At 41.0% G+C, this 57,671-nt stretch carries 46 protein-coding genes and 2 pseudogenes (1 of these 48 cut by a window edge); 25 read left to right on the top strand and 23 right to left on the bottom strand.

Translation table 11 applies throughout. The features are described from left to right. Window positions 1–27: 27 nt before the first annotated feature. From ACQY3F_RS02505 to ACQY3F_RS02495, 3 genes are all read right to left on the bottom strand, one after another. A complete protein-coding gene (locus ACQY3F_RS02505; protein WP_428353327.1) occupies window positions 28–978 on the bottom strand; it encodes an HpcH/HpaI aldolase/citrate lyase family protein in 951 nt (316 codons plus the stop codon). A 1,048-nt stretch (window positions 979–2,026) separates the two neighbouring features. Continuing rightward, the gene (locus ACQY3F_RS02500) at window positions 2,027–4,258 is read right to left on the bottom strand and encodes an IS4 family transposase (protein WP_428353326.1); all 2,232 of its coding nucleotides are present in this window, start codon (window positions 4,256–4,258) and stop codon (window positions 2,027–2,029) included. Between the two features lie 447 nt (window positions 4,259–4,705). After that, window positions 4,706–5,902: an ISAzo13 family transposase gene (locus ACQY3F_RS02495; RefSeq protein ID WP_428352931.1), complete on the bottom strand. Its 1,197-nt coding sequence runs from the start codon at window positions 5,900–5,902 to the stop codon at window positions 4,706–4,708. A 590-nt stretch (window positions 5,903–6,492) separates the two neighbouring features. On the opposite strand from ACQY3F_RS02495, the gene ACQY3F_RS02490 reads away from it, so the two are divergent. Next, complete coding sequence (locus ACQY3F_RS02490; protein ID WP_428353111.1) at window positions 6,493–7,497, top strand: IS630 family transposase; 1,005 nt, start codon at window positions 6,493–6,495, stop codon at window positions 7,495–7,497. Between the two features lie 451 nt (window positions 7,498–7,948). Here ACQY3F_RS02490 and radC read toward each other — a convergent pair whose 3' ends face one another. After that, entirely contained in the window at window positions 7,949–8,623 is a 675-nt protein-coding gene (gene radC / locus ACQY3F_RS02485) for a RadC family protein (protein WP_428353325.1), read from the bottom strand. 449 nt (window positions 8,624–9,072) lie between these two features. Between radC and coaBC the strand changes: the two genes are divergently transcribed. Genes coaBC through ACQY3F_RS02470 form a run of 3 tightly spaced genes read left to right on the top strand, consistent with a single transcriptional unit; the run spans window position 9,073 to window position 12,772 of the window. Continuing rightward, window positions 9,073–10,254, top strand: a complete 1,182-nt coding sequence (gene coaBC, locus ACQY3F_RS02480; protein ID WP_428353324.1) for a bifunctional phosphopantothenoylcysteine decarboxylase/phosphopantothenate--cysteine ligase CoaBC — start codon at window positions 9,073–9,075, stop codon at window positions 10,252–10,254. Next, a complete protein-coding gene (gene dut / locus ACQY3F_RS02475; RefSeq protein ID WP_428353323.1) occupies window positions 10,247–10,702 on the top strand; it encodes a dUTP diphosphatase in 456 nt (151 codons plus the stop codon). Before coaBC ends, dut begins: the two co-directional genes overlap by 8 nt. Before the next feature lie 51 nt (window positions 10,703–10,753). After that, window positions 10,754–12,772: a phosphomannomutase/phosphoglucomutase gene (locus ACQY3F_RS02470; RefSeq protein WP_428353322.1), complete on the top strand. Its 2,019-nt coding sequence runs from the start codon at window positions 10,754–10,756 to the stop codon at window positions 12,770–12,772. A 198-nt stretch (window positions 12,773–12,970) separates the two neighbouring features. Here the strand turns inward: ACQY3F_RS02470 and ACQY3F_RS02465 are convergent, their stop codons facing one another. Beyond that, on the bottom strand, window positions 12,971–14,332 hold the full coding sequence (locus ACQY3F_RS02465) for an IS1380 family transposase (RefSeq protein WP_428352972.1): 1,362 nt from the start codon (window positions 14,330–14,332) through the stop codon (window positions 12,971–12,973). A 79-nt stretch (window positions 14,333–14,411) separates the two neighbouring features. On the opposite strand from ACQY3F_RS02465, the gene ACQY3F_RS02460 reads away from it, so the two are divergent. From ACQY3F_RS02460 to ACQY3F_RS02430, 7 genes and pseudogenes are all read left to right on the top strand, one after another. Next, window positions 14,412–14,981 carry a hypothetical protein gene (locus ACQY3F_RS02460; RefSeq protein WP_428353321.1) on the top strand — a complete coding sequence of 190 codons (570 nt, stop codon included), beginning with the start codon at window positions 14,412–14,414 and terminating at the stop codon, window positions 14,979–14,981. A 46-nt stretch (window positions 14,982–15,027) separates the two neighbouring features. Further along, on the top strand, window positions 15,028–15,915 hold the full coding sequence (argB, locus tag ACQY3F_RS02455) for an acetylglutamate kinase (protein WP_428353320.1): 888 nt from the start codon (window positions 15,028–15,030) through the stop codon (window positions 15,913–15,915). Between the two features lie 479 nt (window positions 15,916–16,394). Then, the gene (locus tag ACQY3F_RS02450) at window positions 16,395–16,688 is read left to right on the top strand and encodes a hypothetical protein (protein WP_428353319.1); all 294 of its coding nucleotides are present in this window, start codon (window positions 16,395–16,397) and stop codon (window positions 16,686–16,688) included. After that, window positions 16,669–17,400, top strand: a complete 732-nt coding sequence (locus ACQY3F_RS02445; protein ID WP_428353318.1) for a hypothetical protein — start codon at window positions 16,669–16,671, stop codon at window positions 17,398–17,400. Before ACQY3F_RS02450 ends, ACQY3F_RS02445 begins: the two co-directional genes overlap by 20 nt. Before the next feature lie 464 nt (window positions 17,401–17,864). Further along, a pseudogene (locus ACQY3F_RS02440) lies at window positions 17,865–19,061 on the top strand (ISAzo13 family transposase). 32 nt (window positions 19,062–19,093) lie between these two features. Next, window positions 19,094–19,618 (top strand): NADPH-dependent FMN reductase, encoded by a 525-nt coding sequence (locus tag ACQY3F_RS02435; protein WP_428353317.1) that lies wholly within the window; start codon window positions 19,094–19,096, stop codon window positions 19,616–19,618. 62 nt (window positions 19,619–19,680) lie between these two features. Further along, a complete protein-coding gene (locus tag ACQY3F_RS02430; RefSeq protein WP_428353316.1) occupies window positions 19,681–20,706 on the top strand; it encodes a peptidoglycan DD-metalloendopeptidase family protein in 1,026 nt (341 codons plus the stop codon). A gap of 481 nt (window positions 20,707–21,187) precedes the next feature. Here ACQY3F_RS02430 and ACQY3F_RS02425 read toward each other — a convergent pair whose 3' ends face one another. From ACQY3F_RS02425 to glyQ, 5 genes are all read right to left on the bottom strand, one after another. Next, window positions 21,188–21,637 (bottom strand): hypothetical protein, encoded by a 450-nt coding sequence (locus ACQY3F_RS02425; RefSeq protein ID WP_428353315.1) that lies wholly within the window; start codon window positions 21,635–21,637, stop codon window positions 21,188–21,190. A 178-nt stretch (window positions 21,638–21,815) separates the two neighbouring features. Beyond that, window positions 21,816–22,490 (bottom strand): lysophospholipid acyltransferase family protein, encoded by a 675-nt coding sequence (locus tag ACQY3F_RS02420; RefSeq protein WP_428357584.1) that lies wholly within the window; start codon window positions 22,488–22,490, stop codon window positions 21,816–21,818. A gap of 64 nt (window positions 22,491–22,554) precedes the next feature. Next, entirely contained in the window at window positions 22,555–23,100 is a 546-nt protein-coding gene (gmhB, locus tag ACQY3F_RS02415) for a D-glycero-beta-D-manno-heptose 1,7-bisphosphate 7-phosphatase (protein ID WP_428353314.1), read from the bottom strand. Beyond that, window positions 23,100–25,169 carry a glycine--tRNA ligase subunit beta gene (glyS, locus tag ACQY3F_RS02410; protein ID WP_428353313.1) on the bottom strand — a complete coding sequence of 690 codons (2,070 nt, stop codon included), beginning with the start codon at window positions 25,167–25,169 and terminating at the stop codon, window positions 23,100–23,102. Before glyS ends, gmhB begins: the two co-directional genes overlap by 1 nt. Further along, window positions 25,166–26,086, bottom strand: coding sequence for a glycine--tRNA ligase subunit alpha (gene glyQ, locus ACQY3F_RS02405; protein ID WP_428353312.1), 921 nt, complete (start codon window positions 26,084–26,086; stop codon window positions 25,166–25,168). Before glyQ ends, glyS begins: the two co-directional genes overlap by 4 nt. A 929-nt stretch (window positions 26,087–27,015) precedes the next feature. On the opposite strand from glyQ, the gene ACQY3F_RS02400 reads away from it, so the two are divergent. Continuing rightward, window positions 27,016–28,212, top strand: coding sequence for an ISAzo13 family transposase (locus tag ACQY3F_RS02400; protein WP_428352931.1), 1,197 nt, complete (start codon window positions 27,016–27,018; stop codon window positions 28,210–28,212). Here the strand turns inward: ACQY3F_RS02400 and ACQY3F_RS02395 are convergent. The 3 genes from ACQY3F_RS02395 to ACQY3F_RS02385 all read right to left on the bottom strand — a co-directional run bounded on the left by ACQY3F_RS02395 (window position 28,143) and on the right by ACQY3F_RS02385 (window position 29,605). Next, window positions 28,143–29,120 carry a sulfotransferase family protein gene (locus tag ACQY3F_RS02395; RefSeq protein WP_428353311.1) on the bottom strand — a complete coding sequence of 326 codons (978 nt, stop codon included), beginning with the start codon at window positions 29,118–29,120 and terminating at the stop codon, window positions 28,143–28,145. The two genes, ACQY3F_RS02400 and ACQY3F_RS02395, sit on opposite strands and share 70 nt — an antisense overlap. Before the next feature lie 28 nt (window positions 29,121–29,148). Next, on the bottom strand, window positions 29,149–29,289 hold the full coding sequence (locus ACQY3F_RS02390) for a hypothetical protein (RefSeq protein WP_428353310.1): 141 nt from the start codon (window positions 29,287–29,289) through the stop codon (window positions 29,149–29,151). A gap of 190 nt (window positions 29,290–29,479) precedes the next feature. Then, window positions 29,480–29,605 (bottom strand): transposase DNA-binding-containing protein, encoded by a 126-nt coding sequence (locus ACQY3F_RS02385; RefSeq protein ID WP_428353309.1) that lies wholly within the window; start codon window positions 29,603–29,605, stop codon window positions 29,480–29,482. 323 nt (window positions 29,606–29,928) lie between these two features. Between ACQY3F_RS02385 and ACQY3F_RS02380 the strand changes: the two genes are divergently transcribed. Both ACQY3F_RS02380 and ACQY3F_RS02375 read left to right on the top strand, forming a co-directional pair. After that, complete coding sequence (locus ACQY3F_RS02380) at window positions 29,929–30,174, top strand: ComEA family DNA-binding protein (RefSeq protein WP_428353308.1); 246 nt, start codon at window positions 29,929–29,931, stop codon at window positions 30,172–30,174. A 306-nt stretch (window positions 30,175–30,480) separates the two neighbouring features. Next, window positions 30,481–31,701, top strand: coding sequence for a glycosyltransferase (locus tag ACQY3F_RS02375; RefSeq protein ID WP_428353307.1), 1,221 nt, complete (start codon window positions 30,481–30,483; stop codon window positions 31,699–31,701). A 1,372-nt stretch (window positions 31,702–33,073) separates the two neighbouring features. On the opposite strand, the gene ACQY3F_RS02370 is transcribed toward ACQY3F_RS02375, so the two are convergent. Both ACQY3F_RS02370 and ACQY3F_RS02365 read right to left on the bottom strand, forming a co-directional pair. Continuing rightward, window positions 33,074–34,768, bottom strand: coding sequence for a putative transposase (locus ACQY3F_RS02370; RefSeq protein WP_428353306.1), 1,695 nt, complete (start codon window positions 34,766–34,768; stop codon window positions 33,074–33,076). Between the two features lie 41 nt (window positions 34,769–34,809). Then, window positions 34,810–35,274 (bottom strand): hypothetical protein, encoded by a 465-nt coding sequence (locus tag ACQY3F_RS02365; RefSeq protein ID WP_428353305.1) that lies wholly within the window; start codon window positions 35,272–35,274, stop codon window positions 34,810–34,812. A 457-nt stretch (window positions 35,275–35,731) separates the two neighbouring features. Between ACQY3F_RS02365 and ACQY3F_RS02360 the strand changes: the two genes are divergently transcribed. The 3 genes from ACQY3F_RS02360 (at window position 35,732) to waaF (ending at window position 39,566) form a co-directional block, all read left to right on the top strand. After that, the gene (locus tag ACQY3F_RS02360) at window positions 35,732–37,177 is read left to right on the top strand and encodes a lipase family protein (RefSeq protein WP_428353304.1); all 1,446 of its coding nucleotides are present in this window, start codon (window positions 35,732–35,734) and stop codon (window positions 37,175–37,177) included. 309 nt (window positions 37,178–37,486) lie between these two features. Continuing rightward, on the top strand, window positions 37,487–38,482 hold the full coding sequence (locus ACQY3F_RS02355; RefSeq protein WP_428353303.1) for a glycosyltransferase family 9 protein: 996 nt from the start codon (window positions 37,487–37,489) through the stop codon (window positions 38,480–38,482). A gap of 70 nt (window positions 38,483–38,552) precedes the next feature. Further along, window positions 38,553–39,566 (top strand): lipopolysaccharide heptosyltransferase II, encoded by a 1,014-nt coding sequence (waaF, locus tag ACQY3F_RS02350; RefSeq protein WP_428353302.1) that lies wholly within the window; start codon window positions 38,553–38,555, stop codon window positions 39,564–39,566. 717 nt (window positions 39,567–40,283) lie between these two features. Here the strand turns inward: waaF and ACQY3F_RS02345 are convergent. Then, the gene (locus ACQY3F_RS02345; RefSeq protein ID WP_428352972.1) at window positions 40,284–41,645 is read right to left on the bottom strand and encodes an IS1380 family transposase; all 1,362 of its coding nucleotides are present in this window, start codon (window positions 41,643–41,645) and stop codon (window positions 40,284–40,286) included. A gap of 138 nt (window positions 41,646–41,783) precedes the next feature. Here ACQY3F_RS02345 and ACQY3F_RS02340 point away from each other — a divergent pair, with 138 nt between their 5' ends. From ACQY3F_RS02340 to ACQY3F_RS02320, 5 genes are all read left to right on the top strand, one after another. Continuing rightward, window positions 41,784–42,293, top strand: a complete 510-nt coding sequence (locus ACQY3F_RS02340; RefSeq protein WP_428353301.1) for a hypothetical protein — start codon at window positions 41,784–41,786, stop codon at window positions 42,291–42,293. A gap of 10 nt (window positions 42,294–42,303) precedes the next feature. Continuing rightward, a complete protein-coding gene (locus ACQY3F_RS02335; protein ID WP_428353300.1) occupies window positions 42,304–43,464 on the top strand; it encodes a glycosyltransferase family 4 protein in 1,161 nt (386 codons plus the stop codon). A gap of 128 nt (window positions 43,465–43,592) precedes the next feature. Next, window positions 43,593–44,864, top strand: coding sequence for a PIG-L deacetylase family protein (locus ACQY3F_RS02330; RefSeq protein WP_428353299.1), 1,272 nt, complete (start codon window positions 43,593–43,595; stop codon window positions 44,862–44,864). Between the two features lie 153 nt (window positions 44,865–45,017). Further along, complete coding sequence (locus ACQY3F_RS02325; RefSeq protein WP_428353298.1) at window positions 45,018–45,218, top strand: hypothetical protein; 201 nt, start codon at window positions 45,018–45,020, stop codon at window positions 45,216–45,218. A gap of 92 nt (window positions 45,219–45,310) precedes the next feature. After that, a complete protein-coding gene (locus ACQY3F_RS02320; RefSeq protein WP_428353297.1) occupies window positions 45,311–46,264 on the top strand; it encodes an IS1380 family transposase in 954 nt (317 codons plus the stop codon). Here the strand turns inward: ACQY3F_RS02320 and ACQY3F_RS02315 are convergent, their stop codons facing one another. Further along, window positions 46,265–47,461: an ISAzo13 family transposase gene (locus tag ACQY3F_RS02315; RefSeq protein WP_428352931.1), complete on the bottom strand. Its 1,197-nt coding sequence runs from the start codon at window positions 47,459–47,461 to the stop codon at window positions 46,265–46,267. Window positions 47,462–47,576: 115 nt separating this feature from the next. Here ACQY3F_RS02315 and ACQY3F_RS02310 point away from each other — a divergent pair. Both ACQY3F_RS02310 and ACQY3F_RS02305 read left to right on the top strand, forming a co-directional pair. Beyond that, window positions 47,577–47,993: pseudogene (locus ACQY3F_RS02310) on the top strand (transposase); the annotation flags it as partial. A 215-nt stretch (window positions 47,994–48,208) separates the two neighbouring features. Continuing rightward, a complete protein-coding gene (locus tag ACQY3F_RS02305) occupies window positions 48,209–49,210 on the top strand; it encodes a CDP-glycerol glycerophosphotransferase family protein (RefSeq protein WP_428353296.1) in 1,002 nt (333 codons plus the stop codon). Here the strand turns inward: ACQY3F_RS02305 and ACQY3F_RS02300 are convergent. The 4 genes from ACQY3F_RS02300 to ACQY3F_RS02285 form a co-directional block, all read right to left on the bottom strand. Then, window positions 49,205–49,582, bottom strand: coding sequence for a glycosyltransferase family 9 protein (locus ACQY3F_RS02300; RefSeq protein WP_428353295.1), 378 nt, complete (start codon window positions 49,580–49,582; stop codon window positions 49,205–49,207). The genes ACQY3F_RS02305 and ACQY3F_RS02300 overlap by 6 nt on opposite strands. Before the next feature lie 11 nt (window positions 49,583–49,593). Continuing rightward, window positions 49,594–50,358, bottom strand: a complete 765-nt coding sequence (locus tag ACQY3F_RS02295; protein ID WP_428353294.1) for a glycosyltransferase family 9 protein — start codon at window positions 50,356–50,358, stop codon at window positions 49,594–49,596. Window positions 50,359–50,370: 12 nt separating this feature from the next. Beyond that, a complete protein-coding gene (locus tag ACQY3F_RS02290) occupies window positions 50,371–51,459 on the bottom strand; it encodes a glycosyltransferase (RefSeq protein WP_428353293.1) in 1,089 nt (362 codons plus the stop codon). Window positions 51,460–51,565: 106 nt separating this feature from the next. After that, the gene (locus tag ACQY3F_RS02285) at window positions 51,566–52,843 is read right to left on the bottom strand and encodes an O-antigen ligase family protein (protein ID WP_428353292.1); all 1,278 of its coding nucleotides are present in this window, start codon (window positions 52,841–52,843) and stop codon (window positions 51,566–51,568) included. An 88-nt stretch (window positions 52,844–52,931) separates the two neighbouring features. Here ACQY3F_RS02285 and msbA point away from each other — a divergent pair, with 88 nt between their 5' ends. After that, on the top strand, window positions 52,932–54,680 hold the full coding sequence (msbA, locus tag ACQY3F_RS02280; RefSeq protein ID WP_428353291.1) for a lipid A export permease/ATP-binding protein MsbA: 1,749 nt from the start codon (window positions 52,932–52,934) through the stop codon (window positions 54,678–54,680). Between the two features lie 124 nt (window positions 54,681–54,804). On the opposite strand, the gene ACQY3F_RS02275 is transcribed toward msbA, so the two are convergent. Both ACQY3F_RS02275 and ACQY3F_RS02270 read right to left on the bottom strand, forming a co-directional pair. Next, on the bottom strand, window positions 54,805–57,438 hold the full coding sequence (locus ACQY3F_RS02275; protein WP_428353290.1) for a UPF0182 family protein: 2,634 nt from the start codon (window positions 57,436–57,438) through the stop codon (window positions 54,805–54,807). A 111-nt stretch (window positions 57,439–57,549) separates the two neighbouring features. Next, window positions 57,550–57,671, bottom strand: the 3' end of a protein-coding gene (locus ACQY3F_RS02270) for a dihydroorotase (RefSeq protein ID WP_428357583.1). 1,156 nt of this gene lie beyond the right edge of the window; 122 of the gene's 1,278 nt are visible here — the last part of the coding sequence; its start codon lies beyond the right edge, outside the window — the gene reads right to left on this strand; the stop codon is at window positions 57,550–57,552.

Below are 57,671 nucleotides of genomic sequence, written 5' to 3'. Positions count from 1 at the left end.
AGCGACCTTTTTCAAATTCTATTTATTTTAAGCTTTTGCAGCAATAGCAAGCGCAGTACTCACCACATTATTTGCCATTTTTTCTGACGCCGCATCGATTAAACGACCGTCTAAAGCCGCAGCACCTCTACCTTGTGCGGCTGCTTCTTTTAAAGCCGCCAATATACGCCTAGCCTTTTCTACTTCGGATGCAGGTGGCGTAAAAACTTCATTTGCCAAAGCAATTTGCGATGGATGAATAGCCCATTTCCCTTCACAACCCAAAGCTGCTGCTCTTCTCGCTGCATCTTTAAAGCCTTCAGGGTCTTTAAAATCGCCAAAAGGACCATCTATCGCACGTAAGCCATAAGCACGACAAGCAACCGTCATACGACTAATAGCAAAATGCCATTGATCACCTGGATAATCTGGATTTAAGCCACCGATATTCGTTGTTCTGGCACGATTCGAAGCTGCATAATCAGCAACCCCAAAATGCAGAGCTTCCAGACGACCACCAATCGCACCTTGCTTAGCTATATCTTCAACATTGGCCATACCAAGTGCTGTTTCAATCAAGCATTCAATGCCAATTTTTTTAGTCATGCCTTGCTGCATTTCTAGCTGATTTAGCATAGACTCGACCATGTAGACATCACTATACACACCTACCTTTGGAATAAGTAAGGTGTCTATTTTTTCCCCGCATTGCTCGACTAAATCAACAACATCACGCACCATATACTGAGTATCCAGACCATTTATGCGTATGGAAACAGTAATGCCATGTCCAGCCCAGTCCAGTTCATTGATGGCTTGAATAACATTTTGACGTGCTTGCAATTTATCATCAGGTGCTACGGCATCTTCCAGATCTAGAAAAATGACATCCACGCCACTTTTCAATGCTTTCTCAAACATTTCTGGATTTGATCCTGGCACGGCTAATTCACAACGATGTACACGCTGCGTATTTGCTTCATATAAGGTATGGCTCATTAAATAGCTTCCTACTTTTATAAAATTATATTATTTAAGATACTTATACTTCGCATAGCTAAAAATAGGCTCTTATAGCGAGAAGTATAGTATTAGATTAGCCTTCCTGGCATGTATCGAACAACCCATAATTTTACCGTGTAGTAATGTAAAGTCAATCAATACCCTAGACAAATCACGCAGAATGCAATAGGCAAAAAAAATGCACTTAACTAGTTTGGTAGTTAAATGCATTAAAAACTCGACAAAATCATAGGGAGGTAAGATTCGTTTATTTAAGAGTTGCAGCTATTCTATCCATATTAAGCCTCGCTGAAAATGTGGCATATTGTCGCGCGACAGTTTGTCGCATCTAAAGAATCCTAAAAAAATCAGTTGCCCACAATTTCTAGCACAAGCTCTTGATTCCAAGCACTTCAAAAAAATACCTACTTAACCTATGGGTGAAGCTAATATTTTTTTAAAGTATTATAATAAATCAATAACTTGCACTATAAATCCGCGTTCAACCGATTTTGCCAGGCTAAAAGCATTTCCCTTCTAATATAAAGACAAGCAAATTAACCGGAACTTCGCAACCAAACCGTCAGGCAAAAAAAACGCCCGGCAAGCAAATACCAGGCGTAAAAATTGTCAAATGACTCTTGTTTGGAAAGAAAATTAATTCTCAAGAGTTAACTTAATAATAACAGAACATTTCAAAAATATAATGTGACAGATTGTCGCAGACCCTGACGACCTAGGCAACGCGCAATAAATAACCCACCCATATTGCGTAGGATTTTTGTTTGTCTTCAAAGCCTGCCCCGTACTCGATACGGGGGCGTAGAAATAGGCGGTCGGGGTAGAAATACGGCGCGCGCAGGCTTAGGCCAATAGTTTATCCATGGTATCCTCTGTTTCCAGATTAGTAGCAAATAGCCATTGACCATACATCACGTTTCCGCAAGCCCCCCCTACGATCCCAATGTCATTCGTTTAAGAAACACTCCTATTCGGTTAAGAATCAGATAAACTTCAACCCAACCCACATTCTTATGTTAAAAAATCAAGCGCTATTTCTCCGCGTATTCCATTGCTGTGCTGACTGTTTCGATTCTCTTGCGTAATGACGCCCCTTCCTTTTCTTGTGATAGTAACGTGAAATTGAACAAACCAACTCAGTCATCACTTGATTGATGTATATACTGGGTGCATACAAAATCTCCTCAAGATGTCGGGCTACGGTCGTTAATGTATTTTTAAAGTTCACCTGAATGGTTTGCTCTGCCTCTGATTCTTCATCGACAGGAAGATTCAGCAAACTCGCCAGTAAATACTCAGAGGCACTCGCGCAGAGTCGACTCATGGTGATCAACACAAAGTGAGCGTACAGTTCTTGTTTGACCGTGCGCTCACTGCGCCCATGAAAATCATCAACCTCAATCAGGTTTTTACTCACTTTATAAAGCTCCTCAATGCCCCAGCGATCATGATAGACCGATTTCAACGAATCAATGGTGTATTGCTTATCCATTAGCGTGGTGCCAATACAGTAACTCGTGCCATCAATGACATATTTGATGAGACGTATCTTTAGCGGTACAAAGATCATCTGAGGAAATTCTTTTTTGATCTCTCTCTGGCGCGCTTTTGTTGGCATCAGGGTAATGATCTCATCCGTTTTATCACTGTCGATAAATTCATCAATCGCTTTTCCTGCGTGTCTCTTCATTCTAAAAACAGGGTGTACGCCCGCTTGAATGTGCTGGGATAAAGAGGCGTAAGAAAAATAACCGCGATCATAGACGCAAACGTCATTTGGCTCTAGTGTTTGTAAATGCGCCAAAGCACACTTGCGTTCATTGCCATGACTGACCAGATCAAAATCATAGGGGATTTTTGATTTAAGTTGATAGCAGCAACTGAGCAGGCCTTGTGGGTAATGGCTGTTTTGTTGTGGTGTGGCATAACCTGCTTTGATTAATTCTCGGGGCAGATTGATCTTGCTACCATCCACTCCAAACAGGCGATGTCCCAACCAGCGTTCTGATGTTTTCTCAGGACAGGCCTGGATAATGCGCTGGTTCAACTCGATAAAAATGGATTCATTCAGTTTTTTACGTGCCTCGGTAAAGGATGAGGCTGAAATGGCTTGTTTTTGGGGCAAGGGAAACTTCATCCGATGGCAATTGTGCCAGAATTCGGTAATGGTGGTGCCATAGCTCTGTGTGTTTTTTGAAAAAACCAGGCGAAAAATAAGAAAAACCAGTAATAATGAGTCTATCACCCGTTTGCGTTTTTGCCAGGTGGCATCGTAGGCAAGAGCCACCTCAGAGATGATATTGACAACCTTGCCCCATAAGTTTAAAAAGTCGTCATCAATGATCGATTTTTTTTGGCTGACAGGTTCATTTTTCAATACGGCTCTAAAGTGTGGATTAAGCGGAAAAACAAACAACTTCTTAATGGTGCCCTCTTTATTATCCGTCGCCTTTTGCCAGTCTTTGCCACTGGTTTCGCCGATATGTGACCAATTAGCAGCGAGATAACAGGTGCCGTGGTATTGCGTGGTGTCCACAAAGGTTTCAATCAAGACGGGGCGGTAAGCGTGCGTTTTATCCCAATCATCTGCAATTTGACGAGTCACGATAGATAAGGCGTGACTGGCTAAATTTTTGACTTTGACCCAGGGTAAAATCAAAAAACGGGTGTTATTAATGATCAGGTTTAAGCGTTGCTCCCTATCTTTCGTTTGCCAGCCAATCCAGTGATCACGGTCAGCCAGGTGCCAGACAGAGGCTGAAAACTGCAGGCAACCCAGGATTTGTCGTGTCGGTGTATTGGAGATGATAAAGTATTTTAAGGCCGCACCGATAGGATGACGATAACCCAGGTAATGATGCCGATCAACGAGCTCATTCCAAAGCGCGACATCCGCCTTATCTGTGACAACCTCTAATTCTATAGGCCCCAAGGAACTGAGCTCACATTCAATAGGTACACCAGGAACCGATTGTGATGTCCAGATGATCGGTTTTGATTCGCGTTTCTTTTGAACGCGTTTTACCGGTAAGCTGATATAGCCCAATTTTTCCAGCTTAGCTAAGGCGCTTAGGCAGGCATTAATTTTATTGCGTTTTTTTGCCGTGACCCAGTGCAAATGTTCGCATAGCGTTTCGGCAAGTTCGGTCAGGCTTAAGTTGGGGAACGTGTTAACGGTTTGCTGAACGTAGGCGAGTTCTTTTTTAGAAAAATAACGAGCAGAAAGTGTAAGGGGTTGGGTAATAGCTGTTGTCATTATGTTGCCTGCCTGCAAAAATTAAATTATCCATGCTTATGTTGGCAGATTAGATGGATATAGTCAAGGCAAAAAGTAACTGAGGAAAGTGTTGCTTAAGCTTATGAGTTTTAATCACTTTATTTTTTTTTGTTATTTTTGTATTTAAGTGAATGACATTGCCTACGATCCCGGACGGTCGGTTTTCCCGAGTCCGGTTCTGACCTTGATTAATACCTTCAGTCGCCTTCCCAAAGAGCATGAAGCTTAAGTGTTGACTCACATACACCCCTCTGCTCCTTAATTTACTTCCAAGGTTACCTCTAATATGTTCCTCGACCTTACATTGTCCGAGTACTCAAGAGGCTATCAAGCGCCCAGAGTCCCTTTGCATGTTCAAGGCGTTACCTTTCACACCGAGGCATCCAGCACCCCGTCAGCAGGAGTTAGGGAGATGGAAAGAAATAATCATCCAGAACAACCAGGAGAAATGGTCAAAAACCATTTCTCCAACGATGGCATTCGGTCAACAAACTGATAATACGTCTTCATTGCTTTTTTACCTACCTTTACTCCTGTTTCATATATTTTTTCTGTTAATTTAACAATAGGTGCTTTGCCATTGTAGGTCATACTTTTGGCAAATTTTAAAGTTGTTTCAACTGTATCCATTATGTCGCCACTAATATGATTTTCATAGGCTCCCCATACTCGTTCAATTGGGTTATATTTACTATGATAAGGAGGGTAGTAGGCCAGTTTTATCTTTATGTTGCTTTTTTCAGCAAACTCCACAAGCCTTTTTATAAACTGAGTTCTGGAGCTACTGTTCTCCATACCATTGTCAGCGTTAATTGTCAGAATATCTACTCCATATTTTTCTTGAATTTCTGGCCAAATTTCTTCCAATCGGTCAACGATGAAATCACTGCTGGCATAGCCTGCTGTAAAGAAAAGGAAAAAATCATCATGTTCAGGCAGATAAAAACCAAAAGGAGTTAACTTTTCCTTAACATCTAAATCATGATCCTCTGCTTTTGTTAAAACCCGATTTCGTCCTCCCCGTGAAAAATTTCCTATATTCATTCTTGCTTTGGCATCAATTGATATACGAATCTCTTTTGGGTTGATATCTGCCATTCCATTGACTGAATGAACTTGTTCAAAAATTGCATCCGTTTCCTTGATTTTCTTATGAGGCTTTGTTTTTTGTACCTTTTTTGGATGGTAACTCAGGTCATTTAATTTTGTATTGATAGTTTTTGAGCAAGGTAATGTTTTTTCATCGTAATAATCAATCTCCAGTAAACGTTTTCTAACTTCTTTAGCCGTTAGCCGGGTATATAATCGACAGGAATTAAAAGAGGGATCCGTTTGACACTCCGGTTCAGCAATTTTTTTTATGTCATCAAGTAGATGAGGAAAATGCTCTTCACTTTTATTACGCCCTCTCGCTGAAAAATTATCTTCTATGGGCTGAGTTTCAAGTTCATATTGTCCTTTTCGGATAGTGCCTCTATTCCATCCTAGTTTTTCTTCAGCAATACTTGCACCACCTGAGCCTAGTAGCTCCACCGTTTCAGCCATGAATATACGACGTACCGAGCCTTTTAAACGATGGGCTGTATTTATAATCCAACCTATAATGCTATCTGTTAATATCAACAAGCTTATCTGCCTAGTGTGAGAATAAATTCAGAATTCATTATTATAAATTATTGAGACACAAGCTTACTTCGTTTGGATGATTATTTCTTTCCATCTCCCTTACCCTGCCTTCATCGCTCATACGAACTCATGCGACAATCCTAAATCCTCCTTATGCCTACGGAATTAACCTTGAACATAAGGTCTTTGCAGGTTGCTGCCAACCCCTGCTGGAAGTAGGATCTTCCCAACGTTATCTCTACAAACCTTTCTCTGCGTGCAAGGACCCCTACCCCGGCTGCTCTCATGGTGCATTTACCCGTTTCTTCCCACAAGACAACGGCCTTCCCAGCGCTATGAACTGGTCGGCGCTTGGCAATAACCCACACTGCAACTTCTGTGTGGCGTAGTTTTCGAGGCTGCAGTCATTCTCTAATGTTCCAGCCCGCAGATTTGCTCGCCCCCCAAATTGCTCCTACCGCAGAATTTCTCAACTCCAGGCAGTCAGGGCTTTTACTTCCCCGCATATTTCAGTCTGTTAAGTACTTACGCAAAATTAATTTAACGAAAAAAGGTGTCATAATAAACAATTATTTTGCTGACTCTAAATGTTTGTGCTCTATATAAAACACCTACTCCCAGAAGAAATTACTGCTTTAAATGTGATGCATAAAAACCATCCACTTCATTTAAGTAGAAGTCGAGCTCATGCTATTTTATTAAGTTTCAAAGAGCATTCTGTTCCCATGATTTGTTCTATTTATAACGTATGCCGCCAAACTGTTTCCACTTGGTTTTCTAACTGGGAAAAGAATGGAATCGATGGATTGGTTGACTGTCAGGGAAGAGGACGGCGAGGTATTTTAACTGAAAAACAACAAATAAGCTTAGTCCAGAGAGTTGAAAAATCTCCTAGATCATTAAAATCAGTACTAGCAAAATTTGAAGAAGATCTAGGCATTTCAGTTAGCATTGATACTATAAAACGTATTTGTAAACAAGCTGATCTTGTTTGGAAACGAGTTAGAAAATCCTTAAGGATAAAGCGTAATCAAGATAAATTTGATTTGGCAACCGATGAAATAAAAGAATTAATACAACAACATAAAGAGAATGAACTTGATTTGTGCTACTTTGATGAGTCGGGGTTTACACTAGAACCCTGTGTTCCTTATGCTTGGCAACAGTCAGGTGAGACGATTGAAATACCAAGCTCAAACAGCAAGCGTCTTAATGTATTAGGTTTTGTTAACAGAGATTGCAGGTTTGATTCTTTTGTTTTTGAAGGGAGTGTAAACACTTCGGTTGTTGTGGCTTGTATTGATGAATTTGCTAAACAGATTAAAAAACCAACAACTCTTATTATTGATAATGCATCGACTCATACGAGTAATGAATTTAATGAAAACCTTGAAAGGTGGAAAGAAAAAAACCTATCCATTTACCGTATACCGCCATACTCACCCGAGTTAAATATTATCGAGATTATATGGCGTAAAATAAAATACGAATGGCTTCCTTTTTCAGCTTATGAATCCTATGCCTCTCTTCAGGAAGAATTATTTAAGGTGCTGTCTAATATTGGAAAGAATTACAAAGTAGAGTTTGCATAAAAGGTTAAATTAATTTTGCATGGGTACTTACTACGCTGAACAGGGGATATACTAACCGTCCGTTATCGGGCAACTGACGGTGAAAGGACTTTCACCCTCCAAGATTTGCAGCCTTGTCGGCCGCTCCCATAGCTAGCTACGTAACGGTTTCAGCAACGTAGCTATCGGCAAAAACTCAGCCGCTAGAAATCCGCATCCGTGACCGCGCGAAGTATATATCAATCATTGGAGTAAGTAAGGAACGCGCACGAAATAACTTAAGCAACTGACTTGTCTTTTTATCCGTTTTCTGCGTTGTAGAAACTGTTACGTAGCTGGCTATGCGCCTGTTTCTACGTCTTGAATACGAATAAAAATCCTGCGCCAGATGCTCAACTTATTCCGTGCGCGTTCCTAAGCTACTATCTTCAAGTCCTTCATGCCCTTCATGGTAAAAGTGACATTTCAAACCTTACAACAACCCATGCTCGGCAAATGAATAAGGGCTGCCATCTCCTATAATAAAATGATCCAGCACGCGAATATCCAGCAAAGCTAGCGCATCTTTAAGTTTTTCGGTAATCATTTTATCGGCCTGACTAGGTTCGGAAATTCCTGACGGATGATTATGCGCAAAGATAACTGCCGCAGCATTATGCTCCAGCGCCTTTTTTACTACCTCTCTGGGGTAGACACTGGCTCCATCAATAGTGCCTCGAAATAGTTCTTCAAATTTTAGAATATGGTGCTGATTATCTAAAAATAAGCAGGCGAAAACTTCATGTGGATAATGCCTTAATTGATTACTCAGGTAGGCGCGCGTTGCTTCTGGACTAGTTAATACATCACCCCGATCCAGTTCTTCAAAAGTATGTCTGCGTGCCATCTCCAATACCGCCTGTAGTTGCGCATATTTAGCATTGCCCAACCCTTTAGCCTGCGTAAACCTTGCACAGTCTGCCTGCATTAGAGCGCGTAAGGATGCAAACTCGAACAATAAATCCTGTGCTAAATCAACAGCTGATTTCCCCGGGCTACCTGTGCGTAAAAAAATAGCTAATAGTTCCGCATCGGTCAATGCAGCAGCGCCACGAGCCAGTAACTTTTCTCTCGGCTGCTGGTCAGCAGGCCAGTCTTTAATCCCCATGCTGTCGTTCCTTTATCATTATGAAATTGGTTAAACCTAAAAACCGCAGTTGAACGCTAACAAAAACTCTAAGCATTTGAATATAAAACATAATAACCGTAACAAATTATCACCTGCAGTGTGAACAGACTCCGCTTCACGGTTTTGTGAATAAATCTGAGCGCGAAATACTGCGTTACAGCTATTGCCAAGGGCTACGCCATTGCCTGCTAGCGGTGCCTGGTCTTTCGCACTCAGATTTTCCACAAAATCCCTGCTCAACTGCGGTTTCTAGGTTAAAGCATAGAAGAAAAGTCGAACTCTTACCATAATATATAGCCTTCAACAGATGTTTTTAGGATAATACTAGCTCCAAATAATAAACCTAGAAAAATTAGTTGCTCACGTTTTCTAGCACAAGCTATAGATTCGCGCTCAACTGATCTTTCTAGAATAAAAAGGATTATTCATTGACCCGTATACTTTTAGGTATTTGTGGTGGTATTGCTGCTTATAAATCAGCCGAGTTAGTCAGGTTACTAACTAAACGTGGCTATGATGTTAGGGTAGTGATGACCGAGGCAGCGACTCAGTTTATCAGCCCACTGACATTCCAGGCTCTTTCAGCGCATCCTGTACACACGCAATTACTCAATACAGAACAGGAAAATGCCATGGGGCATATCAATCTGGCACGCTGGGCTGATATCTTTTTGGTTGCACCAGCGACCGCAAACAGTCTTGCTAAGTTCAGCTACGGGCTGGCCGATGATTTATTAAGTACCTTATACCTTGCTGTTACGTGTCCGGTTTTTATGGCTCCCGCAATGAATCAGGCTATGTGGTATAAAGCTGCTACGCAGGAAAATATTCAGCGTTTAACCGAGCACGGCATAAGCATTATTGGCCCTGACCAGGGCATTCAGGCTTGTGGAGATACAGGCCCAGGGCGCATGAGTGAACCAGAAGCTATCGTGCAGTATATTGATAAACATAAAACTCCAGAGTTATTACAGGGCAAAAAGGTATTGATTACTGCGGGCCCAACTCGAGAACAACTAGATCCTGTACGCTATATTACCAACCGAAGCTCAGGTAAGATGGGTTATGCATTAGCTGAACAAGCGCAAAAAATGGGTGCCTCCGTTACCTTAATCAGTGGCCCGGTAGCTTTATCAGCCCCAAGAGAAATCAATCTTGTTTTAGTGGAGAGCGCGGCCGAAATGTATACTGCAGTGATGCAGCATATATCAGCGCAAGATATTATGATCGCAGCTGCTGCAGTTGCGGACTACACACCTGCGCATATCCATACCGAAAAAATCAAAAAACAAAATACACAAACTGAGCTAAAATTAGTTAAAACTAAAGATATAGTCGCGAGTGTTGCCCGTTTAGATAGTCGGCCGTTTACAGTTGGTTTTGCTGCAGAAACTCAGAACCTTGAACAATACGCTCAGGATAAATTAGTGCGTAAAAATCTGGATATGATAGCGGCTAACCAGGTGGGTCAAAGTGAAGGAGGCTTTGATTCCGAAGTCAATGCGCTACAAGTGTATTGGCAAAAGGGTCAGCAAACTTTCGCCATGACCGATAAAACACAACTAGCTACACAATTATTGACTTTAATTGCACAGAGATTACATGCCTAAAATACAACTTAAAATATTAGATCCACGTTTGGGCAAGGAGATTGCTATGCCCGCCTATGCAACAAATGGCTCTGCAGGAATTGATTTACGTGCCTGTCTGGATGCTGATGTTGAGTTACAACCTGGTGAAACTACCCTTATCCCCACGGGTATTGCTATACATATTAATGAGCCTCAACTGGCAGCTATGTTATTACCACGCTCTGGCTTGGGCCATAAGCATGGCATTGTACTGGGTAACCTGGTGGGTTTGATTGACTCCGATTATCAAGGGCAGATTTTTGTTTCATGCTGGAATAGAGGGCAACAAGCTTTTACGGTCAAGGTTGCAGAACGTATAGCCCAAATGGTCTTTGTTCCTGTCGTTCAGGCAGATTTTGAAATAGTACCCGAGTTCGAAAAAACAGAGCGAGGCGTAGGAGGCTTTGGGCATACAGGTCGCCATTAGACCCTTGTGAATATGAAAAATTTAGGTAAGGTATAAACAACAGGAATTAATATGGGACGTATTTTTTCTTCTATTACCATCGTCATCATTCTTACAATGACACTCACAGCATCAGGTATTTTCTATCTGTCGCAAGCGAATGATAATAAAATAAAACATGAAGCTGTGGTGGGTCTGACCAAAGGAATTTCACAAAGTATTTCCACACGCACCCAATTATTATGCCAATCTCTGGCTAATATAGCTCAATCACCTGAGCTGATAGAAGCCCTGCAACAAGCCGATTTACCCCGCGCAAAAGCGCTAGTGCAACTGATGAGCGTTTATTTACCAGATGCCCTGGCTTTCAGGTTGCTATTGCCTGACGACACTAAACCAGATGACGCTATCATTCCACATATGGGCTATGCCGATCTGGATTTGGTAAAAAACACGTTTCAGCAGCCGCAACTGCCTTTAATTCAAGGTGAGCAAGGTAGCGAACATCGCCACCTCGCCATCACTCAAGGTATCTTGCAAGATGGTCAGGTCATTGCCGTTATATTGGCCAGTGTTGATTTTCAGGATCTACAGCAAAGCTTTAATGTATTCAAAGGCGAGCCTGTCTTTATCGAATTGAAACAGGCCAATTTCGTGTTGTTTTCTCAAGGTAAAGCCGAGATAAAATCAACGGGTAATAATGCTTCACTTAAGGTCAAAGATACTGCCTGGACTGTCTCATATTGGTATCAAGACAGCATCAATTTAACACTGCTATATCAAATTTTTGCAATGGTGCTGTTTGCCATTATTCTTTCAGGCTTAGCATGCTATATAGGTTTTCGTAAATTGCATGCCTTATTAGTGCACGATCAAAACTCTCTATTAAAAGTCACTAAAGATTTAATGGTAGGCAACGCTGATGGGAACTACCCAGTTAAGTTGCAAGTCATGAATAACTATATTTCTTCTATTATTCAATTTAAACGTGAAAAGAAAGTTATCAATAATAATGAGCTAATTAGCATAGATGACACTCCTTTTCTTAGTACTCAAGTTGCAGGTATTGAGGTAAAGGATGTTGAGAGTGAAGAAGTTAAAGATATTATAGCATTGCCGGCATTCAGCAAAAAACCAAGCAGTAATGAGGCTAAAATTGAACCCACATTGAGCTCTTTACCCTCGCGAGATAAACCAATAAAAACGCTAGCAAAGAAAACTAGCCCGACTGATGTTATTTTTCGGGCTTATGATATACGAGGCATTGTTGATAAAACGCTCACCAATGATATTGTATACGACATCGGTCGAGCCTTGGGTAGTGAAGCTTTTGATAAAGGCATCAAAACGATTGTTACCGCAAAAGATGGCCGGCTATCTAGCCCCGATTTAAGTAAAGTTCTCGCAGAGGGTATTTTATCTACTGGAACTAATATTCTTGACATAGGTACCGTTCCCACACCCGTGTTATATTTTGTCGCACATCACCATGACAGTCATTCAGGGGTGATGCTAACCGGTAGCCATAATCCAGCTGATTATAATGGTTTAAAGATAGTCTTAGAGGGTGAAACTCTCTCAGGCGAAGCCATTCAAAACCTGAAAAACCGTATAGATAGCGGCAATCTGCATGACAATTCACCCGGAAAATTAACTGAAAATAGCATGTTTACCAGTGAATATATCGGGGTTATTACTGAAGACATTCGCATTGCCCGGCCGATGAAAGTCGTTGTCGATGCTGGCAATGGCGTAGCCGGTGAACTAGCTCCCGTGTTACTAAGAACACTGGGCTGCGAAGTGATCGAATTATATTGTAATATTGATGGCACCTTCCCAAATCATCACCCCGATCCAAGCAAACCCAAAAACCTGCTCGACTTGATTGCTGCGGTGGAAGAGCACCAGGCAGATGTAGGCCTTGCCTTTGACGGCGACGGTGACCGTTTAGGCGTGATTGATTCCCATGGCAATATCATCTGGCCGGATCGGCAAATGATGTTATTTAGCAAATATATTCTGGCTAAAAAACCCGGTGCCGAAATTATCTATGACCTAAATCCTGCAAGCCCATATTTTGACTCTCATTAACCTGTCTAGCTAAGTGGTTATTAGGTTTTTACTGCCGCTTTGCCAGCCCTCTTTGTCCAACCGATCAAAATATCCAGATTTAAATCATAAATAGAGGAAATTTTTTGTATCGTATGGATATCCCCCGAGCCCAAGGCAATAAACACCCTGCCAACGTGCCATGACCTTTTAATCAAAGTGACTTAACTTCGGTTAATGTTAAGCGAGTAACCCCACCTTAACCCAATCATCCCATTCCTGTGGATAGAGCGGATCTGCAGGTGTTCTGACTCTCAGCTGATTATTGCCTGTGAGTAATTTTCCAGCCACCCGAATCAGATAAGTACGAAGTGTATCCGGCTCCCATTGGCACAACGTTTTGTTGCCACTCAATTGAGCCATCCAGCGCACGGTATTGTAGGCAAGAACGGCGCAATGAAATAATGCGGCATTAGCCAGAAATTGATTCGTTCTGATTTTACCTAAACCCATTTGTGATTTTGCTTCTTCAATCCATGTTTCGCACGTCGCTCGTTCACCATACTTCTTATGTGTTTGCCAAGGCGATAGAGGTTCAGTTGTTACATAACAAAAATAGTCATATTCTGCCGTATCCCAAAGCTCGGACTGAGGTCCTGTCACTTGTTTAGGTTGCTTTATCCTGACCGCGACAAACTGACGAGAGCGAGACCAGCCACCACAACGATATTGAAACTCGCTCTGCTCCCAACCGGGTCGGCCTTGTATGGCTGTCCAGGCCTGTTTGGCCAGCAATGCGTTCAAATTCTTAAGTTTAACCTTTATTAGATACCCATGCCCTCTGGTATCGAGAAATTCAAGCAAATCACCGACAAAATAACCACTGTCACCGCGAAAAATAATGCGCATCCGATTGGGCAAGTGTGCAAGTAACTGTTTGGTAAATTCTACAACACCATTGCTTGTAAAGGCATTGCCTGTCCGGAACCAGGCTTGTAAAATTTCTTTTGTTTCCGCTAGAAAAGCGAGTTGTGGATGGTATGAACGGGCACCTTTCTTTTTGGGGTTGAAGCCTTTGGCACTTCCTTCTTGTCGACCACAAACGGTGTCCACAGTTGAATCGACATCGACCCACTGGACGGATTGTATGCCAGTTTTCGATTTTCCGGAACGAAGCAATCGCCGCCAGTGTTGACCACGCAAAGTATGCGTGAGCGTTTCAAACTGGCTTATCTGCCTATCACTTACTTCTTTAAAGATCCGTAAAATTGTGGTTTCAACAGGAATCTTTATCCAGCCAGCTACTTTGCGCAGTACGCTATCTGCCCATACGGTCGTCACCTTTGCCATTGATGTTGCTCCCCCCATCATGCCAACCAACGTCAATAGAACCACATCAGATAAGTGATGGTCTGCATTTTCACCCCGCCGATGTGGAACGCTTTGTTTTACGGTTTTTTCAAAACCTATCCTGTCTAAATATTTCACGACGGGAATCAGTCCCGCCTGGCTTGTCAATCCATGTGCTGTAGATGTCATTTTTACCGTTCGGGTACGGTTTCTTACGTGAGATGAGGATTTTGATACTTTAGAGGGCTTCATTAAAACAATGAGATAGTGAAATCAGGAAAATGATATTATATCATTGTTTAATAAGGAGTTTTGTGGATTATTATGTATAATGCTTGCAGGATTTAGGTATGATGTAAAGTGTAGCCGAAATTTACCTGCGCAAATCATACGCAATGGCGGCACCCCTACGATATGGAAAACAGGGCATTCGCTTATGAAAGCCAAACTTAAAGAAACAGGAGCCACCTTTGCAGGTGAAATGAGTGGCCATCTGTTTTTTAATGATCGCTGGTTCGGTTTCGATGACGGTTTATATTCAGCGGCACGGTTGATAGAAATACTCGCGGAAGAGTCGCGTAGCAGTGCCATGATTTTTGCCGAGTTTCCTGATAGCCCGTGTACGCCAGAGTTAAGCATCAACCTGGAAGAAGGTGAAAACTTTGCGATTATGCAACAATTGAAATCCAGTCCAGATCTGCCAACTGATGGCAGAATAACTAAGATTGATGGACTACGCATTGACTATGCCGATGGCTTTGGTTTAATTCGTTCTTCCAATACCACGCCGTCGCTAGTACTACGTTTTGAAGGTGATACACAAGAAGCTTTAACGCGTATTCAGGACCAGTTCCGGCAACTTATTCTGAAAATTAAACCAGAAATTTCCTTACCCTTTTAATTCACTGTGTACAGTAAAACAGCCCCATAAAAACCAGATAGCTTCTATGAAAGAAAAAATTGCCAAGGGCATAGCCCATGTCCTAATAGAGTCCTTACCTTATATACAGAAATTCAAAGGTAAAACCGTGGTCATTAAATATGGTGGAAATGCCATGATAGATGACAATCTTAAAGCCAGTTTTGCACAAGATATCGTATTAATGAAGCTTGTGGGGATTAACCCTATCGTTGTGCATGGCGGTGGCCCACAAATTGGGCGACTACTGGAGCGCTTAAATATTACCACTGAATTTATCAATGGCATGCGGGTCACCGATACAGAAACCATGGATGTCGTGGAAATGGTATTAGGTGGCCAGGTTAATAAAGACATTGTTAACCTGATTAATATGGCGGGCGGAAAAGCAGTAGGCCTAACCGGTAAAGACGCTAATTTTATCCGCGCGCGTAAAATCGATATGCAACAATTCAATAAACAAACAGAAGCGTCTGAGATTATTGATATAGGGCATGTGGGAGAGGTCAGTTCCATCGACTCCTCCATTGTGGAAATGCTCAGCCAAAGTGATTTTATACCCGTTATTGCACCTATCGGAGTCGGTGATGATGGTCGCTCATATAATATTAATGCCGACTTAGTTGCTGGCAAGGTTGCTGAAGTTCTCAATGCAGAAAAAATGATTTTACTGACCAATATTCCTGGCATTCTAGATAAGCAACAAAATTTACTCACTGGGCTAACGCTTGATGATATTGAAAATTTAATAGCCGATGGCACTATTTCGGGCGGGATGATACCCAAAACTCGCTGTGGAACAGATGCGTTAAAGGGCGGAGTAAAAGGAGTGCATATTATTGATGGCCGGGTTGAACATGCCGTATTACTAGAGCTGTTTACCGATATAGGCGTGGGAACCTTACTGATTAATTAAATGTTAAGCACAATGTGCTAAGCTTTGTAGTATATAAGTACTGATGCATAATTATATTAACATTTGTGTTAAGGTTTTGCGTAGGATGGGTAGAGCGTCTTTTTGTGACTCGCAAGAGCTCGAAGAGAAACCCATCATTTTACGGGGGATTGATGGGATTCGCTACGCGCTCTTGCGAGTCACTGCGCCGCTAAAAAACCGATGCTACGTTCGACCCATCTACAGAAATGTTAAATTAATTCACCACATGTACTTACTTCCCGCGGTCATGAATGCGGATTTCTCGCGGCTGATTTTTCTAGGTTTAAGGTAGAAAATTAATGAAAACACTGAAGCCAAGAACATTCTGTCTTATTCTATCCCTGGCAACATTGCTAGTAAGCCTCTCAGGCTGTGCCATAAAGCCCAAAAGTAAGCCGCAACATTATACCTGCATACCAACAAAATTATTTCGCTGCGAACCTGAAGAGCAATCGTGTATGAACATACCCATTATTCGCTCTTTAGGTGATGTGCAGATCGCAATTAATCTTGCACAACGCAAGGTAAAGTCGTATTCTGACAGTGAAATTCTCACTCATTCTGATATCGATTCAGTAGAAGAGGAAAACGACCTGATTTATTTACACGGTAAGGGTAAAGGGATAGATAATACTTACCGCTCCTGGAATGCTGTTATCGACCGAGGTAATGGCCATTTATACAGTTCATCCATCACCACGGGTGCCGGACATATCATATATGGTGACTGTTATGCAGACAAGCAAGAATAAACCTGGCCTATATATACACCAGTTTCGTTACCTAGTTCTTATAGCATTACTTGCAAATACCCATATCTGCATTGCCGGAAAAACCTTGGTGCATAGCATTGATTTTTCCAGCCACTCTGATGCAGACGCTTTGCCATGGCTGAAAAAAAAAGGTTATATATTCAAACTGGATGCCAATGATATTGAGGTTACTTTTAAAAATAAGCGGCTAAATTTTGCAACGACACAAGAAAAGGCTGGAATTTTTGGCTTGCAATTAGCGCCTGACAATTATTTACAAAACATCACCTCTATAGAAATAGAATGGGGAGTCGTCAGGCAACCGGTCGGTGCAAATTGGGAAAGCGGAAAGAACCGGGTGCCGATTGCTTTGATGTTTTTCTTTGGTACAGAAAAAATCAGTAGTGGCTTACCCTTTGGAATAAATTCAGCACCTTTTTTTCTCAGTCCGTTTATTGGCCTTAAAGAAACTCCAGGCAAAGCTTATATCGGAAAACTATATAAGAAAGGTGGGCGTTATATTTGTATGGCGACAACCGAAGGCTCAGAAGAAGTTATTAAGTCTACAATAATGATTGATCCCAAATACCTGGAACATTTTCATAAACATAAGATTCCGCCTCTTACAGCCATCGCGTTTCAGATGAATACCAAAGATACAAAGGGTGGAGCCCATGCTTTTATCCGCAAGCTTAAGTTCTTTGCAAATTAATATTGTTGGCAGTAACAGAAGTTGAAAATTCGATTTTTATTATGTCTAGAAAAAGGCTGTAACTGAGCCATTTTAGTCCACCTTCATATCGAAGACTAGATCTGGAACTAAAAAATTATTGAGCCAGCAAATTGGCAAAGCAATAAAAACAAACGTAACTACTCAGACAATCTGAGTAGTTACAGCAAAATAAACACTGTAGGATGGGCAAAGGAGGAACGACGTGCCCATCCTACAAAAAAACGCTTGTTCCATCAGGGTATTTTTTATCAAATACCTGCTTTTCTGGTGCCTGGCTGGAAATATACAATCTAATTTCGTAACTATCAGATACGATGAGTAGTTACAAATAAACAAACTAAGGGAGATGGAAAGAAATAATCATCCAAACGAAGTAAGCTTGTGTCTCAATAATTTATAATAATGAATTCTGAATTTATTCTCACACTAGGCAGATAAGCTTGTTGATATTAACAGATAGCATTATAGGTTGGATTATAAATACAGCCCATCGTTTAAAAGGCTCGGTACGTCGTATATTCATGGCTGAAACGGTGGAGCTACTAGGCTCAGGTGGTGCAAGTATTGCTGAAGAAAAACTAGGATGGAATAGAGGCACTATCCGAAAAGGACAATATGAACTTGAAACTCAGCCCATAGAAGATAATTTTTCAGCGAGAGGGCGTAATAAAAGTGAAGAGCATTTTCCTCATCTACTTGATGACATAAAAAAAATTGCTTAACCGGAGTGTCAAACGGATCCCTCTTTTAATTCCTGTCGATTATATACCCGGCTAACGGCTAAAGAAGTTAGAAAACGTTTACTGGAGATTGATTATTATGATGAAAAAACATTACCTTGCTCAAAAACTATCAATACAAAATTAAATGACCTGAGTTACCATCCAAAAAAGGTACAAAAAACAAAGCCTCATAAGAAAATCAAGGAAACGGATGCAATTTTTGAACAAGTTCATGCAGTCAATGGAATGGCAGATATCAACCCAAAAGAGATTCGTATATCAATTGATGCCAAAGCAAGAATGAATATAGGAAATTTTTCACGGGGAGGACGAAATCGGGTTTTAACAAAAGCAGAGGATCATGATTTAGATGTTAAGGAAAAGTTAACTCCTTTTGGTTTTTATCTGCCTGAACATGATGATTTTTTCCTTTTCTTTACAGCAGGCTATGCCAGCAGTGATTTCATCGTTGACCGATTGGAAGAAATTTGGCCAGAAATTCAAGAAAAATATGGAGTAGATATTCTGACAATTAACGCTGACAATGGTATGGAGAACAGTAGCTCCAGAACTCAGTTTATAAAAAGGCTTGTGGAGTTTGCTGAAAAAAGCAACATAAAGATAAAACTGGCCTACTACCCTCCTTATCATAGTAAATATAACCCAATTGAACGAGTATGGGGAGCCTATGAAAATCATATTAGTGGCGACATAATGGATACAGTTGAAACAACTTTAAAATTTGCCAAAAGTATGACCTACAATGGCAAAGCACCTATTGTTAAATTAACAGAAAAAATATATGAAACAGGAGTAAAGGTAGGTAAAAAAGCAATGAAGACGTATTATCAGTTTGTTGACCGAATGCCATCGTTGGAGAAATGGTTTTTGACCATTTCTCCTGGTTGTTCTGGATGATTATTTCTTTCCATCTCCCTAATGGAGAAAAAATGAAAGTGATAGCATTTGCTGCGAGCAATAGTAAAAAATCAATTAATAAGCAGTTAGTTACTTATGCAGCAAGCTTGTTGGAAGACGCACAAGTTGAAGTGCTAGATTTAAACGACTATGAATTGCCACTCTTTAGTGTCGATAAAGAAGAGGAGCTTGGCCAGCCTCAACTAGCGCAGGATTTCGTGGCTAAAATTACTGCCAGTGATGCGCTCATTATTTCATTTGCCGAGCATAATGGTTCTTATGCTGCAGCCTATAAAAACCTGTTTGATTGGGGCTCACGCGTTAATAACAAGATCTTTCAGGATAAGCCCGCTGTGTTTCTTGCGACTTCACCCGGTGCCGGAGGAGCAGCTAATGTTTTAGCTGCAGCGGTCAATTCTGCCCCGCATTTTAAGGCTGATCTGAAAGCCAGTTTATCAGTGCCGAGTTTTAAGCAAAATTTTGATAGTGAAAAGGGCTATTTAACAAATAAGGCTCTGAATGAACAATTAATTGCCGCGATAAGTCACTTACAGTAGTTATACTTCGCACGGTCACGACTGCGGATTTCTAGCGGCCTAGGATTATCTGGATTAGATATATGCAGACTCAATATAATTCTTATAGCACGGCAAACTCAGTAACAATGCTGCCTGCTTTACTCAAGTGCATAGGGTTTTTATCTTTATGTTTTTTGAGTATGCCGAGTGAAGCAAAAAAACTATATAAGTATCAGGATGAAAAAGGCGGCTGGCATTATACGGATAAAGCACCCCCAGCTAAGCAAAGCAAGGAGTTTAAGGTTGAAGTTCGGCAACTCAAGGTCGCCTCAAAACAGCGCGTACGATTAAATAAAATTGGCGAAAAACAACAACCAGAATTTACTATTAGAAATGATTATTTTGGCCCAATCCAGGTCGAAGTGGTTTTTTCTGAACATAAAAATGTACAAGCAGCTCCCTCCCTGCCTAGAAAATTTGTGGTCCCGCCTGGGGTTTCAAAGCCTTTGTTTTCACTAGGGGCAATAGATCAGTTTCAGGGTTGGCGATATGCTCTAAGTTATCGATATTCTCTAGGGGAACCTACAGCACGGCATAATTCTCAGGCTATCTATTATCCCCCGTTTGCCAGTTATAGAAAGTTTCAAATCAGCCAGTCTTTTAACGGCAAGTTTTCGCATACCGATAAGCAAAATAAATACGCAGTTGATTTGTCTATGCCAGAGGGTTCAGAGGTGCATGCAGCTAGAGCGGGTGTGGTCATGAGCCTGGAAAATGATTTTTTTAAAGGCGGAATAGACAAACAGGCTTATAAAGCACGCGCTAATAGCGTAAGAATTTTACATGATGATGGATCTATGGCGGTGTATGCTCATTTACAGGTAGATAGGGCGCAAGTATATGCTGGAATGCGGGTAGAGGCGGGGCAGCTAATTGCTTATTCAGGAAATACCGGGTTTAGTTCCGGACCGCATTTGCATTTTTCAGTACAAGTAAATCAGGGCATGAATTTGGTATCCGTGCCCTTCGGATTTAGCAATAGTCAAGGCAAAGTGTCGCAGCCTAAAGCCGGACAATGGTTGTCAGGTTTTGTTACCCTAGAAAAATCAGTTGCTCACGGCTTCTAGTGCAAGATATTGAATTAATGTAACACTTTCGTAATTACTCAGACAAGCTGAGTAATTACAGTAAAATAAACACTGTAGGATGGGCAAAGGGCTTCATCCGTGCCCATCCTACAAAACTAATCAAGAAAACCAATTAAATATCCACGTTATAAGAACGTGGTTTTATTACACCCTAGAAGGGTGTTTTTAGCATCGGTGGTGTTAAAAAAACGGGTGGAGTGCAATAGGTAGGATGCTGCTGAGGAACGAAGTGCATCTATCGCGAATGATGCACTTCGTTCCTCAGCACCTACGAACCAACCCACGCCCACAGGACGTGGTTATTATTTCTAATATAACACTTGCAAAAAATCTTAGCTTCACCTGTAGGTTAAGCGGACATTTTTTGCAAGTGCGGTGGAATCAAGAGCTTGTGCAAGAAAACGTGAGCAACTGATTTATCTAGGTTTACAAGAGCCAAAAATCTAACCCTGTCTACAAGCTATTGTTGTGTTAATTCTTCAGTTTCTTCTTCACCTTCGGTTTCTTCTTCACCTTCACCTTCATCTAGCTCAAGATTGGTCACTGTGGAAACACACTCTAAATAACTTTTAGAATAGTTTCTATGTGCGTCTGACAAAGCTTGAGACGAGCCAAAACTTTCGCGTAATTCGGCTAAAACTTCTTCTGGCTTTTCAGAAGTTTTAACAGAGATCATCTTTGTATAGCCTTTATAGGCGGCTTTACGCTTAAACTCGAAAGGGGCCAGTCCTGGCATTTTTTTTGAGGATAAATCAACAATACAATCCGTTACTGTTTCTGGATCCAGGTGGTAGGACTTAATGTCGACATCGTTGCTTATTTGCTGTAGTACTGCTGCTTTATATTCCTGCTGTTCTGAACAGGCAACTAGTAAAAGAGTAGAAAGGCTAAGGATAAATATTTTTTTCATATGTTTTGATTTAAGAGTGATTGTTTAGGTAACGCGTAATAAATAATCTACCCATATTGCGCAGGATTTTTGTTTGTCTTCAAAGCCTGCCCCGTACTTGATACGGGGGCGTAGAGCTAGCTACGAAACTATTTCTACAACGCAGAAGAGGGGGCAAAAAACCAGCAAGGTGGGTGGGTTATTTGTTGCGAGCTGCCTTAGTCGCTTCAATTTCAAGCATGGCATTATTAATCCAGGCTTCCGCTTCGGCATTAATATCTTTGCCTTTTCGTCCATCGACATTGATGGCCGGGCCGATTTTCACCTGAATAGTCCCAGGGTATTTTATAAAACTATTGCGCGGCCAGAGTTCGCCAGCATTATGCGCAACCGGAATAACCGGATTGCCTGTTCGTTGTGCAAGTAGACTTCCGCTACGGCTAAATTTTCGCTGCTCTCCAGGGGCGGTTCGTGTGCCTTCTGGGTACATAACGATCCAGTAGCCCTCCTGCAAACGTTTTGCTCCTTGCTGTAATAATTGCTTAAGTGCCTCTTTAGGCGTAGAGCGGTCTATGGCAATCGGCTTGAATGTGGCCATTGCCCAGCCCCAGAAGGGTATCCACAGTAAGGACCTTTTTAACAGGATGCATGAAGGGGGCAGTACCGTCATTATAAAAATAGTTTCCCATGCCGATTGGTGTTTGCATAGCACAATAGCGATTTGAGTCTGCTCTATATTTTCTAGACCAGTAATATGATAGTTTATTCCGCAGATGTTTTTTGCAAGAAAAAGTACGCCACTAGCCCAGAATCTTGACAGTTTGAAGCGTAAAGTAATAGATAGTAATCCTATACTAAGTACCACAAAAGCCATAATGACGGTAAATGTAAGCACCGAAGCAAAGAGTAGCGCCGAGCGACAATAAAGAAGCAAACGGTTATTTTGATAGGATATAGTCTGTTGCGTCATACAAATTCTCGAAAATGGGGACGTTCAGGTCCGGGTTAGCGGCTAGTGTCTTTTCGCCATTACCTGTTTTTACTAGTATCGGCTTTGCTCCGGCCGCAAAACCAGCTTCGATATCGCGTAGTGAGTCACCGATAAAGTAAATATCATCCAGTGCTACTTCAGCATCATTGCTAAACTGCAGTAACATGCCTGGTAAAGGTTTGCGGCATTCGCAACCGGCATCGGGCAAATGCGGGCAATAATAAATATGGCTGATTTTGCCCCCTGCCGCTTCGGTTAGCCTAGTCATTTTAAGATGCATTTCGGTTAATGTGGCATCGCTATATAAGCCACGACCGACCCCTGATTGATTAGTAATAACCACTGTTTGATAACCATGCTGAGTTAATAAAGCAATGGCTTCCAGGCTTTTGTCTATCGGTAGCCATTCGTCAGGTGACTTTATAAAGTCACCTGAGTCTTGGTTGATCACCCCATCACGATCCAGTAAGACGTATTTATTAGCCTTTGCCATTAGCTTTGCAGTTTTGAGATATCAGCTATCTGTAAAAATAAGGTGGATAGCTTGGTTAGCAAGGCCAAACGATTAGCACGTAGATCCAGGTCGTCACACATCACCATCACATCATCAAAAAAGCGATCAACATCTTCACGTAAACCCGCCAGGCAATTTAACGCAGCCTGATAATCTGCTGCGGCCAATAACGGAGCAACTTCTTTTTCTGCTTGCTCAGCGGAGGCTAATAGCGTAATTTCAGCCGGTTCAATTAACGTTCCAATCGTTGCCGCCGCCTGACCTGCTGATTTTTTCAGGATATTGGCAATACGTTTATTTGCTGCGGCAAGACTTTCGGCTTCTGCCAGGCTTCTAAAGTTCTGCACGGCTTGCAATCTACGCTGAAAATCATAAGGCTCTGCTGGCAGAACCGAGAAAACGGCAGCAAACTCATCTGCAGTATAACCCCGCTCCAGGCTATAGCCTTTTAAGCGCTCATAAACAAAAGCAATCAGTGAATCACGTGTCTTTTCTAAATCAAACTCATGCTTGAATTCTTGTAAAGAAAAATCAATACAGGTAATTAAATTGATTTCCAGCTTATTTTCAATAATCGTTCTGAGTGTGCCTAATGCTGCACGTCTTAATGCATAAGGGTCTTTATCACCGCTAGGGATTAGACCCGCACTAAAAATACCTGTTAAGGTATCAATTTTTTCAGCAATCGCCAGTATTTGTCCTGTCGCACTTGCTGCCGTCGCACTACCTGATTGCTTAGGGTAATATTGCTCTTCAATCGCTTGCGCAACTTCTGGATTTTCGCCATCTGCTAAGGCGTAATAACGTCCCATTAGCCCTTGCAAACTGCCAAACTCTTCAACCATATTAGTGACAAGGTCAGTTTTTGCCAGTTTTGCCGCACGTATGACGAGACTGCTATCTTGCTGCAGACTATCGGCAATAAACTCAGCCAACTTTTCTACCCGTCTTGATTTATCAGCCAGACTACCTAGTTTTTTCTGAAAGATAATCGTGCTTAATTGCTCAGTACGTTCCTCCAGCCGTAGCTTGCGATCCTGATTCCAGAAGAACTCGGCATCGGCCAGGCGTGGCATCACAACACGTTCATTACCTTGCTGAATAGAAATAGGATTTTTGCTCTCAATATTACTAAAAGTAATAAAGTGAGCTAATAATTCACCCTCGCTATTTTTAACCGGAAAATATTTCTGGTTAATTTGCATGGTCGTAATCAGCACCTCAGCAGGCAATGCCAGGTAGCGGGTGTCGAAATTTCCGGTAATGGGTACTGGAAACTCATTCAATGCAGCAATTTCTTCTAATAAGTCCTCTTCAATATGGGCAATACCGCCAACAGCAGTTGCAGCCTTATTAGCAGCATCACGAATGATTTGCATGCGCTGGCCAAAGTCAGCAATGACTTTACCCTGCTCTAGCAGGAGAGTTGCATAACTCTCAGGTGTATCAATAGTGATCGCTTCAGGCGCATGAAAGCGATGACCCCGAGTAGTATTGCCAGTGCTTAGACTTAAAATCTCAGTTTCAATGACTTTATTGCCATACATTAATACCGCCCAATGCACCGGACGAACAAATTCTGTGCTAGAAGCACCCCAGCGCATACGCTTGGCAATCGGTAGCTGAGTTATACTCTTGGCAATAATCTGAGGAATTAAAGCAACACTAGATCGACCTTTTACTGCTTGGGTAAAACTCAGCCATTCGCCTTTATCAGTTTTTAAAGTGCTGAGTTGCTCTACCGTAGTACCGCAGCTTTTGGCAAAGCCCTGACAGGCTTTACTCGGCTCACCTTCTGCATTAAAAGCTGCTTGTACGGCAGGGCCTCGCTTTGCAATGCTTTTATCAGCTTGCGCATCCACTAGATCTTTAATTAAAACAGCAAGACGACGGGGTGTTGCATAAGCCTTACACTCGCCAAAACTTAAATCAGCTTGCTTAAGCCCTTGCTGGATATTCTCTAGCAACGCGTTACTTAATTTACGTAATGAAGCAGGCGGTAATTCTTCGCAACCTAATTCAAACAGTAAGTGCTGTGTTTCACTCATACTGTTGCTCCTGTCTCTTTGACCAGCGGAAACCCGAGTGCCTCGCGGCGAGCATAATAAGTCTTTGCGACCGCCTTAGACATATTCCTCACTCTTAAAATATAGCGCTGACGTTCGGTAACAGAAATAGCGTGACGGGCATCGAGTAAATTAAAGGTATGCGATGCTTTTAAGACCATTTCGTAAGCAGGTAATGGTAGATCGCGCTCAATTAATAGAGCGGACTCCGCTTCATAGGTATCAAAGCAAGAAAATAGGAAATCAACCTTGGCATGGTCAAAGTTATACTCTGACATTTCCACTTCATTTTGATGAAACACATCCCCGTAAGTAACGACTCCCTGAGGGCCCTTAGACCAGACCAGGTCATACACGCTTTTTACGCCTTGTATATACATGGCGATACGCTCAAGGCCATAAGTCAATTCGCCGGTTACCGGACGACATTCAAGTCCACCGACCTGTTGAAAGTAGGTAAACTGTGAAACTTCCATACCGTTAAGCCAGACTTCCCAGCCTAAGCCCCAGGCACCCAGAGTTGGTGACTCCCAGTTATCTTCTACAAAGCGTACATCATGTTCCAATAAATCCAGGCCTAGATGACGCAAAGAACCTAGATACAGTTCTTGTATATCATCAGGTGATGGCTTCAGCACGACCTGAAATTGATAATAATGCTGTAAGCGATTAGGGTTCTCACCGTAGCGACCATCGGTGGGCCGGCGTGATGGTTGCACATAAGCCGCATTCCAGGGCTCGGGGCCTATCGCACGTAAGAACGTCGCGGGGTGAAATGTCCCAGCACCAACTTCTAAATCAAGAGGTTGCAGTAAAATACAACCTTGTTCAGACCAATAATTTTGTAAGGCAAGGATAAGCCCTTGAAAAGTAGATAAATCGTTATTTGTACTAGACACTATATCGAGGTTCTTTAAACACTAAAAAATCTTCCAATTATAACTTAAAAAATACTTGCTAGCTTGGCTAAGTAATGATTTTCAAGATCAACAGGCTTAAATCTACCTGATTACCCATAACCCTCAGCTATACTTCGTCATTCCTGCATGCTTTAAGCAGGAATCTAGTCAGATAAGCATAGATTCCCGATACAAGACTTCGGGAATGACGAGGTTTTTAACATACTGATGTTTCAAGCTTTATTCTACTATGGCTGAGAGTTGTACGTAATCAGGTAAATCTATTAACCTAGAAAAATCAGGCAGGCTCTTTGCAGCTAAGTTTTTAAGCGCATAGTTATTTCTCCCGCTGAAAGACGGGTGAGCTTGAAAGCTTAGCGACTGGAAGTCGGGATACAGGACGAATAGCCCTGCACACCCTTTCTGTTTTAAAATTATCAGCATGTAGCCTGTATGAAGCTTGCGTAATACAGGAGCAGCAGCGCACCCACTTTCCCGTATTACGCATGCTCCATACGGACTACACAAAGTTTCGGGTATAATTATGTTGACCCCTAAGTATCAGACCACCTGAACTCTAGGATAATAAATTGATGCCAATGCTTGATATGTAGATTGGCGCTGAGCTTGCACTTTAGTATCATCTAATTATCTTGTGAAAACGGTAAGCTTTTGATTTATTTATGTCGAGTTCAGGAGCTCTGAGCATAACGTTTGACATAAATCTGCTCGCCTCCTGAAGGGCGAAGGCTTTAACCTTGCAAATGGAAAATATAAATAACCATGATAGTATTTCGAAACCTATACACCTCCAAGTATAATAATAAGGGAGATGGAAAGAAATAATCATCCAAACGAAGTAAGCTTGTGTCTCAATAATTTATAATAATGAATTCTGAATTTATTCTCACACTAGGCAGATAAGCTTGTTGATATTAACAGATAGCATTATAGGTTGGATTATAAATACAGCCCATCGTTTAAAAGGCTCGGTACGTCGTATATTCATGGCTGAAACGGTGGAGCTACTAGGCTCAGGTGGTGCAAGTATTGCTGAAGAAAAACTAGGATGGAATAGAGGCACTATCCGAAAAGGACAATATGAACTTGAAACTCAGCCCATAGAAGATAATTTTTCAGCGAGAGGGCGTAATAAAAGTGAAGAGCATTTTCCTCATCTACTTGATGACATAAAAAAAATTGCTGAACCGGAGTGTCAAACGGATCCCTCTTTTAATTCCTGTCGATTATATACCCGGCTAACGGCTAAAGAAGTTAGAAAACGTTTACTGGAGATTGATTATTACGATGAAAAAACATTACCTTGCTCAAAAACTATCAATACAAAATTAAATGACCTGAGTTACCATCCAAAAAAGGTACAAAAAACAAAGCCTCATAAGAAAATCAAGGAAACGGATGCAATTTTTGAACAAGTTCATTCAGTCAATGGAATGGCAGATATCAACCCAAAAGAGATTCGTATATCAATTGATGCCAAAGCAAGAATGAATATAGGAAATTTTTCACGGGGAGGACGAAATCGGGTTTTAACAAAAGCAGAGGATCATGATTTAGATGTTAAGGAAAAGTTAACTCCTTTTGGTTTTTATCTGCCTGAACATGATGATTTTTTCCTTTTCTTTACAGCAGGCTATGCCAGCAGTGATTTCATCGTTGACCGATTGGAAGAAATTTGGCCAGAAATTCAAGAAAAATATGGAGTAGATATTCTGACAATTAACGCTGACAATGGTATGGAGAACAGTAGCTCCAGAACTCAGTTTATAAAAAGGCTTGTGGAGTTTGCTGAAAAAAGCAACATAAAGATAAAACTGGCCTACTACCCTCCTTATCATAGTAAATATAACCCAATTGAACGAGTATGGGGAGCCTATGAAAATCATATTAGTGGCGACATAATGGATACAGTTGAAACAACTTTAAAATTTGCCAAAAGTATGACCTACAATGGCAAAGCACCTATTGTTAAATTAACAGAAAAAATATATGAAACAGGAGTAAAGGTAGGTAAAAAAGCAATGAAGACGTATTATCAGTTTGTTGACCGAATGCCATCGTTGGAGAAATGGTTTTTGACCATTTCTCCTGGTTGTTCTGGATGATTATTTCTTTCCATCTCCCTAAGCTCCTTTTTTTGACAAAAAAGTTTATCTAGCAGAGCAAGTGGAGATTTAAGGCGGTCAAATTCATCTGACCAGAGGGTCAGTTTATTTTGTAACTCAATATCATCAAGTTTTAGTTTATCAGTAGCAACATCAAGCAAGGCAGTATATATTTCTTGAACAATAGGGGGGGCTGAGTCAGCTATCAATAAATCATTTGGGTAATAAATTGTATGTCTTAAGTTTTCGCTAATAAACTTATTTGTGTAGATTCGTAATGCATCGGGCTTAACTTTTAGGTCCAGAAATTCTGCAATCCGGGTTATTTCATGCTCAGGAGAATTCATAAGGGTATCGAAATCAACCAATACTCTTTTGCTGCCATTACTTCCTATTAGACTGGGGATAACATGCCCTAGCCAGAGAAGGTAGCTTTGCTCTTCTGGGAAATCATCTCGCTTAGCTAAAGACTTAACAACACTGAGCGGGTGTCGTATCACCATAACATAACTAACATCGAACTTTAAATGATCAAAAACATCTTTCCAGAAAGGTAATAATTTAGTAGTACGTGGATCTTTGAATCCAAAAATCGGGGTGTCATTAGTCTTCTTCCTGAGTAATTCCACAGCGCGCAGAAAGAACCCCTGTTGGTGCAATATCTTTACCTCAATGGGGCTAATTTCAGCAAGATTAGACCAGTCTCTACCAAACTGAGCCAACATTTCGGTATTAAACAAATAAATTTCCTTATCCTCCCAGTAACCCTTTTCATTAACACCTTTTACTGGGGGTAAAAGCCCTTTCCCTAGTTGCACGTTAAGGACCTTTAAGCCTCGCGTAACAACGCTGGTACCACTACGGTGCATTCCTAATACAACGACAAGTCTTTTCTTTTTCTTTGTCATGATTTATTTCTCAAAATAATTCATACTTTTATTTTATTATTGGGTTTGCTCGGTCTTCAACTTTGGTTTTTCCTCGAGACCAGATCCATGCATCGCTGACACCTAACGGGATTCGGATCCGGTGCATTGCAAAGCGCTGGATGTAGGTACATCCTACGTTAAGCATCATACTACAACCGACCCAAATCTTCAGTTTCTTGGCCGCTAAAATTTAACACTGTTGTATGTTGTAAGCATAAAATAACAGCTTCTTCACTATTAATAATTCGTTGTTCAACTTGTTCTGTATGTGCTGTTAATAGCGTCTCCAATGTCACACTCTCATTACTATAAAATCGATAAATCGCTTGTGTTTCAGCCTAGCTCTCGCAGGCTTGAGCGATACTCGCTTTTGGTGGTTTCGCAAATATTTCAAGTAATTTAATCGCTCTGTTTTTGATGCGTTCATCACCTAAATCTCGGAATTCCTTTTCTGCCCAACTCATAACTATATACTTCGCGCGGTCACGGATGCGGTTGTATAGTGAGCTGAGTTTTGTCTATATCAAGACGCTGAAACTGCCGCATAGCTAGCTACATAACGGTTTCAGCAACGTAGCTATCGGCAAAACTCAGCCACTAGAAATTCGCATCCGTGACCGCACGAAGTATAACTACCCAAATAATTCTATTATATAGCCTTAGTTTAGAATTGTGTAAGGAGATAGACTAAGCCAGAGATATACCTGACATTAACAAATAAAGTTATTTGGAAAATGATATAACTGCACTATACTTAAAAACTCCATTAGTCAAAAGGAATAGTAAAATGAGAAAATTAATCATACTGTTAATGCTCTTATCATTTAATGTGTTCGCGGAGCCGGTAAATATCAATAAAGCAAACGCGAAAGAAATTGCTGCTTCATTAGATGGTGTCGGAGAAAAAAAAGCACAAGAGATTGTTAAATATCGAAAGGATAAAGGATCGTTTAAAAGCATAAATGACCTCGAAAATGTCAAAGGCATCGGTGAGAAAACAATAGCAAAAAACAAGAAAAATATAAAACTATAAGCCTCTTAAATTAGTTTAGGAGCGAGGATTTAATAATATCCGAAAGTATGACGCAGGATTTTGGCATCACAGGCGTGCTAGAAAAACAGGCGCATAGCAGGCTACGCAACTGTTTTTCTATTGCTACTGTGGAGTCAAAAGAAACGTCATTCCTGCGTAGGCAGGAACAAGTCAGACTCGGGTATTATTGAATTCTCGCTTCTTATCGTTTAAACCATTTGGAAATGATGGATCAAAATTCACCCTAAGCTACTACGCGCGTAGCTGATTATTTAGATAAACACCCTGCAATCTTTTCACGCATCTATGCAAAAAAACCAACCCATTGTTTGGCTCACCTCTAGTTACCCACGATTTAAACAAGATAGTGCTTCGATTTTCTTACACTATCTAGCTGAAAAAATTAATATTAATACAAGTTCTGACATCCACATTCTAGCGCCGGACGACGAGGAAGTAGATAAATCAAATCAATGGTCAAACGTTTATTTACATCATTTTAATTACTTTATTCCGCGCCGCTTACAAAAACTAGCCTACGGGTCTGGAATATTACCTAACTTAAAAGCCAATCCCCTGCTGTTTATTGAAGTCCCTTTTTTCTTAATTAGTCAGTTTTATTCCTGTTATATATTGGTAAGAAAATTAAAGCCTTGCCTAATTCACGCTCACTGGGTTTTCCCGCAAGGTACGGTTGCCAGCCTAGTTGGTAAATTAACCCATACACCGGTAATAATTACTACCCATGGTGGCGATGCATTTTCTTTGCAAGGGTCGTTATTAGCAAAAATCAAACATTGGAGTTTAAATAATTGCGCTGCATGGACCAGTAATACCAGAGCGACTGCGAATGCCTTTTTCGGAGATATTTCTCAGCCCAATATTATTCCTATGGGAATTGACTGGCATAAATTTAACTCAGGAACCCCGCAGGTTCTTCGTTCTGAACTAGCAAAAAACACTCTGATTTTATTATTTATTGGTCGTTTAGTAGAGAAAAAAGGAGTGAATGACCTGCTAACAGCTTACTCCATGCTAACGAATGAACAACGTAATCAAACACAGTTATGGATTATCGGTAACGGAACAGAAAGAAAGCCACTAGAAAACTTATCCAGATCATTGAATATAGACAATAAAATTACTTTTTTGGGCAAGCTACCCAATGATCAGTTACCCGATTATTACGCAGCTGCGGATATTTTCATTGCCCCTTCGATCTCTGACTCAACAGGTGATACTGAGGGGCAGGGCGTTACTCTAGTGGAGGCTATGGCAAGTGCAACAGCTATTATTAGTACTGATACCGGCGGGATTAGCGAAGTTATTGAACACAATCAAACTGGCATATTGGTTCCCCCCCAGAATCCAGCTAAACTAAAATCAGCCATAGCAGAGCTTATAACGAACAAAAAACTTAGAGGGGATCTTGCTAGCAAAGGCAACCAATCTGCTGAAAATTATGCCTGGTCGCTGGTTGCTCAAAAATTTCAAACACTTTATGAGCAAATTAGCACGAAAAGATGATTAGGCACTTGGAAATAAATAAGCGCCCAATATTTAGGCAGGATTTTTGTTTGTCATTAGTGCTGTAGCAGTAGGCGGTCGGGGTAGAAATACGGCGCGCGCAGGCTTAGGCCAATAGTTTATCCATGGTATCCTCTGTTTCCAGATTAGTAGCAAATAGCCATTGACCATACATCACGTTTCCGCAAGCCCCCCTACGATCCCGGACGGTCGGTTTTCCCGAATCCGGTTCTGACCTTGATTAATACCTTCAGTCGCCTTCCCAAAGAGCATGAAGCTTAAGTGTTGACTCACATACACCCCTCTGCTCCTTAATTTACTTCCAAGGTTACCTCTAATATGTTCCTCGACCTTACATTGTCCGAGTACTCAAGAGGCTATCAAGCGCCCAGAGTCCCTTTGCATGTTCAAGGCGTTACCTTTCACACCGAGGCATCCAGCACCCCGTCAGCAGGAGTTACCCTGCCTTCATCGCTCATACGAACTCATGCGACAATCCTAAATCCTCCTTATGCCTACGGAATTAACCTTGAACATAAGGTCTTTGCAGGTTGCTGTCAACCCCTGCTGGAAGTAGGATCTTCCCGACGTTATCTCTACAAACCTTTCTCTGCGTGCAAGGACCCCTACCCCGGCTGCTCTCATGGTGCATTTACCCGTTTCTTCCCACAAGACAACGGCCTTCCCAGCGCTATGAACTGGTCGGCGCTTGGCAATAACCCACACTGCAACTTCTGTGTGGCGTAGTTTTCGAGGCTGCAGTCATTCTCTAATGTTCCAGCCCGCAGATTTGCTCGCCCCCCAAATTGCTCCTACCGCAGAATTTCTCAACTCCAGGCAGTCAGGGCTTTTACTTCCCCGCATATTTCAGTCTGTTACCTCGCTGAACAGGGGATATACTAACCGTCCGTTATCGGGCAACTGACGGTGAAAGGACTTTCACCCTCCAAGATTTGCAGCCTTGTCGGCCGCTCCCATAGCTGGCTACGTAATTATTGCTTTAAGTACAACCCGCCACAGCAACTTACTTACAATATTAGTACTTTAACCTAGAAAAATCGTGACCGTTCAGATCCCCCCTAGAAAATATCAAAATACCTCGTCATTCCTGCATGCTGTTAGCAGGAATCTATATCAACAAACAGATTCCCGATTAAACACTTCGGGAATGACGATATTTTTATGAGGGTCTGTGAACAGTTACGAAAAATCAGTTGCTCACGGTTTCTAGCACAAGCTCTTGATTCCACTGCACTTCAAAAAAATGCCCGCTTAACCTATGGGTGAAGCAAAGATTTTTTGAAAGTATTATATTAATTCAATATCTTCAGAACACCTGACCCCAACCTCAGAGCACCTGATCTCGGGGAATTTACTTTGAACCCAGTTTAAAGATCATCCTTAAATTAGTTCGCGGAAATCTGGTTTCTGTGCTATTAAGTTCATCACATAATTTATGTATCGCCACGTCATAACTCCGATTGGCCAAATGGTGTAGTCGTACCGTTAATGTACCTTGATCATGATCTGGAATCAGGTCTGCCTCGCTACTATAAATTGCCCGTAACAGACTGCGTACTTCATCAGGGCGTGAGAGCGTTTCGCGTAACAAATTGGCCATTGCCGTTTCAGCACGATAAGCAATCATTTTGATGGTATCGATGAAATGTTTACTTTTGGTGCTGAGTTGCTGAAATTGCTCCTCTTCGGGTAAATCTTTCACTTTAAGGTAATGTGGCGCTTGTTTTCGCTTTTCTTTGAGTGTCTTGATTTTCACCTGAAAGGCTTCAATGTCTTCCTGGCAGGCGGTCTTTTTTTGCAAGAAGGGCTCGACTTTGTCTGGCTCAATAGGCGTATCCAGCGTTAATGTCGCAAACCTGGCAAGCAGACGATTTAGTTTTCCCTGGCTGGATCTTATTTGGCTATCCAGTCGACGATATTCTGGATTAACCACCTTGACGGTATCGGAAACTGGTTCAATACAATAGTCAACAAGCTTATCTAATCCAAAGTGTTCACGGCAATACTTGAAGAAATTCTCCTGAGACCATCGGGCAAACATGGCAACAGCTAGCGGGATCATTTCTGAGCGATAGTCGGTTCCAATAATGCTGGTCTGGTGTCCCTTTTGAGAGAGTTTGCGTATTTCCCGTACCCAGAGACCATTACTTAAGCAGTGGCCTCGTTCTGCGAGCTTGAGTTGTGCTTGCTCTCCAGAAGATAAAGTGACCTGATAGGGTAAAAATTCTTCTTCCGGCCAGTTTTCTCCCGGGTATTTATGATAGGTTAAACAGGCAACACGCTGTGCTTTCATGCGTTTAAAAAAAGGCGGGCTGTAAGACTCTCTGTCACACACCAGTGTAAATCGATGCAATAGCGGATCGGACTCCAGCTCTTGGGCATTAACAAAAGTGGGAAGCCTTTTTTCGAGTTGCGGAAGGATGTCATTTTCAATGACCTTGATCATGCCCGGATCGACTGCTTTGTTAATGACCATAAAGGGTTGACCATCCATTGCATTAACCCAGTAATCCGTGGTTGCCCGCAAACAGAGTTTTTGTCGGGCTACGTGATGACGTGGAAGTTTGGTTTGATGTCCATTATAAACCCGGACATGACCATCAATATAAAGGATACTGGCTTGTTCAGGAGCACTCTGCATCCATTCTTTGCACAGTGCTTCACTCCATTGCAGAGGACCTTCATCTTGTGTGAGTTGTTTGATTTTACTCCGCAGGGTGCGGACTTCTGGAATACGGTCCAGTCCAATCAGTTTACCCCATTCTCCTGGCGCACTATAGCGCAAGGACTCAATGGACTTTACCCGGACAAGTGCGATAAAGGCCAGTATGATTAGCAGACTGTCTAATCCATAATAGCCTTTGCTGAGTTTAAAAAAGTTTTCACTGTATTTTAATAGCCCAGTGACTAATAAAGCGGGCAGTGCAAACAAAACACCGCCTTTGGGAACATCTTGCAGGGCTTGAAAATCAGGGGCAGCCGGTTCCTCTAATTGCCCAATACTGGCAGCCAGACGAGCATCGATATTCTGAGCCCCCATCCCCATGGGTGCCGCATTATCTTGCCCACTGCGCTCACTCTTAGTGCTTAATGTTTCTTTTTTTTTATTTTGTGCAAACGACCCGCACGAATTGATTTATTGAAGGTATCCCGCTTAATACCTAATTGATCGGCCACATCGCAAGGTTCTTGTCCTTCGTTTAATAATTGTTGGGCGTTTAGCAACACATCATCAGTCAAAACAGCCGCTCCTCGTGTTTTTTTCTCAGCATAAAAGCCTTGCACACCCTTTTCTTGATAGAGCTTAACGGCACGTTTAACACTAATGGGCGTTACACCAAAAGCACGAACGATATCCATTTGTTTGACATAACCGTTGGTATAGAATTGTGCGGTAATCATTTTGAACGAAGCATCATCATTCGCATCGTGAGTAAAAACGGGCAGAGTACCATAGAAATAGGTCACGCGGCCGTCTCGCTTTTCAACGGCCAAATCATGAGTTACTTCTGTAGAACCTTCTGGAAACATAGGAAGTTGTCGCTGAACCATGAGTTTTTTCCCGGCAGATGTGGACAGCGGTAGTCCAAGGATAATGTAAAAGGGGTATCATTACAAAATCTCATGTATGTGAAAAGTATTATCTGGTCTTTTAGAGCAAAAAGTTTGTTATTGATTGATTTTAAATATATTTATTTATTAAATAGGGCAATTTATCTAAAAATAGAGGTCAGGTGCTCTGAACCTAATAAAATCAAAAACATAGCAATTCTTCAAAGATAATAAGGTGAGACTAAAATAGGTAGGATGCTGTTGTTTTCAGAGAGATCAGGTTATCTGATCTTGCACTATAAATTCGCGCTCAACTGATTTTTCTAGGTCTAAGGGATTCACAAAGTGTATGATCAAATGACTTTAGTTTTACTCAGTATAAAATTAACAAATGAATACTTTAAAGATTAAAACCAGCTTTCTACGGGCTTTTGCTGCGGGATATTTGATATGCATATTGCCATTTTTTAGTGCTAATGCAGATGGTTTATTTTCAGCTCAGGACAATACGCTGCTTGCTCCATTCGTGAACTATCAAGGCCAAAACTATCGTGCCGAGTTTGCCTTGCTCAGTGCCAACCAGCTACAACTTATTTCTGCTACACCTAGAGCCGACACACCTGTTTATGGTGCGAGCACACTTGTAGATGAGCAGCTTAATTTTTCGCTGCAGCGCGTCAGCTATAATGGGCAGCTGTATAACGCCGATGTCCTGCATACGCAGGGCGACATGTTTAATATTACCAACATTGCAGTCGTTGTCGACGATATTCCAGGGCGGGGCAGTATCAATCATTCCACATTGATTAATGAAGTTAGCTTGTCCCAATTTAATTTACTCGTCTCGCTATATAATCTTTCTAATGGAACTAACGTAGAGATTAGCGCACAAAATAATGTACAGGTTTACAGCGTTAATTATCAAACTGTTGACCCATCAGGAGCCTTAACTCAGGCATCCGCTTTAATCGCTATTCCTGATGATACTGAGCAAAGCTACCCGCTTATCGCCTACCAGCATGGAACGGAAGTTCTAAGGGCTAATGCCCCCAGTCAGGATGCCTTCGATTTACCTACTATAGCCCTGGCTGCAAGCGGCTATGTAGTGGTTTCGGCTGATTATCTTGGTCTGGGGGAATCTGAGTCATTACATCCGTATGTACACGCACATTCACTGGCAACAGTCGTTATTGATGCGATACGTTCGGCAAGATTATTCGCGCAAGAAAAGAATGTTCGTTTAAATGCACAGTTATTTTTAACCGGTTACTCAGAAGGTGGCTACGCAACCATGGCAGTGCATAGGGAATTGCAGGTTAATTATAGTACTGAATTTAGCGTAACGGCATCAGCACCGATGGCAGGACCGTATGATTTATCGGGTACTATGCGCGCACCTATTATGGATGAACAGCCCCTGGTCAATCCGTTTTACTTTCCCTATACCTTGCTTGCATATAATCAGGTCTATGCATTCACTGATCAACTGAGTGATTATTTTCAATCCCCGTATGATCAGACTATTAGTCGTCTTTATGATGGTCTACACTCAAGTTCTGAAATTAATAGCGCTATTCCGGAGAAACAGCAGCTATATACAGCAGCCCTTTTTAATGATCTGCAAACAGAGGAAAATTCCTGGTTACAAGTCGCGCTGGCAGAAAATGATACTTATCGCTGGGTCCCTGAGGCACCCATGTTTTTGTTTCATTGTGTGCAGGATAATATTGTGCCTTTTGCTAATACGCAGATTGCCTATGATTATTTTCAATCCGCTGGGGCTAGTCAGGTAGAGTTGTTTGCTATCGATAATCCATTACTGAATCTGGGCGATGTACACACAAACTGTGCGATTCCCTTATTATTAAATGGCAAAGCTATTTTTGACGGCATGGTGCAATAAGGTAACGCGCAATAAATAACCCACCCATATTGCGTAGGATTTTTGTTTGTCTTCAAGGCGTAGAAATAGGCGCATAGCTGGCTACGTAACTATTTCCACAACGCAGAAGACGGACAAAAAGGCCAGCAAGGTGGGTGGGTTATTTATTGCGAGTTGCCTTAGTCATAGGCAAGGCTAATTTTGAACTGCGAAATGAGAGTGCTAAAATCTACCAAACTTCTCCGCCGAATATATTAATGCATGACTAGTAAAACGACTCCCCCCGATAAAATCACAGTAATCCGGCTTTCTGCTATCGGGGATGTATTAATGCTATTACCAGCGGTACGACTGTTAAGAAAGCAATTTCCTGATACGCAGATAGACTGGTTAATTGACCGTCCGCTCGTTAGCCTTTTAGCCGAACTTACCGAAGTAAATGTAGTCGCAATCGATAAGCCTAAAGCGATGGGTGATTATTGGCAGCTAAAAAAACAATGGCGTAAAACCAATACCGGGCAATTGATTAGCGTTCAAACTAGCTTTGTCAGTAATATGCTGATGGCGCTTTTACCCGCAGAGCATAAAACGGGATTTGGCGCGCCTTATTCTCGCGAAGGCCATCATTTATTTGCTAATACGGCTTATGATTTACCCGCGAATTTACACCAAGTTGAGATATTTTTTGCCCTGGCGCAAAAATTTGCCGGTATTAATAAGCCGATAAATATTACTGCCGCGGACCTGGACCTTCCGGTTAGCAATAGCGATAAAAACTGGGCTGGTGGTAAGTTGCAGGGTCACGATCATTGGATGGCGATTAACCCCATGGCTTCTACCCAGGAAAAAACCTGGAGTGCAGAGCGTTATATTAATCTGATTGATAATTTGCATAAGCTTTACCCAGACAGACCTATCGTCTTAACCGGTGGACCGGGTAAAGCCGAAGTTGTCTTTGGTCAGCAGATTGAACAACAGGCAGAAGCACCTTGCTTGAACTTGATTGGCCAAACCACGCTGACTCAATTAGCCGCAGTTCTTAAACAAGTTAGTCTACTTATTTCACCTGATACTGGCCCGCTACATCTTGCTAATGCCGTGGCAACACCGGTGATTGGGCTTTATGCTGTGACTCGACCTGAATATATAGGGCCTTATAATCAATTAGACAATTGTATTAATATCTACGTTCAAGTAGCGCAAGACTTCATGCACAAAACAGCCTCCGAATTACCCTGGCAAAAGAAAATCCCTAGTTTAGACGCGATGCAATTAATTTCGGTTGATCAGGTATTGGACAAAGTAAGCGAGATTATTGCACGATGACTCTATCAATAGCCTCTGTTCACAAATTTTCAGTTCGCAGATATCACAACGTTTCATTTTACTTAAAGCTATGAATATTCTTGTTTTTTCTCCCTCCTGGGTAGGTGACATGGTAATGACGCAAACACTCTTCAAAGTGTTGCAACAGCAATACCCTGATTTAAATCTGGATGTTATCGCGCCACCTTGGCCCTATGATTTATTGCAGCGTATGCCTGAAGTCAGTAACCATTACAAGATAGAAGTGCAGCGCGGAAAATTTAGCTGGCAAGCACGTCGTGATATAGCCAATAGCATTAAAGATAAGCATTATGACTGGGCAATTACTATGCCTATTACCTGGAAATCCGCCTTAAATGGCTACTGGAGTGGCGCAGCTAAACGTACCGGGTTTCTTGGAGAAATGCGCTATGGCTTATTAAATGATAAGCGAAAATTAGACACAAAAAAACTGCCCTTTATGGTGCAGCGTTATGTTTCATTAGGCCTGGATCCGAACGCAGATATTCCCGAACTGGATAGCATTCCCCAGCCACAATTGAGTATTGATAAGGATAATACTGAAAACTGGTTGCAGCAGTTAAACATAGAACCCGGCCAGCCTATTGTTGCCTTAATGCCCGGCGCAGAATTTGGCCCGGCCAAGCGCTGGCCTAGCGAGAATTATGCCCTTATAGCAAAAGACCTAGTTCAATCCGGCAAGCAAGTCTTGATATTAGGTTCACCCAAAGATTTTTCCACCGCCGATGAAATTGTACAAAAGAGCGATGTAGATGTCATTAATTTATGCGGTAAGACCAGTTTATTAGATGCGGTGGATATACTTTCCTGTGCCAATCTGGCGATCAGTAATGACTCAGGCCTAATGCATATTGCTGCTGCGGTTAATATCCCGCAAATAGCTATTTATCGCAGCTCGACTCCTGAATTTACCCCTCCGTTGAATGATAAGGCGATTATTTTACAAGCTGAATTTAATAACCCTGCTGTAGATAGAATTAAGCTAAAATCACTAGATGGTATCGCAGGGTTTACCGATGTGTCAGTAGATCAGGTACGCTCAAGCATTCAATCTATTTGGTAACTACTCAGCGTATCTGATAGTTACGAAATTAGATTGTATATTTCCAGCCAGGCACCAGAAAATCAGGTATTTGATAAAAAATACCCTGATGCAACAAACATTTTGTGGATGGGCAAAGGAGGTACGACGTGCCCATCATGTTTTCGTTGATGGGCACGGATGAAGCCCTTTGCCCATCCTACAGTGTTTATTTTGCTGTAACTACTCAGTTTGGTTAATATACTTCGCGGGGCCAGTGAAGGTGCGGTCGAGTTGAGTTGAGTATCTGACTTCGGGAAATGCAGTTGATGGGATTTACCCAGGCAGGCAGGCATCCAGCCGTCGGTTCAGAATTATTTCTTTTGGATTTGGCGAGAAAAATTCATTTTTAAATACTGAACAAAAAACTTTCAAGATATAATTTGTTTTTAGGATTAGTTTTATCGAAGATGAAGATGCTTTTACAAAAATGCGTCATGTTTGCTCATCGTTTTCATATAACACCTAAATCCTGCAAGCCCATATTTTGACTCTCATTAACCTGTCTAGCTAAGTGGTTATTAGGTTTTTACTGCCGCTTTGCCAGCCCTCTTTGTCCAACCGATCAAAATATCCAGATTTAAATCATAAATAGAGGAAATTTTTTGTATCGTATGGATATCCCCCGAGCCCAAGGCAATAAACACCCTGCCAACGTGCCATGACCTTTTAATCAAAGTGACTTAACTTCGGTTAATGTTAAGCGAGTAACCCCACCTTAACCCAATCATCCCATTCCTGTGGATAGAGCGGATCTGCAGGTGTTCTGACTCTCAGCTGATTATTGCCTGTGAGTAATTTTCCAGCCACCCGAATCAGATAAGTACGAAGTGTATCCGGCTCCCATTGGCACAACGTTTTGTTGCCACTCAATTGAGCCATCCAGCGCACGGTATTGTAGGCAAGAACGGCGCAATGAAATAATGCGGCATTAGCCAGAAATTGATTCGTTCTGATTTTACCTAAACCCATTTGTGATTTTGCTTCTTCAATCCATGTTTCGCACGTCGCTCGTTCACCATACTTCTTATGTGTTTGCCAAGGCGATAGAGGTTCAGTTGTTACATAACAAAAATAGTCATATTCTGCCGTATCCCAAAGCTCGGACTGAGGTCCTGTCACTTGTTTAGGTTGCTTTATCCTGACCGCGACAAACTGACGAGAGCGAGACCAGCCACCACAACGATATTGAAACTCGCTCTGCTCCCAACCGGGTCGGCCTTGTATGGCTGTCCAGGCCTGTTTGGCCAGCAATGCGTTCAAATTCTTAAGTTTAACCTTTATTAGATACCCATGCCCTCTGGTATCGAGAAATTCAAGCAAATCACCGACAAAATAACCACTGTCACCGCGAAAAATAATGCGCATCCGATTGGGCAAGTGTGCAAGTAACTGTTTGGTAAATTCTACAACACCATTGCTTGTAAAGGCATTGCCTGTCCGGAACCAGGCTTGTAAAATTTCTTTTGTTTCCGCTAGAAAAGCGAGTTGTGGATGGTATGAACGGGCACCTTTCTTTTTGGGGTTGAAGCCTTTGGCACTTCCTTCTTGTCGACCACAAACGGTGTCCACAGTTGAATCGACATCGACCCACTGGACGGATTGTATGCCAGTTTTCGATTTTCCGGAACGAAGCAATCGCCGCCAGTGTTGACCACGCAAAGTATGCGTGAGCGTTTCAAACTGGCTTATCTGCCTATCACTTACTTCTTTAAAGATCCGTAAAATTGTGGTTTCAACAGGAATCTTTATCCAGCCAGCTACTTTGCGCAGTACGCTATCTGCCCATACGGTCGTCACCTTTGCCATTGATGTTGCTCCCCCCATCATGCCAACCAACGTCAATAGAACCACATCAGATAAGTGATGGTCTGCATTTTCACCCCGCCGATGTGGAACGCTTTGTTTTACGGTTTTTTCAAAACCTATCCTGTCTAAATATTTCACGACGGGAATCAGTCCCGCCTGGCTTGTCAATCCATGTGCTGTAGATGTCATTTTTACCGTTCGGGTACGGTTTCTTACGTGAGATGAGGATTTTGATACTTTAGAGGGCTTCATTAAAACAATGAGATAGTGAAATCAGGAAAATGATATTATATCATTGTTTAATAAGGAGTTTTGTGGATTATTATGTATAATGCTTGCAGGATTTAGGTAACATAAAGTTTTAGCCCATCATCACTCTAGCCATGGAATATGAATATCAAAGCTGATAAGTTTCTATTTATAGAAAGATACTCCCATACTTTGTTTTTTGGTTTTTTTATCATCGGGCTATTATTATCATTGCTGTATAGCAATCACCAGATTGTCAGCGGCAATCAGGAACAAATGCTGGATAAAGGCTACTTAGGCGCTAGCCAGGGAATTTGGTTAAGCTATGGCAACGCCGCTAGTGCGATAGGCAATGTCCCTGGGTCGCTTTCTGCCTATATCGTGGGTATACCGCTAACGCTCTGGTTTTCACCCTGGGCTCCCATGCTGTTTTTGCTGCTGTTACATATCCTCTCTTTCTATCTGCTTGACTCGGTGATCAAGCACTGGCTAGAAAATGCACCGGATAGAGTCACCAGGTACCTGTTGTTTGTGATACCCTATTTTGTGCTAGTTAATATGATTGCTGTGCACGATAGTGAAAAATTTTCCTACGCTGTAAGCTATCAACAACAGGTCCTTAAGTACATCAATACAAAAACCACCGAATAATGCCTTGTTTATGAAGCATCGTATAAGCAGACTGCGCATCGCTGTTTTAATCCGCCATTACACACGCATTGGTGGTGCCGAGCGCTATTGTGTTGAATTGACTGAGCGCCTGGCCGAACGACACGAAGTACACTTATTCTGCCAGGCCATTGAAATTGAGCCACACCCTAATATAGTCGTACACCTCATCCCCAAAAAACGGGAAAAGCCGCGCTATGTTAATCAATTAGAATTTTCTCGTTGGACGCGACTGGCAACTGAAGGCCAATTTGATATCGTGCATTCACATGATATGGTCACTCATGCAAACGTACAAACGCTGCATGTCCCTTGTGTACTGAGTCGTTATACCGAGACAACTGGGGGCAGGAAAATTCTGCGTTATTTGAATACGGCTATCAGCCCGCGTATGCTTAGCTATCTTTGGCTGGAAAAAAAACAGATTTGCACGCAAAACAATCGTCAAATTATCGCCGTATCAGAATTTTTAGCGCGTAATATCACCCGCAGCTATCCCGATATCGTAAACAATATCAATATTGCTTATCCTGGTATCGCTGTATCGCAAACAAGAAAATCCTTAAGCACTATACGCCAGCAACAACGCTCGGCATTACAGCTTAAAGAGGATGATTTTGTGATTCTTTTTGTTGCAAATGATTACAAACGTAAGGGGCTATTGGTTATCCTGCAAGCTTTGCAAGCGTTACACATACCACAGTTGCATTTAGTGGTCGTAGGGCATGACCGACCTGAAAAGTTCACTTCTGCTATTAACAAAGCAGGGCTCAATGATCAAGTGCATTTACTAGGCAAATCTGACGATATGCATGCCTTGTATCCCATTGCCGATGCTTTAATCCACCCAACTCTGGCCGATACCTACGCTATGGTGGTTCTGGAAGCAATGGCACACGCTATTCCTGTTATTGTTAGTAATGCCAGGTATTGCGGATTTTCCGAGCATTTAACGGAAAATGAAGCATTGTTGATTGATAAGCCTAAAGATCCGGTCGAACTGGCAAAACATATTCAAGCATTACACAACGACAAAAAATTACGCAAAAAGTTAGCAAAAAACGGCAGGGAAAAAGCACGCTCCTTAAGCTGGGAAAACACTTTACAGCAAACCTTGCTTGCTTACCGTAAGGCCCTGGAAATTAACAACTAGGAATTCGCCAGAAAAATACATTTATCCAGTCTTATGCCATGCTAAAAAAACTGCTTATTTTCCTGCTGCTAATTGTTTTGTGCGTCATAGTTGTTTATTTTTCATTCGCGGCCAAATACAAATATGCTGTGGATAAGGACTATCAATATGCATTCCAGAATAGCCAGCATAAGTCCATACAGGCTCAGTTAAAACAGGGCGTGGTTAGCTTCAACAGTCCACAAGACTGGGATACAGGTTTTATTGGATTAGATATTTACGCGACATTCACAGGTTACTTTGCCGAGCCTTATGTTGAAATTATTAATGGCCAGCAACGCTCTATTTTAAGCTTTGAACGTGGTGTACAAGGTAAGCGTTATATCAATTTACCTTCAAATACTGGGAATAAAAATCAAACTATTCAACTGATTGGGCATCATCTAAGGATTAAAGACCAGCAAGCCAACATGGTTTTATTTAGCAACCCCAAAATACACAAGCAGACTAAAGTTCTGCTTATTGCGCCTCATCCTGATGATGCTGAAATTGCAGCATTTGGCCTATATAGCCAGCATAATAGTTTAATACTCACCATCACTGCCGGAGAAGCAGGTCCGCATAATTACGATGAGGTTTATACTGATGCTAATCAGCATTATCGAACAAAAGGGAAGCTCCGAGTATGGGATAGTATAACCGTGCCTATGTTAGGCGGTGTAAGCCCTGAAAAAGCAATCAACCTGGGTTACTTCGACGGTACTTTACAGCAAATGGCTAAGCATAAGCCGCAGTCAGTTAACTCCCTATATACTGGCATTAATAATGTTAATCATTTTCGCCAGCAAAACCTGTCTAGCTTGACTCCGGTCACTACAGGCAAAGCTAATTGGACAGCACTGCTTGATGATTTAAAACAGATGTTACAGAGCTATCAACCAGATATTATTGTCACGCCCTATCCAGCATTAGACTGGCATACTGATCATAAGTATTCAACAGTGGCCGTCATTACCGCTATAAAGGAACTAGGCTTACAGCAAGGCCAGTTGTTTCTATACACCAATCACTTAACAGAAAATAATTATTTTCCTTATGGCCAGCAAGGCGAGCTGGTACCTATCCCACCTGATTTAAATCAATCGCTTTATTTTGACAGTATTTATTCCTATCAACTGCCTAAGCCTAAAGCAAAGATATTTGCGCTTGAAGCGATGCATGACTTAAGACTGGACACCAGTTGGCTAACTATTCCAGGGGCATTTAAAACCCTATGGAAGACCCTAGGAAATAAGTTGTTACTAAAAGATCAGACCTATTTTAGAAGAGCCATTAGAGAAAATGAGTTATTTTTAGTGGTTAATTTTTCGAGTTTATATAAGACTGAAACACTCAATAGCATAAGAGGAAAAACCAAGTAACAATATTTGATTCTAAAATAAACGTTACTCAATTCATCACTGATTAGAGTCAGTGTAACTGTTCAAACTTCAAATAATTTCAGTTTGAAAGCAAGACTTGTACCCATTACAATCATTTGTTCTGGCTTAAATATCAATTTTGGGAGCACTCAATTGGCTAGTTTTTATAAAATAATTAAAAACACTCTGATCGCAGAATCAGCAAGAATAAGCTATTTCCTGACTAAACCTTTTTTCAAGAAAAATATCTGGATAATCTCAGAGACCAATTTTCAAGCTCAGGAAAATGGTTATGAGTTTTTCTGCTGGATTGAAAAAAACACCACCGATATAGATGTGTATTATGTCACCTAAATCCTGCAAGCATTATACATAATAATCCACAAAACTCCTTATTAAACAATGATATAATATCATTTTCCTGATTTCACTATCTCATTGTTTTAATGAAGCCCTCTAAAGTATCAAAATCCTCATCTCACGTAAGAAACCGTACCCGAACGGTAAAAATGACATCTACAGCACATGGATTGACAAGCCAGGCGGGACTGATTCCCGTCGTGAAATATTTAGACAGGATAGGTTTTGAAAAAACCGTAAAACAAAGCGTTCCACATCGGCGGGGTGAAAATGCAGACCATCACTTATCTGATGTGGTTCTATTGACGTTGGTTGGCATGATGGGGGGAGCAACATCAATGGCAAAGGTGACGACCGTATGGGCAGATAGCGTACTGCGCAAAGTAGCTGGCTGGATAAAGATTCCTGTTGAAACCACAATTTTACGGATCTTTAAAGAAGTAAGTGATAGGCAGATAAGCCAGTTTGAAACGCTCACGCATACTTTGCGTGGTCAACACTGGCGGCGATTGCTTCGTTCCGGAAAATCGAAAACTGGCATACAATCCGTCCAGTGGGTCGATGTCGATTCAACTGTGGACACCGTTTGTGGTCGACAAGAAGGAAGTGCCAAAGGCTTCAACCCCAAAAAGAAAGGTGCCCGTTCATACCATCCACAACTCGCTTTTCTAGCGGAAACAAAAGAAATTTTACAAGCCTGGTTCCGGACAGGCAATGCCTTTACAAGCAATGGTGTTGTAGAATTTACCAAACAGTTACTTGCACACTTGCCCAATCGGATGCGCATTATTTTTCGCGGTGACAGTGGTTATTTTGTCGGTGATTTGCTTGAATTTCTCGATACCAGAGGGCATGGGTATCTAATAAAGGTTAAACTTAAGAATTTGAACGCATTGCTGGCCAAACAGGCCTGGACAGCCATACAAGGCCGACCCGGTTGGGAGCAGAGCGAGTTTCAATATCGTTGTGGTGGCTGGTCTCGCTCTCGTCAGTTTGTCGCGGTCAGGATAAAGCAACCTAAGGGAGATGGAAAGAAATAATCATCCAGAACAACCAGGAGAAATGGTCAAAAACCATTTCTCCAACGATGGCATTCGGTCAACAAACTGATAATACGTCTTCATTGCTTTTTTACCTACCTTTACTCCTGTTTCATATATTTTTTCTGTTAATTTAACAATAGGTGCTTTGCCATTGTAGGTCATACTTTTGGCAAATTTTAAAGTTGTTTCAACTGTATCCATTATGTCGCCACTAATATGATTTTCATAGGCTCCCCATACTCGTTCAATTGGGTTATATTTACTATGATAAGGAGGGTAGTAGGCCAGTTTTATCTTTATGTTGCTTTTTTCAGCAAACTCCACAAGCCTTTTTATAAACTGAGTTCTGGAGCTACTGTTCTCCATACCATTGTCAGCGTTAATTGTCAGAATATCTACTCCATATTTTTCTTGAATTTCTGGCCAAATTTCTTCCAATCGGTCAACGATGAAATCACTGCTGGCATAGCCTGCTGTAAAGAAAAGGAAAAAATCATCATGTTCAGGCAGATAAAAACCAAAAGGAGTTAACTTTTCCTTAACATCTAAATCATGATCCTCTGCTTTTGTTAAAACCCGATTTCGTCCTCCCCGTGAAAAATTTCCTATATTCATTCTTGCTTTGGCATCAATTGATATACGAATCTCTTTTGGGTTGATATCTGCCATTCCATTGACTGAATGAACTTGTTCAAAAATTGCATCCGTTTCCTTGATTTTCTTATGAGGCTTTGTTTTTTGTACCTTTTTTGGATGGTAACTCAGGTCATTTAATTTTGTATTGATAGTTTTTGAGCAAGGTAATGTTTTTTCATCGTAATAATCAATCTCCAGTAAACGTTTTCTAACTTCTTTAGCCGTTAGCCGGGTATATAATCGACAGGAATTAAAAGAGGGATCCGTTTGACACTCCGGTTCAGCAATTTTTTTTATGTCATCAAGTAGATGAGGAAAATGCTCTTCACTTTTATTACGCCCTCTCGCTGAAAAATTATCTTCTATGGGCTGAGTTTCAAGTTCATATTGTCCTTTTCGGATAGTGCCTCTATTCCATCCTAGTTTTTCTTCAGCAATACTTGCACCACCTGAGCCTAGTAGCTCCACCGTTTCAGCCATGAATATACGACGTACCGAGCCTTTTAAACGATGGGCTGTATTTATAATCCAACCTATAATGCTATCTGTTAATATCAACAAGCTTATCTGCCTAGTGTGAGAATAAATTCAGAATTCATTATTATAAATTATTGAGACACAAGCTTACTTCGTTTGGATGATTATTTCTTTCCATCTCCCTAAACAAGTGACAGGACCTCAGTCCGAGCTTTGGGATACGGCAGAATATGACTATTTTTGTTATGTAACAACTGAACCTCTATCGCCTTGGCAAACACATAAGAAGTATGGTGAACGAGCGACGTGCGAAACATGGATTGAAGAAGCAAAATCACAAATGGGTTTAGGTAAAATCAGAACGAATCAATTTCTGGCTAATGCCGCATTATTTCATTGCGCCGTTCTTGCCTACAATACCGTGCGCTGGATGGCTCAATTGAGTGGCAACAAAACGTTGTGCCAATGGGAGCCGGATACACTTCGTACTTATCTGATTCGGGTGGCTGGAAAATTACTCACAGGCAATAATCAGCTGAGAGTCAGAACACCTGCAGATCCGCTCTATCCACAGGAATGGGATGATTGGGTTAAGGTGGGGTTACTCGCTTAACATTAACCGAAGTTAAGTCACTTTGATTAAAAGGTCATGGCACGTTGGCAGGGTGTTTATTGCCTTGGGCTCGGGGGATATCCATACGATACAAAAAATTTCCTCTATTTATGATTTAAATCTGGATATTTTGATCGGTTGGACAAAGAGGGCTGGCAAAGCGGCAGTAAAAACCTAATAACCACTTAGCTAGACAGGTTAATGAGAGTCAAAATATGGGCTTGCAGGATTTAGGTGTCATTGATAAACGCTCTCCTGTCATTGGTAAATTTAAGAGAAAAAGCAATTGGCTCGCTGTTGATTCATTCAAACTAATCTTTTACCTATATCATGCTAACAGGATTATTTCGACACATGGCTTATGGATGATACCTGATGAATTTGGCATATTAAAAAAACTCACTCGAAAAACACTTAAAGCTAAAAGGATTATGCTAGGCCATGGGGTTAGATTTATTAAAAATGGCCGGAAATTTTATCATAAATCTTATTTCCCTTTAAATGACTTATGGGTCACCGCATCGCCTATAGAAAATGCACTCCTGATAAAAGATTATGGATATTTTGAGGACGATATTACTGTGACAGGATATCCCAGATTTGATTCCCTTATTGATATAAGCGATCAATCGAGATGGAATAATATGATCTTATATATGCCAACTTTTAGAGATAAGGAAAAATGGCTGCAGGATGAATTTAAAGATACCGAGCTATATCGCAGAGTTCTGGATCTGATGAATGATAAGCAATTGAACCATTTCCTGCAGGAAAAAGACTGTCATCTAGCCATCTATTTGCATCAGGATATTCAGAACTATTCAAAGTATCTGGACCAATACGCAGATGATCGCATTCATATTATGCGCCAAGGCGATCTCAGCGTAACAGAGTTACTAAAAATGAGTAAACTCCTGATTACAGATTATTCTAATGTGATGTTTGATTTTATCTATATGAATAAGCCTTTTATATCTTACCACTTTGATTACCAAGAGTTTATCAATGGCAGAGAGGACAAGCCTCACCATGATGTACGCACCGAATTACCCGGTTATGCAGTCACTACACATGATCAATTGATTGATAAAATTCAAACGATTGAAAAAGATAACTTCGTACTTCCTCAAGAGTACCAGAAAAAAGCGGCAAAACATTTTACCTATAGAGACAATAATAATTGCAAGCGCGTTTACCAGGCAATTAGAAAGTTATGATTTAAGAAGCTTTGCTATAGATGGTAACAGCTTTTTCCAGACCAGCGCATTGATATCCGGTGGGTTCACTTGCTCAGCAAAGCAAGTCATCGCATTATCAGAGTTAGGATGCCAATCTGTATAATTGAGTTTATCTGGATTATAAAGTGCGAGTAATGGTTTATTTAAGCCTGCAGCAATATGCACAATGGCTGTATCCACAGAAATTACCCCGTCTGCTTGCGCTACCAAAGCAATCGCATCATAAATTGTTCTGGATTCTGGGTAATAAAACACATTGTCTCTGCTTATATCAGTACAAAGTTTTTGCACCTCAGACATCGTATCAGGCGAATAAAGAACAGCTATGTTAATCGCTGGCTGGATATTCAAAATAATGCTAATTATTTTTTTGTATTTGCATTATTCAATCGTCTGGATTTATCACCCCCATAAGAATTGATAACCAGTAGGGGATCATTCACTTTAGTTGCCAGAAATTTCTCAGCTTTTATTGTTGCTTCATCACTTATTGGAACATGGTATTCAGCCGCATCTACTTTAATACCAAGACAGTCTAATAGGTAAACAAATTTCTGCGAAAAATGTAAGTCCTGTGTCAGCTTACCGAGCTTTAAATTTACCCGACCTATTTTATCATCCAGACCAGCAACTTGTTTAGCCTGCACTTTGTACAGTAGAAACAAGTCCTTCATCTTCATATGTCTATTAAAATGAATCAATAGATCAACGGAATCGAGCTGTTGCGCTAAAGTATTTAGCTGCCTATAAGTAGGGTTGCTAGAGACTTCTATTACTTTATCGACTTTTAGATAATTCTTAAAATAGTCTGATAAAGTGGGCGAACTAACAATAGTAATTTTGATCTCAGGATAAGCATTGCGCAGAGGGCTTATCATCAAGGAAGAAATAATGGCATCTCCCCATTTTGCATCCCAACGTATAAAAACGACATGCTTTAAATCGGTAGCAGGACAGATTGCATCTTCTACTTGGTAATCAAATAGCATCACCCCAAAGTTTCTTCTTATCCTGTCTCGGGTAAGCTGCCAAATTTTATTTAAACGTTTTAATAACATAGATTTGTAGAGAACAGGTCTTGTAGATTTTTCTATACTTTTTATACCAATATTTTTCCCCGCCGTCACTGGCAGGTACTCTTACTCCAGCCTTTCTAACTGGCTTTCCAATTGTCTATAAAAAAGCTCTTCAGAGAAATATGATACTGCTTTTTTTCGTGCTTTAAGCCCCATTTCTTTGTGCTGGCTGGATATTTTCTCAATAGCATCAGCTAACAACTCGGGGGCTTTGGGCGGAATTGACTCTCCATAACCTGGCTCTGTTATTTCAGCCAGTGATCCCACGTTGCTAGTAACAATGGGCTTACCTGAGGATAGCCATTCTAAACTGGTTCTAACTGTGTATTCTGAGTCCAGGGAAGGGATGATACCTATATCGCAGACCTGCATAATAGCTGGCACATCCTCTCTACGCCCAGTAAATATTAGCTGCTCCCTGCAATTATTCTGTTCCGCAAGCGTGTTTAATTCTTGCTCGGTAATACCCGACTCTTCGCCGACACAGACCAAACGGCATTTGATACCTTTATCATTGAGTATTTTTATTGCCTGTATCGCAATAGCATGCCCTTTTACTTTCGTGATTCTACCAACCAACCCAATCGTTAAAATATTTGCTGTTGAGATTAAGTCTTTTGCTTTTGATATCTTGGGGTTAAATTTTTCCAGATTTATAAACCCGACTGTTTTATGATAGCCCTTAGGCGGTAGACCCGCGCCTTGTTTTTGATCCTCAATGGCTTTTTCATTGGGTAGTATGACCAGGTCACATTGTTTCTGGTATAAAATTTTTGAAAAAAAATGCTTTTTAGACGGCCTCGCTTCCATTCTGATCTGAATTTTTTTTACATTGCTACAACTTGCCATCCAGATATGACCAATACCACAAAAAGAAAAAACATGTGAAATCTGTTCCTGTTTTATCTGCTTGTTAAATAGGAAAAAAGAATTCAGAAAGGTAAAAGGGTTTTCTGTTCTTGGGTCTAGACTCTCCCAAAGGGAGTAGTTGCCTGCTATCGCACTTTCTCTTGGGTGACCTTCTTTTGCAGTAATGAAATGAACGGTCCAGCCTTTGTTTCTTAATGCTTTTGCTAGCTTAAAAGCAAACCACTTTTCACCTGAGCGCCATTTTTTATCGGTGATAATTAATGCTTTATTTGTTTGGCTCACTTATCTTCCTGTGTTGCTTTTAAAACTTGATCCATTAACGGCTCAGCCATTTCTCTTTAGGTTTTATACATGCGGTGTAGTAAGAAATTTTGGGTTGTTTAAAATCCTACTCTTTTACTTTATTTTCAATGCTACTACTAATACCTGCAAAAATTGCAAGCATAAGGGCAAGAAATAAAACCATCACATGATGACCAAAAGAATAATTGGTAAGCCCAAAAATAAAAAAAGCTCCTACTGTCATTATGCCTAAAAAGCTTGAGTATTTGTGCCTATTTATTGTGCTTGTTTTGAGTGATCTATAAAAATAATAAGCACTCCCCGCATATAACAAAATATAGGCAAAAAGTCCCCCTATTCCAGTTGATATGAGAATTTGCAAAGGTTCATTATGTGCATGGGTATAGGTTTCTATTTGCTTTATTTTACCTGCCTTTATTTTTTCTTCCAAAGCGTATTTGAACTGTCCCGAACCGATACCTAGCAGTGAATGCTCTTTAACGATCATTCCCCCCGCCTTCCATAATTCAAACCGTGTTCCAGTTGACGCTGAGGTTGCTTTTAATTCATCGCCAAAAAAATAAGTTGCTGTATTCATATAGGCTAAATCAATACGTGATTTTACATAATGGTTTGCGTAGTAAGTGACAAACAGTCCTAAAATCAGGCTAACAACACACAATATTTTAATATTTTTCTTGCCTGGGGAGTAGATGAAAAACAAGCCCATAAAAAAAGGCAGTGCAAGCCATCCTCCTCTTGAACCTGATAGAACAGACCCAGTCACTCCTAATACAAAAGCGAGTAAAGATAAAATAATATAGGCTTTTTTAAAAGCTATTTCCTTGACTAAAAACAAGCCACCCAGACTCATCATGCCTAGCAAGAGGCTAATATTTCCAAAGTTAATTTTTATCATATAGCCCAGTGAGCTATATTCTTGCAAACTATTTAGATGTAAATAATAGTATTGATATAGGGCAAATACACCCGCGCCCATACTGCCAATTAAAATGCCTAAAGCCAGAGGGATTGTGTTTACTTTGACCTTTCTTAAAGCAAAAAAAATGGGCAGAACTAAAACAAACCTCAAGTAATAATCAACATATCTTAAGCTTAGGTGACGCAAAGTGACATCTAAAGCCATGACCAAAGGTAATAGTAACAACGAAAAAATTAGTATTTTTTCCCTAGAGTTTAATTCGATTTTAAATTGATAACGGCATATTAATACAGCGATGGACAATACTAATATAGCAATTGCAGATATGTTTAAGCCGTGAAAAACTGTTAATACCATTGCGGGAGCTAGGAGCAATGAAAATGATAGAGATTTTGTAAAAAATTTATCCATAAGTCCTGTCATCAGTATTTTTGCTGTCATTTTTAGTTCATGCTAAGCTAGAACGCTCTAACCCCTGAAAGCGTGATTGGCATACGAGTTCAGCTTACCTTATCGCTTAATTTTCCGTATGACAAAAACATCATCTAGCTTTAGTATCTATAAGCGCTTATTGAAGTATGTAGTCCCTTATATTAAGTTTTTTATCATCAGTATATTTGGCTTTCTTATTGTAGCAGTTGCTCAGCCCTTATTTGCTGAATTAGTCAAATTGATTATAGACACCATAGAGCATGGCAATAAGGCAGGACATAAATATCTACCCGTGTATATAGTTGTGCTGGTGGTGTTTAGGAGCATAGGTACTTTCTTTGGTAATTATTTTTTAGCCAAAGTCTCGGTTAATGTTGTACACAAACTGCGCCAGGACATTTTTAATCACTACACTAATCTCTCAACAGAGTACTTTGACGCACAAAACAGTGGTCATTTAATTTCCCTGATTACTTATAATGTAGCGCAGGTCACCAGTGCTACAACCAATTCAGTTAAAATTCTTGTCCGAGAAGGGTTAACTGCTACCGGTTTAATTGCCTATTTGCTCTGGCTTAACTGGGAATTAACGCTAGTCTTTTTCGTTATCGCGCCAATTATTGCCATCATCGTTACCGTGGTTAGTAAAAAACTCCGCTCACTTAGTAAAAATGTACAAGACTCTATGGGTGATATGACTCATATCACTTCTGAGTTAGTTCAGGGAAACCGAGTTGTAAAATGTTTTGGTGGCTCTGCCTATGAAAAAAAGCGCTTCAAAGCCAGGAGTTTCTTTAACAAGCAACAATCACAGAAAGTAGCCTGGGTATCTTCCATACAGAACCCTATCATGCAAATTCTGGTTGCATTTGCACTAGCCAGTTTACTTTATTTAGCGCTGATTATTATGGATACCTCGAGTACAGGTAGCTTTATTGCTTATTTACTAGCCGCCTTCATGCTTCCCAAGCCCATTCAATCACTAGTGCAGGCAAACAATGAAATTCAGAAAGGCATCGCCGCAGCAGGTGATATCTTTATCGCTTTAGATGTAGAACCAGAACTTGATCAAGGAACAGTGAATATAGCGACTGGTAAAGGCGTTTTACAATTTGACAATATTTCATTCAGCTATCCCAACTCTGACAAGCTAGCTCTAAAAAATATTAATTTACAAATCCAACCAGGTCAAACCATCGCTATTGTGGGCGCATCTGGAAGTGGCAAAACCACTTTAACTAATTTAATTCCACGTTTTTATGATTACTCTAAAGGACGTATCCTTTTAGATGGTGTGGAAATTAAGCAATATACTTTAAACTGCCTGAGAGATCAGATCGCTATAGTTACCCAAAATACTACCTTGTTTAACGATACTGTCTTTAACAATATTGCCTATGGTATTCTTTCTGATATTGATGAAGCCGATGTTTTAAAAGCTGCTGATGATGCTTATGCCACCGAGTTTATTGAAAACCTGGCTTTTGGTATGCAAACTGAAATTGGTGAGCACGGCATCCAGTTATCCGGAGGTCAAAGACAACGTTTAGCGATTGCCCGCGCATTACTTAAAAATGCGCCTTTGCTTATTCTGGATGAAGCCACCTCTGCTTTAGATACTCAATCTGAACGCTATATTCAAAAGGCACTGGAACATGTTATGGCACACCGCACAACGATTGTGATTGCACATCGTTTATCTACTATAGAAAAAGCGGATGTTATTCTAGTGATGGAAGCAGGTGAAATTATAGAACGAGGCACTCATCAGGGCTTGCTGGCGCAAAAGGGTGCATACGCCAAATTACACAAGCTGCAATTTAGTGACCATGATGCAAATGAGTAGTCATCGAACATAGAGACTTTAGAGGCTGTGAAAGTGTTTTTAGGAGGTTGGGTGAGGTACGAAACCCAATAAACAATGGCACCTAAGCCATTGTTTATTGGGTTTCGTAATCCCCTCTGCAACATCACTCTATCGAAGTCCCAGTACCTTTCGCGTCTACCGCCCCTTTTATAAACCTTGCTTTAAGCTTCTTAAACGCCGACCATAAAGTCGTGTCCATAACCACCTCATTACCGATAGACACAATCACTCTAGTCAATTCAGGTATCTTGGTTTTAGTCGATATCATATAAATCGGCTGCACATATAAAATCGAATTTTTCCCCATAGGCAAAATAACCATACGTCCTTTTGCTACATTGGAACCATGTTGATCCCATAAGGTAAACTGTTCTGAAATTTCCGGACTCTGGTCAATTAGGGCTTCGACCTGTGCTGGGCCATTGACCTGTATATCTTTTCCGAATTTATAAATGGTTATATACGGCTTGTAACTACCGGGTATACAGCTTTCGATATCCAAAGTACCTGCGAGCCCGATCATGCTTAAATTACTACGGTTAATGGGTGTCATAGGATTGAGCATGACAAACTCTTCTCTATCTTTACAATGCCCGAAATCCATCGTTTGATAATAGGGCATCACATTTTTTTTATTTACTTTTGCAAACTCCCAGGCCTCTGCCTGCTCATAAAACAAGCCCGGCTGTATTTGATGGTATTTGGCATATACCTTCATCTGCATATAATATAATTCACGTGGATAACGTAGGTGTTTACGTAACTCTGTGGGCATTTTATCCAGTTTATTAAACACCCCTGGATAAGCGACTTGATAGGCTTGAATAATTGGATCTTTACTATCTGCAATATAATAATTTACCGACCCGTCATAAGCATCTATGACAATTTTTACCGAATTACGGATGTAGTTAAAGCGCTGCTTTCCAGATAAAAAATTATCGCTGGCAAATTTAGCAGCAGGGTATTTGTCTGAAGCAGTATAAGCGTCCTGAATCCAGTAAAACCTGTCTTTCGTCACCACTAAATAAGGATCATTATCCAGATGTAAAAAAGGCGTCAGTGACTTGACGCGATCAATAATATTTCTTCTGATTAACAGCTTACTTGCTGTAGAAATGTTGGTGGAGAAAAATATTTTTTCATCTCCAAAGTAAGTTGCAAACAACAATTTCCTAAAAAATGAGCTAAAGGGTATGCCTGCCCCTCCTTGATAAACCCCATTTACATCCTGAGGTGAGTCTGACATACCAACAACATCCAGATCATTCGGCACTATCGCATATGTGTATTTTTCCTGACCATAATAAATATCAGGTATTTTTACTGAAAACCCGACATTTGAAGTCATGTTTAAATCACGCAAATACCAGATAATGGGCTTTCCGGCATCCTGCGCAGCAGGTGTTATCACCGCACCATATCCATGCGTATAACGTAAATGAATATTTTCCCAGTTCTTTGCTTCAGTCGGAAGCTTATCTGTATTTAACTCCCTTGCTGATAAATTAACCTGCTGGATGTGATCGTTTAAAAAATAACGATCTTCATCTACACTGTGAAAATCATAATAGGGACGAATGCCTTGTAATTGTCTATAACCATCAATCAAATATTCTCTGTCCCATACAGGAATATTTTCGAAATGATTTTTAGTTCCCCAGGACTCTATATCCTTGCTGGCATCTAAATTCACTTTATAATCAATAATATTAATGTTCTCCAAAGCAAATGCATCTAGAGTTGCCTGAATATTATTTTCCATAAACTTCCCTTCCGTTAATACCGGGTTCGGGCGCACAATAAAAGAGTCTATTAGACTCGGAATAAAGGGAAGATTTTGCAAGCCTAATGACGTCAGTAAGCCTGCTAGTGCAAAATAAATTGGCATTGCAGAGCGATGATGCCTGGAAAAGATATTGATAACCACTGATACGAATAATACCAGTACCGAAATAATACTTAGCCAGATCAAAGGCAATTCGTAACGCAACTCGACAAAACCAGGGCCAAAAAAGACGGGTTCATGCGAGTCCACATAGAGCAATGAGAAGCGGTCTAGAAACAAGCCCCAAATCACAAATAAGATGGTAAAACCTAATAAAATGACTAAGTGAACTTTTGCGCCCAGTGGGTATTCTTTATTTTGATTTGGGACAAAAACATGCTCTAACCAGTAAAGCGCCGTCACCAAAAAAAACAAGATAATAGACGTGTATAAAAGCTCCTGCTGAATAAGTATATACAGTGGATAGGAAAACAGATAAAAACTGATATCCTGACCATATACCGGATCCAATACCCCCGAAGAGCTACCAAAGAAAAACAATAAAGCGGCTTCCCATTGCACATAAAACGGGCTCGCAATAACAATCGCAAGGATTAAAGACAGAGGCGTATAGACCTTTGTCGACCCATACATAAACTTATCGGCAAAGGTTTGAAATCGCTGGCGTTTATCAGCGCTTACCAGTATTTCATCGGGAGGGCTTAGGCCAAGATAGCGCGAGGCAATCCAGAAATGGAAAAAAAATATGCTGAAAAAGATGATCGTCACACCACCCGAAAATATAAACCGGTAGAGCAACCTTAACCAGAAATAACCTTCAAAATTAAGCGAACGGAACCACCATAAATCAACGAAGAAGTCGATAAAGATAAAATAGAATAACATGTAGGCAATGACAGCAAACAGTGTCAGCCCTATTAAAATGGGTAACAATTTCCAGTTCCGCATGATGGCCTCTTGATTATGTGAATTTAGCGGTATTTGCTCTATTATAGCAAAGCCTTACCCGAGAATAATAATTGTAACGGGGAAAGGAGTAAGTATCCATGACGCTTAACGTCACTGTGAATAAATGACTTTACCCGCCTGAATAGTACAGCTTACTTTTCCTTGCACATTTTGCTGCCAGTAAGGAGTATTCTTCCCCTGGCTCAGCCATGATTGCTTATTGAATTGCCAAT

It is taken from the genome of Methyloprofundus sp. (genome assembly GCF_965251085.1).
In the GTDB taxonomy this organism is placed as follows: Bacteria; Pseudomonadota; Gammaproteobacteria; order Methylococcales; family Methylomonadaceae; genus Methyloprofundus.
The sequence above is the reverse complement of the archived record's forward strand: the minus strand, read 5'-3'. Positions and strand labels throughout refer to the sequence as shown.

Coding starts and splice junctions, on each gene's coding strand:
- dut (WP_428353323.1), top strand. CDS start 10,247: ATGCCTAAAATACAACTTAAAATATTAGATCCACGTTTGGGCAAGGAG.
- ACQY3F_RS02490 (WP_428353111.1), top strand. CDS start 6,493: ATGTTTGTGCTCTATATAAAACACCTACTCCCAGAAGAAATTACTGCT.
- ACQY3F_RS02500 (WP_428353326.1), bottom strand. CDS start 4,258: ATGACAACAGCTATTACCCAACCCCTTACACTTTCTGCTCGTTATTTT.
- gmhB (WP_428353314.1), bottom strand. CDS start 23,100: ATGGCAAAGGCTAATAAATACGTCTTACTGGATCGTGATGGGGTGATC.
- ACQY3F_RS02470 (WP_428353322.1), top strand. CDS start 10,754: ATGGGACGTATTTTTTCTTCTATTACCATCGTCATCATTCTTACAATG.
- radC (WP_428353325.1), bottom strand. CDS start 8,623: ATGGGGATTAAAGACTGGCCTGCTGACCAGCAGCCGAGAGAAAAGTTA.
- ACQY3F_RS02460 (WP_428353321.1), top strand. CDS start 14,412: ATGCTTGCAGGATTTAGGTATGATGTAAAGTGTAGCCGAAATTTACCT.
- ACQY3F_RS02425 (WP_428353315.1), bottom strand. CDS start 21,637: ATGAAAAAAATATTTATCCTTAGCCTTTCTACTCTTTTACTAGTTGCC.
- ACQY3F_RS02420 (WP_428357584.1), bottom strand. CDS start 22,490: ATGGCTTTTGTGGTACTTAGTATAGGATTACTATCTATTACTTTACGC.
- waaF (WP_428353302.1), top strand. CDS start 38,553: ATGAATATTCTTGTTTTTTCTCCCTCCTGGGTAGGTGACATGGTAATG.
- ACQY3F_RS02505 (WP_428353327.1), bottom strand. CDS start 978: ATGAGCCATACCTTATATGAAGCAAATACGCAGCGTGTACATCGTTGT.
- ACQY3F_RS02275 (WP_428353290.1), bottom strand. CDS start 57,438: ATGCGGAACTGGAAATTGTTACCCATTTTAATAGGGCTGACACTGTTT.
- ACQY3F_RS02305 (WP_428353296.1), top strand. CDS start 48,209: ATGGGCTTGCAGGATTTAGGTGTCATTGATAAACGCTCTCCTGTCATT.
- glyS (WP_428353313.1), bottom strand. CDS start 25,169: ATGAGTGAAACACAGCACTTACTGTTTGAATTAGGTTGCGAAGAATTA.
- ACQY3F_RS02320 (WP_428353297.1), top strand. CDS start 45,311: ATGAAGCCCTCTAAAGTATCAAAATCCTCATCTCACGTAAGAAACCGT.
- ACQY3F_RS02370 (WP_428353306.1), bottom strand. CDS start 34,768: ATGGGGATGGGGGCTCAGAATATCGATGCTCGTCTGGCTGCCAGTATT.
- ACQY3F_RS02365 (WP_428353305.1), bottom strand. CDS start 35,274: ATGGTTCAGCGACAACTTCCTATGTTTCCAGAAGGTTCTACAGAAGTA.
- ACQY3F_RS02340 (WP_428353301.1), top strand. CDS start 41,784: ATGAATATCAAAGCTGATAAGTTTCTATTTATAGAAAGATACTCCCAT.
- ACQY3F_RS02335 (WP_428353300.1), top strand. CDS start 42,304: ATGAAGCATCGTATAAGCAGACTGCGCATCGCTGTTTTAATCCGCCAT.
- ACQY3F_RS02285 (WP_428353292.1), bottom strand. CDS start 52,843: ATGACAGCAAAAATACTGATGACAGGACTTATGGATAAATTTTTTACA.
- ACQY3F_RS02380 (WP_428353308.1), top strand. CDS start 29,929: ATGAGAAAATTAATCATACTGTTAATGCTCTTATCATTTAATGTGTTC.
- ACQY3F_RS02445 (WP_428353318.1), top strand. CDS start 16,669: ATGCAGACAAGCAAGAATAAACCTGGCCTATATATACACCAGTTTCGT.
- ACQY3F_RS02390 (WP_428353310.1), bottom strand. CDS start 29,289: ATGATGCTTAACGTAGGATGTACCTACATCCAGCGCTTTGCAATGCAC.
- ACQY3F_RS02345 (WP_428352972.1), bottom strand. CDS start 41,645: ATGAAGCCCTCTAAAGTATCAAAATCCTCATCTCACGTAAGAAACCGT.
- msbA (WP_428353291.1), top strand. CDS start 52,932: ATGACAAAAACATCATCTAGCTTTAGTATCTATAAGCGCTTATTGAAG.
- ACQY3F_RS02430 (WP_428353316.1), top strand. CDS start 19,681: ATGCAGACTCAATATAATTCTTATAGCACGGCAAACTCAGTAACAATG.
- ACQY3F_RS02450 (WP_428353319.1), top strand. CDS start 16,395: ATGAACATACCCATTATTCGCTCTTTAGGTGATGTGCAGATCGCAATT.
- ACQY3F_RS02435 (WP_428353317.1), top strand. CDS start 19,094: ATGAAAGTGATAGCATTTGCTGCGAGCAATAGTAAAAAATCAATTAAT.
- ACQY3F_RS02355 (WP_428353303.1), top strand. CDS start 37,487: ATGCTATTACCAGCGGTACGACTGTTAAGAAAGCAATTTCCTGATACG.
- argB (WP_428353320.1), top strand. CDS start 15,028: ATGAAAGAAAAAATTGCCAAGGGCATAGCCCATGTCCTAATAGAGTCC.
- ACQY3F_RS02375 (WP_428353307.1), top strand. CDS start 30,481: ATGCAAAAAAACCAACCCATTGTTTGGCTCACCTCTAGTTACCCACGA.
- ACQY3F_RS02385 (WP_428353309.1), bottom strand. CDS start 29,605: ATGAGTTGGGCAGAAAAGGAATTCCGAGATTTAGGTGATGAACGCATC.
- ACQY3F_RS02465 (WP_428352972.1), bottom strand. CDS start 14,332: ATGAAGCCCTCTAAAGTATCAAAATCCTCATCTCACGTAAGAAACCGT.
- ACQY3F_RS02395 (WP_428353311.1), bottom strand. CDS start 29,120: ATGACAAAGAAAAAGAAAAGACTTGTCGTTGTATTAGGAATGCACCGT.